At 41.6% G+C, this 57,671-nt stretch carries 48 protein-coding genes and 1 tRNA gene (2 of these 49 running past the window's edge); 11 read left to right on the top strand and 38 right to left on the bottom strand.

The window, feature by feature from the left end; translation table 11 throughout:
* Nucleotides 1-959 carry the 5' portion of a class 1 fructose-bisphosphatase gene (gene fbp / locus AC13CS_RS13765; protein ID WP_293166847.1) on the bottom strand. It extends 49 nt beyond the left edge of the window, so 959 of the gene's 1,008 nt are visible here — the first part of the coding sequence; its start codon is at nucleotides 957-959; its stop codon lies off the left edge, out of view.
* A gap of 111 nt (nucleotides 960-1,070) precedes the next feature.
* Between fbp and AC13CS_RS13760 the strand changes: the two genes are divergently transcribed.
* The 3 genes from AC13CS_RS13760 (at nucleotide 1,071) to AC13CS_RS13750 (ending at nucleotide 4,731) form a co-directional block, all read left to right on the top strand.
* Complete coding sequence (locus tag AC13CS_RS13760; protein ID WP_293166849.1) at nucleotides 1,071-1,553, top strand: GNAT family N-acetyltransferase; 483 nt, start codon at nucleotides 1,071-1,073, stop codon at nucleotides 1,551-1,553.
* A 28-nt stretch (nucleotides 1,554-1,581) separates the two neighbouring features.
* Complete coding sequence (locus AC13CS_RS13755; RefSeq protein WP_293166851.1) at nucleotides 1,582-2,832, top strand: aspartate kinase; 1,251 nt, start codon at nucleotides 1,582-1,584, stop codon at nucleotides 2,830-2,832.
* 78 nt (nucleotides 2,833-2,910) lie between these two features.
* Entirely contained in the window at nucleotides 2,911-4,731 is a 1,821-nt protein-coding gene (locus AC13CS_RS13750; protein WP_293166853.1) for a lysophospholipid acyltransferase family protein, read from the top strand.
* On the opposite strand, the gene AC13CS_RS13745 is transcribed toward AC13CS_RS13750, so the two are convergent.
* The 14 genes from AC13CS_RS13745 to AC13CS_RS13680 all read right to left on the bottom strand — a co-directional run bounded on the left by AC13CS_RS13745 (nucleotide 4,728) and on the right by AC13CS_RS13680 (nucleotide 16,581).
* Nucleotides 4,728-5,219, bottom strand: coding sequence for a GNAT family N-acetyltransferase (locus tag AC13CS_RS13745; protein ID WP_293166855.1), 492 nt, complete (start codon nucleotides 5,217-5,219; stop codon nucleotides 4,728-4,730). The genes AC13CS_RS13750 and AC13CS_RS13745 overlap by 4 nt on opposite strands.
* A gap of 71 nt (nucleotides 5,220-5,290) precedes the next feature.
* Nucleotides 5,291-5,662, bottom strand: coding sequence for an NINE protein (locus tag AC13CS_RS13740; RefSeq protein ID WP_293166857.1), 372 nt, complete (start codon nucleotides 5,660-5,662; stop codon nucleotides 5,291-5,293).
* A gap of 50 nt (nucleotides 5,663-5,712) precedes the next feature.
* A complete protein-coding gene (locus AC13CS_RS13735) occupies nucleotides 5,713-6,099 on the bottom strand; it encodes a VOC family protein (RefSeq protein WP_293166859.1) in 387 nt (128 codons plus the stop codon).
* Between the two features lie 209 nt (nucleotides 6,100-6,308).
* Nucleotides 6,309-7,241: a 2-hydroxyacid dehydrogenase gene (locus AC13CS_RS13730; RefSeq protein WP_293166861.1), complete on the bottom strand. Its 933-nt coding sequence runs from the start codon at nucleotides 7,239-7,241 to the stop codon at nucleotides 6,309-6,311.
* 19 nt (nucleotides 7,242-7,260) lie between these two features.
* The gene (locus tag AC13CS_RS13725; protein ID WP_293166863.1) at nucleotides 7,261-7,626 is read right to left on the bottom strand and encodes a cupin domain-containing protein; all 366 of its coding nucleotides are present in this window, start codon (nucleotides 7,624-7,626) and stop codon (nucleotides 7,261-7,263) included.
* Between the two features lie 13 nt (nucleotides 7,627-7,639).
* On the bottom strand, nucleotides 7,640-8,005 hold the full coding sequence (locus AC13CS_RS13720) for a nuclear transport factor 2 family protein (protein ID WP_293166865.1): 366 nt from the start codon (nucleotides 8,003-8,005) through the stop codon (nucleotides 7,640-7,642).
* 25 nt (nucleotides 8,006-8,030) lie between these two features.
* A complete protein-coding gene (mgtE, locus tag AC13CS_RS13715) occupies nucleotides 8,031-9,383 on the bottom strand; it encodes a magnesium transporter (protein WP_293166867.1) in 1,353 nt (450 codons plus the stop codon).
* A complete protein-coding gene (rsmA, locus tag AC13CS_RS13710) occupies nucleotides 9,370-10,239 on the bottom strand; it encodes a 16S rRNA (adenine(1518)-N(6)/adenine(1519)-N(6))-dimethyltransferase RsmA (RefSeq protein WP_293166869.1) in 870 nt (289 codons plus the stop codon). The genes mgtE and rsmA overlap by 14 nt, the downstream gene beginning before the upstream one ends.
* An 18-nt stretch (nucleotides 10,240-10,257) precedes the next feature.
* Nucleotides 10,258-10,566, bottom strand: coding sequence for a gamma-glutamylcyclotransferase family protein (locus tag AC13CS_RS13705; RefSeq protein ID WP_163627091.1), 309 nt, complete (start codon nucleotides 10,564-10,566; stop codon nucleotides 10,258-10,260).
* A gap of 3 nt (nucleotides 10,567-10,569) precedes the next feature.
* A complete protein-coding gene (locus tag AC13CS_RS13700) occupies nucleotides 10,570-10,887 on the bottom strand; it encodes a DUF4286 family protein (RefSeq protein WP_293166872.1) in 318 nt (105 codons plus the stop codon).
* A gap of 112 nt (nucleotides 10,888-10,999) precedes the next feature.
* Entirely contained in the window at nucleotides 11,000-12,736 is a 1,737-nt protein-coding gene (locus tag AC13CS_RS13695) for a tetratricopeptide repeat protein (RefSeq protein ID WP_293166874.1), read from the bottom strand.
* 276 nt (nucleotides 12,737-13,012) lie between these two features.
* Nucleotides 13,013-14,284 (bottom strand): serine--tRNA ligase, encoded by a 1,272-nt coding sequence (gene serS, locus AC13CS_RS13690; protein WP_293166876.1) that lies wholly within the window; start codon nucleotides 14,282-14,284, stop codon nucleotides 13,013-13,015.
* A 50-nt stretch (nucleotides 14,285-14,334) separates the two neighbouring features.
* Nucleotides 14,335-15,651, bottom strand: a complete 1,317-nt coding sequence (locus AC13CS_RS13685; protein ID WP_293166878.1) for an HTTM domain-containing protein — start codon at nucleotides 15,649-15,651, stop codon at nucleotides 14,335-14,337.
* The gene (locus AC13CS_RS13680) at nucleotides 15,652-16,581 is read right to left on the bottom strand and encodes a bifunctional riboflavin kinase/FAD synthetase (RefSeq protein WP_293166880.1); all 930 of its coding nucleotides are present in this window, start codon (nucleotides 16,579-16,581) and stop codon (nucleotides 15,652-15,654) included. It abuts the gene before it with no gap.
* A 58-nt stretch (nucleotides 16,582-16,639) separates the two neighbouring features.
* On the opposite strand from AC13CS_RS13680, the gene AC13CS_RS13675 reads away from it, so the two are divergent.
* Together AC13CS_RS13675 and AC13CS_RS13670 are read left to right on the top strand one after the other, a co-directional pair.
* The gene (locus AC13CS_RS13675; RefSeq protein ID WP_293166882.1) at nucleotides 16,640-20,434 is read left to right on the top strand and encodes a reprolysin-like metallopeptidase; all 3,795 of its coding nucleotides are present in this window, start codon (nucleotides 16,640-16,642) and stop codon (nucleotides 20,432-20,434) included.
* Nucleotides 20,431-21,117 carry a hypothetical protein gene (locus AC13CS_RS13670; protein ID WP_293166884.1) on the top strand — a complete coding sequence of 229 codons (687 nt, stop codon included), beginning with the start codon at nucleotides 20,431-20,433 and terminating at the stop codon, nucleotides 21,115-21,117. Before AC13CS_RS13675 ends, AC13CS_RS13670 begins: the two co-directional genes overlap by 4 nt.
* A 1-nt stretch (nucleotide 21,118) precedes the next feature.
* On the opposite strand, the gene pth is transcribed toward AC13CS_RS13670, so the two are convergent.
* From pth to AC13CS_RS13655, 3 genes are all read right to left on the bottom strand, one after another.
* A complete protein-coding gene (gene pth / locus AC13CS_RS13665; protein WP_293166886.1) occupies nucleotides 21,119-21,748 on the bottom strand; it encodes an aminoacyl-tRNA hydrolase in 630 nt (209 codons plus the stop codon).
* An 89-nt stretch (nucleotides 21,749-21,837) separates the two neighbouring features.
* On the bottom strand, nucleotides 21,838-22,476 hold the full coding sequence (locus AC13CS_RS13660; protein WP_293166888.1) for a 50S ribosomal protein L25/general stress protein Ctc: 639 nt from the start codon (nucleotides 22,474-22,476) through the stop codon (nucleotides 21,838-21,840).
* Between the two features lie 106 nt (nucleotides 22,477-22,582).
* Nucleotides 22,583-23,524: a ribose-phosphate pyrophosphokinase gene (locus AC13CS_RS13655; protein WP_293166890.1), complete on the bottom strand. Its 942-nt coding sequence runs from the start codon at nucleotides 23,522-23,524 to the stop codon at nucleotides 22,583-22,585.
* 161 nt (nucleotides 23,525-23,685) lie between these two features.
* Here AC13CS_RS13655 and AC13CS_RS13650 point away from each other — a divergent pair.
* Nucleotides 23,686-23,767 (top strand) — tRNA-Leu (locus AC13CS_RS13650).
* A 988-nt stretch (nucleotides 23,768-24,755) separates the two neighbouring features.
* Here AC13CS_RS13650 and AC13CS_RS13645 read toward each other — a convergent pair.
* The 11 genes from AC13CS_RS13645 to AC13CS_RS13595 form a co-directional block, all read right to left on the bottom strand.
* The gene (locus tag AC13CS_RS13645; RefSeq protein ID WP_474505482.1) at nucleotides 24,756-27,743 is read right to left on the bottom strand and encodes a TOTE conflict system archaeo-eukaryotic primase domain-containing protein; all 2,988 of its coding nucleotides are present in this window, start codon (nucleotides 27,741-27,743) and stop codon (nucleotides 24,756-24,758) included.
* 65 nt (nucleotides 27,744-27,808) lie between these two features.
* Nucleotides 27,809-28,702 (bottom strand): nucleotidyl transferase AbiEii/AbiGii toxin family protein, encoded by an 894-nt coding sequence (locus AC13CS_RS13640; protein WP_474505481.1) that lies wholly within the window; start codon nucleotides 28,700-28,702, stop codon nucleotides 27,809-27,811.
* A complete protein-coding gene (locus AC13CS_RS13635; RefSeq protein WP_474505480.1) occupies nucleotides 28,695-29,459 on the bottom strand; it encodes a type IV toxin-antitoxin system AbiEi family antitoxin domain-containing protein in 765 nt (254 codons plus the stop codon). Before AC13CS_RS13635 ends, AC13CS_RS13640 begins: the two co-directional genes overlap by 8 nt.
* Before the next feature lie 817 nt (nucleotides 29,460-30,276).
* Nucleotides 30,277-30,648 carry an L-histidine N(alpha)-methyltransferase gene (locus AC13CS_RS13630; protein WP_293166898.1) on the bottom strand — a complete coding sequence of 124 codons (372 nt, stop codon included), beginning with the start codon at nucleotides 30,646-30,648 and terminating at the stop codon, nucleotides 30,277-30,279.
* Nucleotides 30,649-30,660: 12 nt separating this feature from the next.
* On the bottom strand, nucleotides 30,661-31,305 hold the full coding sequence (locus AC13CS_RS13625) for a zinc-binding dehydrogenase (RefSeq protein ID WP_482888844.1): 645 nt from the start codon (nucleotides 31,303-31,305) through the stop codon (nucleotides 30,661-30,663).
* Between the two features lie 24 nt (nucleotides 31,306-31,329).
* Nucleotides 31,330-31,650, bottom strand: coding sequence for an alcohol dehydrogenase catalytic domain-containing protein (locus AC13CS_RS13620; RefSeq protein ID WP_293166902.1), 321 nt, complete (start codon nucleotides 31,648-31,650; stop codon nucleotides 31,330-31,332).
* Between the two features lie 36 nt (nucleotides 31,651-31,686).
* Nucleotides 31,687-31,905 (bottom strand): tautomerase family protein, encoded by a 219-nt coding sequence (locus AC13CS_RS13615; protein WP_293166904.1) that lies wholly within the window; start codon nucleotides 31,903-31,905, stop codon nucleotides 31,687-31,689.
* A 138-nt stretch (nucleotides 31,906-32,043) separates the two neighbouring features.
* Complete coding sequence (locus AC13CS_RS13610; protein WP_293166906.1) at nucleotides 32,044-32,790, bottom strand: 3-keto-alpha-glucoside-1,2-lyase-like domain-containing protein; 747 nt, start codon at nucleotides 32,788-32,790, stop codon at nucleotides 32,044-32,046.
* A gap of 17 nt (nucleotides 32,791-32,807) precedes the next feature.
* Nucleotides 32,808-33,338, bottom strand: coding sequence for a DinB family protein (locus AC13CS_RS13605; RefSeq protein ID WP_293166908.1), 531 nt, complete (start codon nucleotides 33,336-33,338; stop codon nucleotides 32,808-32,810).
* A gap of 101 nt (nucleotides 33,339-33,439) precedes the next feature.
* Nucleotides 33,440-34,024, bottom strand: a complete 585-nt coding sequence (locus AC13CS_RS13600) for a Crp/Fnr family transcriptional regulator (RefSeq protein WP_293166910.1) — start codon at nucleotides 34,022-34,024, stop codon at nucleotides 33,440-33,442.
* Nucleotides 34,025-34,320: 296 nt separating this feature from the next.
* The gene (locus AC13CS_RS13595) at nucleotides 34,321-35,535 is read right to left on the bottom strand and encodes a site-specific integrase (protein WP_293166912.1); all 1,215 of its coding nucleotides are present in this window, start codon (nucleotides 35,533-35,535) and stop codon (nucleotides 34,321-34,323) included.
* 972 nt (nucleotides 35,536-36,507) lie between these two features.
* Here AC13CS_RS13595 and AC13CS_RS13590 point away from each other — a divergent pair.
* The 5 genes from AC13CS_RS13590 to AC13CS_RS13570 all read left to right on the top strand — a co-directional run bounded on the left by AC13CS_RS13590 (nucleotide 36,508) and on the right by AC13CS_RS13570 (nucleotide 44,621).
* Nucleotides 36,508-37,782 (top strand): ribonucleotide-diphosphate reductase subunit beta, encoded by a 1,275-nt coding sequence (locus AC13CS_RS13590; RefSeq protein ID WP_293166914.1) that lies wholly within the window; start codon nucleotides 36,508-36,510, stop codon nucleotides 37,780-37,782.
* A 3-nt stretch (nucleotides 37,783-37,785) separates the two neighbouring features.
* Nucleotides 37,786-39,576 (top strand): ribonucleoside-diphosphate reductase subunit alpha, encoded by a 1,791-nt coding sequence (locus tag AC13CS_RS13585; protein ID WP_293166916.1) that lies wholly within the window; start codon nucleotides 37,786-37,788, stop codon nucleotides 39,574-39,576.
* A 373-nt stretch (nucleotides 39,577-39,949) separates the two neighbouring features.
* Nucleotides 39,950-42,991: a T9SS type B sorting domain-containing protein gene (locus AC13CS_RS13580; RefSeq protein ID WP_293166918.1), complete on the top strand. Its 3,042-nt coding sequence runs from the start codon at nucleotides 39,950-39,952 to the stop codon at nucleotides 42,989-42,991.
* 2 nt (nucleotides 42,992-42,993) lie between these two features.
* Nucleotides 42,994-43,935, top strand: a complete 942-nt coding sequence (locus AC13CS_RS13575; protein WP_293166920.1) for a PorP/SprF family type IX secretion system membrane protein — start codon at nucleotides 42,994-42,996, stop codon at nucleotides 43,933-43,935.
* 104 nt (nucleotides 43,936-44,039) lie between these two features.
* Nucleotides 44,040-44,621: a precorrin-2 dehydrogenase/sirohydrochlorin ferrochelatase family protein gene (locus AC13CS_RS13570; protein WP_293166922.1), complete on the top strand. Its 582-nt coding sequence runs from the start codon at nucleotides 44,040-44,042 to the stop codon at nucleotides 44,619-44,621.
* A gap of 164 nt (nucleotides 44,622-44,785) precedes the next feature.
* On the opposite strand, the gene AC13CS_RS13565 is transcribed toward AC13CS_RS13570, so the two are convergent.
* From AC13CS_RS13565 to AC13CS_RS13525, 9 genes are all read right to left on the bottom strand, one after another.
* Entirely contained in the window at nucleotides 44,786-45,538 is a 753-nt protein-coding gene (locus tag AC13CS_RS13565) for a LytR/AlgR family response regulator transcription factor (RefSeq protein ID WP_293166924.1), read from the bottom strand.
* 10 nt (nucleotides 45,539-45,548) lie between these two features.
* Entirely contained in the window at nucleotides 45,549-47,288 is a 1,740-nt protein-coding gene (locus tag AC13CS_RS13560) for a histidine kinase (RefSeq protein ID WP_293166926.1), read from the bottom strand.
* 1,055 nt (nucleotides 47,289-48,343) lie between these two features.
* Complete coding sequence (locus AC13CS_RS13555; RefSeq protein ID WP_293166928.1) at nucleotides 48,344-49,015, bottom strand: hypothetical protein; 672 nt, start codon at nucleotides 49,013-49,015, stop codon at nucleotides 48,344-48,346.
* 310 nt (nucleotides 49,016-49,325) lie between these two features.
* Entirely contained in the window at nucleotides 49,326-49,610 is a 285-nt protein-coding gene (locus tag AC13CS_RS13550; RefSeq protein ID WP_293166930.1) for a hypothetical protein, read from the bottom strand.
* A 144-nt stretch (nucleotides 49,611-49,754) separates the two neighbouring features.
* The gene (locus tag AC13CS_RS13545; protein ID WP_293166932.1) at nucleotides 49,755-50,123 is read right to left on the bottom strand and encodes a nitroreductase family protein; all 369 of its coding nucleotides are present in this window, start codon (nucleotides 50,121-50,123) and stop codon (nucleotides 49,755-49,757) included.
* A gap of 228 nt (nucleotides 50,124-50,351) precedes the next feature.
* The gene (locus AC13CS_RS13540) at nucleotides 50,352-51,365 is read right to left on the bottom strand and encodes an alpha/beta hydrolase family protein (protein WP_293166934.1); all 1,014 of its coding nucleotides are present in this window, start codon (nucleotides 51,363-51,365) and stop codon (nucleotides 50,352-50,354) included.
* An 18-nt stretch (nucleotides 51,366-51,383) separates the two neighbouring features.
* Nucleotides 51,384-52,334, bottom strand: coding sequence for a PorP/SprF family type IX secretion system membrane protein (locus AC13CS_RS13535; protein WP_293166936.1), 951 nt, complete (start codon nucleotides 52,332-52,334; stop codon nucleotides 51,384-51,386).
* 11 nt (nucleotides 52,335-52,345) lie between these two features.
* A complete protein-coding gene (locus AC13CS_RS13530) occupies nucleotides 52,346-55,978 on the bottom strand; it encodes a DUF8202 domain-containing protein (protein ID WP_293166938.1) in 3,633 nt (1,210 codons plus the stop codon).
* 364 nt (nucleotides 55,979-56,342) lie between these two features.
* A protein-coding gene (locus AC13CS_RS13525) for a DUF5723 family protein (RefSeq protein WP_293166940.1) crosses the window boundary here: on the bottom strand, nucleotides 56,343-57,671 show its 3' portion. Its footprint extends 813 nt past the window's final position; only the last 1,329 of its 2,142 coding nucleotides appear in the window; the start codon falls outside the window, past its right edge; its stop codon occupies nucleotides 56,343-56,345.

Below are 57,671 nucleotides of genomic sequence, written 5' to 3'. Positions count from 1 at the left end.
CCACAGAAAAAAGGAACCCTTTCGTGCAGTTCGGTGGGCTGTATATCCATAATGCGCTGAAAGCCATCACTGGCCTTACCTTTGGCCTGTTCGGCCAAAAATGCCATGGGGTTGCACTCGTACAATAAACGGAGCTTACCGTTTTGGGACTTACTGCTTTTCGGATACATATATATACCGCCTTTGATCATGTTGCGGTGAAAGTCCGAAACCAACGAACCGATATATCTCGAAGTATAGGGCCTATCTCCCTCTTCCATTTGGCAATATTTAATGTAATCCTTTACACCTTGTGGAAAATGGATATAATTACCTTCATTCACGGAATAAATTTTGCCCGTTTCGGGGAATTGCATATCGGGATGGGACAAGTAAAAAGTACCAAGGGCTGGATTTAAAGTAAAGCCATTAACGCCATCACCTGTGGTATAGACCAACATGGTGGATGTTCCATAAATTATGTACCCCGCGGCAATCTGATGTTTTCCCGGCTGCAAAAAATCTTCCAGGGTAACCGGTGTGCCAACGGGCGTTACCCTTCTGTAAATGGAAAAAATGGTTCCCACCGATACATTTACATCAATGTTGGACGAACCATCCAAAGGATCGATAAGGACAACATATTTGTTCTGGTGTTGCTTGTCAAAACTATTGATGCTGATAAAATCGTCTTCTTCCTCCGAGGCGATTCCGCAAACAATTTCCCTGTTCTTCAGTGTTTGAATAAACTTTTCGTTGGCGAGAACATCCAGTTTTTGCTGATTCTCCCCTTGAATATTGGTTTCTCCTGCTGCTCCAATAATATCGACCAAACCTGCTTTGTTCACCTCGTGGTTCACTACTTTTGCCGCCAAACGGATACCGTTCAGCAGTCTTGATAGTTCCCCAGAAGTATATTGAAATGAGTTTTGGTTGGCGATGATAAATTCACCGAGGGTGCGGTGTTGCTTCTCAAACATGGAAAGGCTGTTTTATTTAAGGACAAATATCGGGCATTTTGTGAAACTATAACGTTTTCGGAAGACTTTAATTATGTAATTTTATAACTTTGAGTTTTATTTGTAACAATTATGGAATACACAATCAGAGACGCTCGACCAGAGGATATGGGACAGGTACTGAACTTGGTTCAGGAATTGGCCAATTTTGAAAAGGAACCGGAGGCTGTAGAGATAACCGAGAAAGATTTGGTTGCGCATGGTTTTGGTGACCAAAAAATGTTCCATTGTTTTGTTGCCGATACCCAAGATGGCATTGCGGGCATAGCCTTGGTGTATCCCAGATATTCCACATGGAAAGGTCCCGCGATTCATTTGGAAGACCTGATCGTTTCAGAAAAAATGCGTGGAAGTGGGCTGGGAACGGCTTTGCTGGATGAGGTGGTCAAGTATGGGGATAGTTTGGGCGTAAAGCGCATTTGTTGGGAGGTGTTGGATTGGAATGAACCTGCCATCGAATTTTATGAAAAGAAAGGGGCCAATGTACTGCGCGATTGGGATGTGGTGCAATTGGACGAAGAAGGAATCAAAAATTATATAGAAAGCCTTAACTAGGCCGACTAAATTCTAGAATATAAAATACATGAGGGTATTTAAGTTTGGGGGAGCATCTGTTAAAGATGCAGATGCGATTAAAAATGTGGTCAACGTTTTACGAGAAGTAGGTTACAGTGACACCTTGGTGGTGATTTCCGCAATGGGTAAAATCACCAATGCCATGGAAAAGGTGGTGGAATCCTATTTTAACGATAAAGACGCCGTTCAAGAATCCTTACAAGAAGTGGTGGAATATCACAACAGCATATTGTTGGATCTATTCCAAAACCCCAACCATCCGGTTTATGATAAAGTAAAGGTGCTTTTTGAGGAGGTAAAAGGCTTTTTGGCATGGAACAAATCACCCAAATATGCATTTGTCTATGATCAGGTGGTTTGTTATGGCGAATTACTGTCCACTACAATAGTAAGCGCATATTTAAACGAGATCGGTATTTCCAATACCTGGTTGGATGTCCGTACCCTTATCAAAACCGATAGCAGTAACAGGGATGCCCAAGTAAATTGGGAGCGCACACAACAGGAAGTGGTTTCTAAAGTGGATATATCCAAACTGAATATCACTCAAGGTTTCTTGGGTAGCGATGATAACAACTTTACCACCACTTTGGGCAGGGAAGGTTCCGATTATTCCGCGGCAATTTTGGCCTATTGCCTCAACGCCGAATCGGTAACTATTTGGAAGGATGTGCCGGGAGTTTTAAATGCAGACCCAAGAAATTTTGAAAATGCGCAATTGCTGGACCAGATTTCTTACCGTGAAGCCATTGAATTGGCATTTTATGGAGCTTCTGTAATTCACCCCAAAACCTTGCAACCTCTACAACGCAAGGAAATACCGCTAAAGGTAAAATCTTTTGTGAATCCTAAGGACAAAGGAACGACAGTGGGTAAAGGCAATGGCATAGAACCAAAAGTACCTTGCTTTATCGTGAAGAAGAATCAAGTGTTGCTAAAGCTTTCATCCTTGGATTTTTCCTTTATTGTGGAGGACAATATTAGTGAAATCTTCAAGCTGTTCCACGACCATCGGCTCAAAGTTGACCTTATCCAAAATTCGGCGATTAGCTTTTCCGTTTGTTTGGACAATAAATTCCGAGGACTTCCCCCCTTATTGGAAGAACTCAAAAGAAAATTTAAGGTAGTTTGCCACGAAGATGTATCGCTCTATACCATTCGCCATTTTAACGATGATTCGGTCAAATCCCTTCAAAATGGAAAGTCCGTGTTGGTAGAGCAAAGAGGCAAGGAAACGGTTCAATTGGTTGTAAAATAAAAGCTTAGGCTTAATATTTAGGTAAAAAGTGCTCTAGGGTTTATTTTCTATCTTTACACGTACCTAAATACTTTTTCTATGGGCTTGGTTTCTGCTAAAGAGGTGGCGAAAGTCATTCATCTGGACAAATATGGCTTTTTGGGAACATTTGTAGGATGGCTTTTAATGGTAGCCACTAGAATTAGCACCATCAATAGATTTTACGACAAAAACAAAGAGCTTTCTGGTCCAGAATTCCTCGACGCTATTTTGAACCACTACGAAATCGACTTTGAAATTCCGGAGGAGGATATAAAACGATTGCCCAAGTCAGGGCCATACATCACCATTAGCAATCATCCCTTGGGAGGAATTGACGGGGTGTTGTTGCTCAAATTACTATTGAAGGAGCGACCCGATTATAAAATAATAGCAAATTTTTTGTTGCACCGCATAGAGCCGTTGAAGCCCTACATTATGCCCGTGAATCCTTTTGAAAACCACAAGGATGCCAAGAGCAGTATTGTTGGTTTTAAAAATGCGCTCCAACATTTACGTGATGGACATCCGCTTGGCATTTTCCCGGCGGGAGAGGTGTCTACGTACCGTGACGGAAAATTGGTGGTGGACCGACCGTGGGAAGAAGCTGCCATAAAACTGATCAGAAAGGCCGAAGTGCCCGTTGTACCCATATATTTCCACGCCCGTAACAGTCGATTGTTTTACCGACTGTCCAAAATAGACGATGTATTCCGAACGGCGAGGCTGCCCTCCGAGCTTACCTCACAGAGCCGAAGGCCCATTAAGGTGCGTATCGGTCAGCCCATATCCGTAAATACCCAGAATGAGGAACAGACTTTGGAGGATTTTGCAGAACTTCTTCGGAAAAAGACCTATTTATTGGCCAATGCTTTTGAAAAGGAACGTTTTATAGACAAGGTTCCCACTTCTCTTAAAATCCCGAAACCACCCCAGAAAATAGCCACGGCGATAGGCGCAGAGGTGTTGGAAGGTGAGATTGATAAATTAAGGGAGAAGGATTGCCGCATGTTGCAAAGCAAGAACTATGAAGTGTTTTTGGCCCAGGCCAAGGATATGCCCTTTTGTTTGAACGAGATTGGACGACAGCGCGAGGTTACTTTCCGGGAAGTGGGGGAAGGCACCAACAATGCCATTGATTTGGACAAGTTTGATTCCTATTACCATCATTTATTCTTATGGGACAACGATAAAAAGACCATAGTTGGTGCTTACCGTATGGGCTTGGGGTCGGAAATCTTCAAAAAGTACGGTATTGATGGTTTTTATCTTCAAGATCTATTCAGATTTGAACCCGAATTATACGGAATGATGGAGAAATCCATCGAAATGGGCAGAGCTTATATTGTAAAAGAGTATCAGCAAAAACCGATGCCCTTATTCTTGCTCTGGAAAGGAATTGTGCATACGACCTTGAGGCATCCGGAACACCGATATTTGATTGGAGGAGTAAGTATCAGTAACCAGTTCTCCAATTTTTCAAAATCGTTGATGATCGAGTTTATGAAATCGAACTATTGGGATCCTTATGTGGCGCAATACATTCGACCTAAAAAAGAGTTCAAGGTAAAACTAAAAGATGCCGATAAGGAGTTTGTGTTTGATGAGACACAGGCCGACCTGAACAAGTTTGATAAACTGATCAGCGAAGTGGAGCCAGGCAGTTTACGATTGCCTGTTCTGATTAAAAAATACATTAAGCAAAATGCCAAAGTGGTGGCATTTAACGTGGACCCATTGTTCAATAATTCGGTGGATGGGTTAATGTATATTCGTATTGCAGACCTTCCAGAAAGTACCGTAAAGCCTGTTATGGAAGAATTTCAGGCCGAGCTGGAGCGTAAAGTGGCCGAGGGCAATGGAACTGTGGAAGAAGATTAATCCATTCCAACTTTGTTGCTACGTTTTTCAAACAATAAGTTATCCTTCCAAACCCCGTGGATTTTGCCCACACGTTCCCGTTTTCCAATATAGCGGAAACCTACTTTCTCGTGTAGTTTAATACTGCCTATATTTTCTGGAAATACGCCTGATTGTATAGTCCAAAAACCGGCTTTTTCACTTTCTTCCATCAAATGTTGCATCAGTAGTCTGCCAACGCCCATACCACGACTTTTATCGGCAATGTAAACGCTGACTTCCCCAACGCCACCATAGACACATCGGCTGGAAACTGGAGAAAGCGCAGCCCATCCCATAATTTCCCCATCTTTTTCAGCAATCAAACGGCACTCTTTTGTATGTGCTTTGTCCCAATGCTCATAAGTGGGGTGCTCGGTTTCAAAAGTGGCAAGGCCCGTGGCGATTCCTTCGGAATAAATTTTTGAGACATCTTCCCAATCCGATGCCTTCATTGTTCTGATAATCATAGCTGATTTATTTATTGCAATATCACGATGAATAAGGATGTAAAAAAGCCAGATTTATCTGGCTTTAATTTTTAGAACCAAGGCTTTTTTCCCACTTGGTAAGTATTGTAAAATTCATCATCCGATTTGGTAAGATAGATGATACCTTCAATCAAACCAATGATCCATGCTGCTGAGGCACCAATTCCGCAGGTAATAGCCCCCAAAATAATTGTTACACCCAATAGGATAAAACCTTCTTTGTTGTAACCCAATATGAACTTGTGAACTCCAAAGCCTCCAAGTACAATGGCTAAAATACCAGCAAGAATTTTTTTGTTATCTCCTCCAGCACCTTGAATTCCTTCTTTGAACTCATCAGCGGTTTTCTTGGCTTCTTCTTTAAAATCTTTGGCTGCTTCTTCGGCTTTATCGCCGAAGTCTTTTTTCTCTTCTTCTGACATGTTTAAAAGTGTTGGTTAATTGACTTTAAAAGTAGCAAATAATTCAATACCTAAAGGAAGGCTTTATCAACAGGTTCCCAAAGTTCCAATTTGTTGCCTTCGGGATCCAATATCCAACCAAATTTCCCATATTCATATTCCTCTATTTCTCCCACCACAGTGACTCCTTCCTTTTTTAGAACCTCGAGTAGTTCCACCAAGTTTTCCACCCTAAAGTTCATCATAAACTGTTTTTCGCTGGGTTTAAAATATTCCGTTTTTTCATCCATCGGACTCCATTGGGTAGAGCAATCATTGCCTTCTTTGTCCTTCCACCAAAATGTGCAGCCATATTGGTCGGTGTTGAGCCCTAAATGATTTTTATACCATTCCTTGATTTTGTTCGGATTCTTACTTTTGAAGAAAAAGCCGCCCAGTCCAGTAACTCTATTTTTCATGATTTTTTGATGTTTTGTTCGTACATGACAATCCAATCTTGCGGTGCCATTTTTTTGACAAAGTTTGGCAATAAATACGTGAGGTAACTTATTGATTTTCTTGAATCGAATACAGCTTTTGCCATATCCAATTTTATTTTCACGTATTTTGGGTGTTCAGTATTGAACCAATCAAACGGGTTTTTGGCATAAACACCTAAATAATGAAGTTAACAAAACCTTTCTTTGACTTTGTCAACTATGGTCTGTGCCAATTTTTCCTTGCTTTCCACCGTCCAACCGGCCACATGTGGGGTAAGCAGCACATTTTTGGCTTTGCGGAGATATTTAAAGGCTTTAGGCTTTTGCGCAAACATATTTTCAAAGGATTTTTTTTCGTATTCCAATACGTCCAGTCCTGCACCAAGTACTTTTCCAGACTTTAAACCTTTTACTAAATCCTTGGTCACCACACATTTGCCACGGGCGGTGTTCAACAACCAGAAAGGTTTATGGAACCCTTCGATAAATTCCATATTCACCATGCCAATGGTTTGCTCGGTCTCGGGAACGTGCAAACTGATGACATCCGAACGCTGTTGAAATTCCATAATCCCAACCTGACGGGCATTTTCGTCCCCAACGCCTCCGACAATATCGTAACAGATGACCTCTACATCAAAACCGCGTAGTTTTTTGGCGAAGGCCTTGCCCATGTTCCCATAGCCAATAACGCCCACGGTTTTGCCATCCAGTTCCACACCACGGTTGGCTTCGCGTTTCCACTTTCCTTTTTTTACCTGGCGGTTGGCCTTGCACATATTGTTCATAAGGGAGAGCAACATGCCCAAAGTATGTTCGCCTACGGCATTTCGGTTTCCTTCCGGGGCCGATGCCAAAAACACTTCTTTGAACTTGGCGTGTTCCACATCAATATTTTCCAATCCAGCGCCCACCCTTCCAATAAATTTTAGATTGGTGGCCTTGTCCAAAAACTGTTGGTCGATGGTAAACCTGCTTCGGATAATGATTCCATCGTACAGGTGGATTTTTTCTTCTACTTGCTCTTTGGTGGAAGTATAATCTTCGTGATTTTCGAACCCAAGCTCGGCAAACTGTTCGAGGAGCAAGGGGTGATTGGTATCGAGGTGGAGAACTTTCATGGGGGCAAATATACAACTCCTAGATTTTTGGGTAGTGGGTCTGTGTTTTTTTGTGTTGGACTTTTCCGGTATGCGCCGTACCCATCTTTTCAAAAAGAAGTACATGTACCTCTTCGCCTTCTTTGGTCATGGGATTGTGTTCTACGCCTTTGGGAACCACGATGATTTCTCCTTCGTTCACCACTTCGGTTCTATCGCGAAATTGCATATACAGTGTTCCCTTTATTACTTGGAACAGTTCATCTTCGTTTTCGTGGGCATGCCAAACAAATTCACCTTGGAGTTTTGCCAGCAGCACTTGCATGTCGTCCACTACGGCAATTTGATGGGGGTGCCATTGTTCGGTAAACTCAGCGTGTTTTTCTTTTAGGTTGATGGGTTTCATGATCTGATGGAATTTATTTGGTGGGTATGGGTAGATTGTGCATTCGCAAAAAGGATAATTTGTCCCAATAGCCCCGTTGATATTTGATTTTTCCCTCAACAATATGAAAAAAACCACATCCACGCAGGCCCAATGGATCTTTCCATTCTAAAATAGCCCATTCCCCATCTTCAAAAATATGCTCAACAATACAAACCATTTCGGCTGCATCGAACTCGTTTTTGAACATCGTATAAATGGCATCTTTTCCAATTACGGGCTCATTGGCCACTTGGTGGTTTATGGCATTTGTATGATACAGTTCGGCTATTTTCCGGGCATCACTTTGATTGAAGACTTCAACCCATTGCACCACAATTTGTTTTGGACTCTTGCGCATAGGATTTGGCTTTTTGTTTGATGAATTAAATTCCCAGTATCATCTTGGCAATCCAAAAATAGATCAAGATGCCAAAAATATCATTGCTTGTAGTGATAAACGGGCCCGTGGCAATGGCGGGATCAATATTTCTTTTGTGAAGGAACAGCGGGATAAATGTACCAATGAACCCTGCTACCACAATTACCACGATCAATGAAAGTGAAATGGCCAATGCGGTGGCAAAGGCACCTTTCCAAATCCAAGTGAAGAGCAAAAGCAAAATGGCTAAAATAAATCCATTCAAGAGTGCCAATAGCATTTCTTTTAGCAGATGGTTCCGTACGCTTCCCTTTAAATCGTCGTTGGCCAAGCCTTGTACTACAATGGCACTGGATTGTACGCCCACGTTGCCTGCCATGGCCGCGATCAATGGGGTAAAAAAGAACAAAACGGCGTGCTTGGAGATCATATCCTCAAAAGTGCCCATAATGGCCGCAGCACCAAGTCCGCCCAAAAGGCCTAAGGTCAACCAAGGGAGTCGAGCACGGGTCAATATCCAAATGCTATCGCTTACTTCAACATCTTGCGATATACCAGCCGCCATTTGGTAATCTTTGTCCGCTTCTTCACGGATTACATCCACAATATCATCAATGGTGATCCGTCCCACCAATCGGCCGATCTCATCTACCACTGGAATGGCCTCCAAATCGTATTTGGACATAATCTTGGCAACTTCTTCGCCTTTTTCGTTTACGTTTACGGCATCTACCTTGGCAATATAAACGTCCTTGATGTGCGTTTTGGTAGAGGCGGTAAGCAAATCCTTTAAGGAAAGTCTTCCTTTTAACTTGTCCTCATCATCCACTACATAAATGGAATGTACCCGGGTTACGTTTTCCGCCTGTGCACGCATTTCCTTCACACAAGTGGTTACCGTCCAATTTTCGTTGACCTTGACCAGCTCTTTAGCCATAAGACCACCTGCGGAATCTTCTTCGTACCGTAAAAGATCCACAATGTCCTTGGCGTGCTCCCTATCTTTTATTTCTGAGATGACCTCTTGAACAAGCTCCTTTGGAAGCTCGTTGATGATATCCGCGGCATCATCCGTATCCAGTTCGGAAAGCTCGCCTGCAATTTCCTTGGCGGTAAGGTTTTTAAGTACGGCCTCACGGATATCCTCGTGCATTTCTGCAAGGATGTCCGAAGTTTTTTCGCTGTCCAGCAGCTTGATCAGATAAGTTGCCTCCTCAACCTCCAGTTCGTCCGCTATCTCGGCAATATCCGCATAGTGGAACTCCTTCATCATGATCTGAAGCTCGGCGTCCTTACCATCTGCAATCAGTTGCCTGATTTCTTCTAAAAGTTCGTCTGTGAGTTTAAACGGGGTCATTGGCTATCTTTTGTGTCAACGTTACAAAGTCAGCTACACTCAGCTGTTCTGGGCGCTGGTCAAAGATAGTATCTTCTTTTAGATTATCGGAAAGGTTGAAGGTTTTAAGACTGTTACGTATGGTTTTACGTCTTTGGTTAAAGGACATTTTTACCACTTTAAAGAAAAGGCGTTCATCGCAGGGGAGGTTCAGCTCTTTTTTCCGTGTCAGGCGCAAAACGCCTGAATCCACCTTTGGTGGAGGGTCAAAAACATCGGGTGGCACGGTAAACAAATATTCAGCATGGTAATACGCCTGAACCAATACGGATAGGATGCCGTAGGTTTTGCTCCCTGGTCCTTCGCAAATACGTTTGGCCACCTCTTTTTGGAACATTCCCGAAAACTCTGGTACTTGTTCCCGCATTTCCAGCATTTTAAAAACTATCTGGCTGGAAATGTTGTATGGAAAGTTGCCTGTTATGGCAAACTGTTCGTCTCCGTAAAGTTGGGTCAGGTCAAACTGGAGGAAGTCAGCTTCAATAATGTTGAGGCGATTGTTATTTTTTAGGATGTCCGCATGTTCTAAAGGAAAGCTGTGGTTGAGGTAGACGATGGATTCGTCGTCCAGGTCCATGGCTACCAAGTCCAAGTCCCGTTGCAGTAAATGTTTGGTTAGCACCCCCATGCCTGGCCCTATTTCCAACACATTTTTGTATCCTTCTAACGAAAGGGTCTGAGCTATTTTTTTGGCAACGGACTCATCTTTTAGGAAATGCTGTCCTAAATGCTTTTTTGCCTTTACCGCACCATCATCTTGATGTTTTTGATGGTGGTGGGCATTGTTGGAGTGCTTTTTTCGTTTTTTTTTGGACACTGATGGTTTTTTTGCAAGTTAGTTGGAATTTTCGATATAAATCCATGCTTCATCCCCGGATTCCAAGGGGAATTTTTCCCGTTTGTAAGCACTGGTCTCGTAAATATCCGCTTTTTTAAGGTCGGAATCATTTACTTCATACGCCATTCCCGCTACTTTGTTTTCAAGATTATTGGTATGGACAACTAAGGGGTATTGGCCATAAACAGCATTTTCCAGTTTTTTGAAACCAAGGGCTGCATCGGGCTTTCCTGTCAGCAAGCGACCAAAAATGTGCTTCTGCACTTGCAGGTCTTGAAGCGTACCGTAGGAAAACAGGTATTCCAAAATTTAAGGTATTTGTTGACTGATGACTTCCAGTTCTGTCCTAAAGGTCACAAATTTGTTGGGAAACATTTTCTGCGCATCCCCGCGCAAACGCTCCGCATCTTCTTTGTAATATGCTTCCAAAGTATCCCTGTTCTGAGTGGTATATTGCACGGAATAGGTAATGCCACCCATATCTTCCTCAACCAAAACCTTGACCATTTTGGCGTGCGTAAATTTTCCTGTGGCGAGCATATCGGGCAGGTGCTTGTCTTTCATCCAATCTAACCATTGGTCGTGGACACTTTCGTCTATATTGATGGTTACGTTGTATATGAGCATTTGCTTCGTCTGTTATATTATGGGTGAAATTAGTGTAATTCTGAGAAATCTCGTTATAAGTTTCCCGCCGGAGTTTATGCTGGGCAAATCATCGAAGTGCTGGAATGACAGATTAGTTGATTGCATCCCCTCGCAACTTCCTAAAATTCTTCCGGGCCTGTGGAAAATAATAGCTGTCCTGATAATTATAGATGATCTTCTCGTAATGGCTCTTGGCCTTTTCGGGTTCGTTCAAGATATTTTCGTACAGTTCTCCCAGAGCAAAGTGGGCATCATCGGCCAAGATTCCATCGGCGTAGAATTCCACAATTTTTTGATAATTGAACTCGGCACTTTCATAATTTTTCTGTTCAACTTGGAGTTCGGCCTGTTTCAGCAAGGCTTCGTCCTCGATTTTTTCGCCTTTATGGTTTTGTAAAATATCTTCAAGTGCATCAATGGCTTCGGTATTTTTATTTTGATAGGCCAACAGGTCTGCCCTGGCATATTTTTTCAAAGCGGTTTGGGTGGAATCTTCGAGGGAGTTGTCCGAAATCAAAAGGCTCAACTGCATGGCATCGTTGGCAATAAGCTGGGATGTGGAACTTCTCAGTACTTTAAGTTGAGTGAGTGCCCAATCAAAATCCCCTTTATAAAAACTGGTCTGTGCCACTTTAAAACGTGCATCTTGTCCTAGCACATCGTTCTTCATGCTTTTTTGCACTTGGGTAAATAAGATTAGGGCCTCGTTGAATCTTTGGTCGAACACCAGAATGTCACCAAGTGCCAATTTTATATAAGCCATGGTCATTCGCCCCATGGGAAGTTCCAAACTTTGTTTGAGCATCGCAATGGCAGGTTCGGGCTGTTCTTTTTTGAATGTCAAGAAATTAGCATAGGCAATTTGTAGTTGAAGGGTTCTGCTCTGGTTGCCATATTCTTCTATCAGGTCCTCAAATTGTTTTTCAACATCTTTCAATACTTTTTCCGTGGGATTTTCCAAAGCAATGTCAATTAAGCTAAGCTCTGCATTAAGTTTGGTCCGTGGGTTTTCGGTATTGTCCACAATAAATTCGTAGATGGATGTGGCGGTTTCCAAATCCTTATCCTCCAAAGCTATGCTTCCTAGGTTTTCCAGTCTATCTACAGACTGGCCTTCGCTTCGTTTGTAAATGGCTTTTTCTTGGCCAAAGGCACTGCTATACTGTTTTTGTTGAACAAAAAGCCAACTTAATAGCTCGTTCCAGAGAATATCGGGCGCTTTTTGCGCATTTTGAAGCAGTACTTTTCGCAACAACACATTGTTTTCGTCGGATGGGTCTTCGGAGATAAAATCGTCAATATTGCGGAGCACATTGGAACGGGATGTTCGTCCTTCCCAAATAAGGTTGAGGTAGGATTGGTACATTTTTGCAATATCTCCTTGTTCCCCATAGATACGCGCCAATTGAAAATCATAATTGAGGTCCGGCTTTAGCTCCATAGCTTTTGTGTAGGCCTGAATGGCATAATCCAGCAGTGCATATTTTTGGAAACGATAACCTACGCTGTACCCATAGTTTGGGTTGTCCTCTATTTTGCTGATGGCCTTATCGTAATAGGCATTCGCCTTTTCAGCTTCATTTTTTAGTGTGAAATTGTACCCCAGTTCAATGTAAAAAGTGGGAAAGGCGTAGCTATCCTCTATTTTTTGAAGTAAAAATGCCTCGGCATCATCGTAACGTTCCAATTGTTGGTAGCAGGCTACCAAGCCTTCGGCGTAATCGGTGCGCCTTGGGTTGGTCTCTACCAATTTTTCGTAGAACACCACGGCTTTCTCAAAGTCTCCATCATTAAAGTATTGTTTGGCCAAGAAATCTTCTTGTGCCATTCCAATACAACTGGATAGCATCAATATCAAAAATAAAAGACGTTGCAAAGGCATATTTATTATCTAGTAATAACTAAGAGTATCTTATCATTTCGAACATAGTGAGAAATCTCATTCCAAATTAAAAATTATGAGATTCCTCGTCGCTTCGCTCTGTCGGAATGACAATTGTACTCAAAAAAGAATAGATTGTAAATCCAAAGTAGCTTTATTTCAAATATAACGCAGAAATGTGGGGGATTCTGTTAAGCGAATCCAAATAAATGGTTGAAATGTTTAAGCGATGGTGTCAAAACCGCAATACGGCACCAGTACTTCGGGTATTTTTATGCCTTCCTCGGTCTGATAGTTTTCCAAGATTCCCGCCAAAACCCTTGGTAAAGCCAAAGCGCTCCCGTTCAAGGTGTGGGCCAATTGGCTCTTTCCATTTTCATCCTTGTAACGAAGTTTTAGACGATTGGCTTGGAAGGTTTCAAAATTGGATACAGAACTGATTTCCAACCAACGATCTTGGGCTGTTGAGAACACTTCAAAATCAAAAGTCAATGCAGAAGTGAAGCCTAAATCGCCACCGCAAAGACGCAAAATACGGTATGGCAATTTGAGTTCTCGTAGAATGCTTTTAACATGCTCGACCATTTCGTCCAAGGCTTGGTATGAATTGTTGGGGTGCTCCAAACGTACAATCTCCACTTTGTCGAACTGGTGCAAACGGTTCAACCCGCGAACGTGTGCCCCATAACTTCCAGCTTCGCGACGGAAACAGGGGGTATAGCCTGTGTATTTGATGGGAAAATCACTCTCTGCCAACAAATCCCCACGGTGCAAGTTGGTCACGGGTACTTCGGCAGTTGGGATAAGGTACAAATCATCTGCCTGTACGTGGTACATTTGGCCTTCTTTATCGGGCAACTGACCTGTTCCGTAGCCAGAGTCTTCGTTTACCATAAGCGGCACTTGCATTTCGGTGTAGCCCGCTTCGGTGTTTTTGTCCAAGAAATAGGCGATCAATGCGCGTTGCAAGCGAGCACCTTTTCCTTTGTATACAGGAAAGCCTGCGCCTGTGATTTTTACCCCAAGCTCAAAGTCGATGATGTCATATTTTTTTGCCAATTCCCAATGCGGAAGTGCTTTTTTGGACAAGGTTGGGATATCACCTTCCTTGAAAATTTCTTCGTTGTCCTCCTCAGAATTACCAGCGGGAACAGACTCGTGGGGAACGTTTGGAATCAAATACAATTGCTGCTGCAATTCATCGGCAGTAGTGTTTAGGTCGTCCCCTAATGTTTTTGATTTTTCTTTGAGTCCAGCGGTTTTTTCTTTAAGGACATTGGCTTCTTGTGCCTTTCCTGTTTTGAAAAGCATACCGATTTCTTTGGAAAGTTTGTTGGATTCGGCCAAGGTAGCGTCCAGTTCGGTTTGGATGGAACGTCTTTTTTCGTCGAGTTCCAAAATGGATGATATCATAGGTGCTGCATCGATGTTTCGCTTTTTTAAAGCGATGATGATACTTTCCTTGTTTTCCCTGATGTTCTGTATTTGAAGCATGGCCTTGTTTTGAGGCGCAAATTTAATTCAATCTTGAGAAGTGCCCAACTTTATTCCTTGGGAGTGGGCAGAATCCAATCGTTGTGGGCAAAATGTTTCCACGGAACGTTGGTCAAATCCACTTTGGGGTCGATAAACTGTTGATAAGGTCTTTGATTTACCTTGACCTTGTTTTCTACAAAAACTTGAATGTTTTGACCTTTTTTGGCGTGTTCTTTTTTAAGGTGTTGTGCAAACTGCCAAATAAAGTCGGGATAGCAAGCAACCCGTTGTTGTTGTTTTGTGGTGAGATAATCGTTAAGGTTGATTTTGATCGTGTCTTTCGTTTCTGCGTTCACTATTTTGTACGAGATGCTTCCGCTACGGCTACGCAGCATCATTCTCCAGCTTAACCGGTGGCCCTCTTCGGTCCAAAGTACATCACCCATAAAAAAATGGTGGCGCAGGGGCAAAACCAATTGAACCACAAAGTAGATGCCCAAAACCGTCAAAACCACATTTTTGGTCTTGGGGATAATGATTTTGGTCTCTGGTAGTATCTTTTTGGTTCTAAGAAAAATGTTTCTGATGGTCTGTGGTTCAAAAAAAAAGACTGTAAACGCAAGTGATAGGTAAGGAAAAATACCTATCTGAAATACAATGCTGTTGAACAAATGGAAGAAAATGGACAGTACAAAGGCAATTTTTCTGGTGGGTTTCCAAAGTAGGGCGGGTACAATCAGCAGATCAAAACAAATACCGAAGACTGCTACTATTTTGTGTACCCATTTTTGTTGGAGGAAATCGCCGATTACATAGTAGTCCTTTTTGGAGCCCATCAACACTTCGATCATGCTAAAATCCAACCAATCCGCATACAGTTTGGCCACCGATGCGTAGGTGTACACGATGAAGAGTTGCAGTATGATGGTCCATCGAACCCAGTTGTACATGGTCTGGGAACGGAGTTTTGGATGTAATTTGGCATCTAAAGATGCATCTCGGTTGGCGGGCAGAAATGCCATAATGTAGGCGAGCAACATCAGCAAATAATAGTGGTTGTTGTAGGATGTTTTCTGCATCAGATACACCCCCGACCACAATATGGCAAATGCCAATGCGCTAAAACGGTATTTGTATCCCAAGGCAATCAAAAGGCCTAAGGTGCCCATTACGGCAAAATAAATGTACATGCCGTTGCCCGGCAAGGGCTGCAACCATTCAAAACCGATAAAAGAAAAGGTAAATTTTGGTTCCACCAAAGTTCTGCGCACCCAGCCTGTGGCTATGGCACCATAACATTCCGCGCTGACCAACAATCCATAAAATACCCTGAAAACTACAAGTTGTGCGTTGTCAATCTTCCTAAATAGAAATTGGTTCAACATTTACTTGGAGATTAGGCCCAGCGAGTGATTCTTGTCCTTCTTTAATTGTTCCTTGAGCTCTTCAACGGAGTTGAACTTATGCTCGTCTCTAATGCGGTGTAATAGATCTACCTGGATTTTTTTGTCGTATAGATTTCCATCAAAGTCAAAAAAATGGACTTCTATGCTTTTTTTAGAACCATCCACGGTTGGGTTGAAGCCGATGTTCATCATCCCGAAATATTCTTTTCCATCGATGTTGCTTTTTACCACGTAGGCACCATTTTTAGGGATGAGTTTATATGCTTCGGCTATATGGAGATTGGCCGTTGGAAAACCAAAATCTTTGCCCAAACCTTTGCCTTTTTTTACCGTTCCCGTGAGCATGTAGGCATAGCTGAGGTAGTTGTTGGCGGTTTCCACATCGCCTTTCAAAAGCGCCTTTCTAATTTTTGTGGAACTTACGGAAACATCCTCAATTTCTTGGGCCGGAATCTCCTCCACTTCAAAATTAAAGGTATTGCCAAAGGAAATAAGGTCTTGGATGTTGGCATTTCGGTTGCGTCCAAACCTATGGTCGTACCCAATGATGATTCTTTTTGATTTGATATTGTTTACGAGGATATCCCTTACAAAATCTATAGCTGAGAGCCTTGAAAATTGTTTGGTAAAGGGGTGAATGATCAAATAATCCAGTCCCAAAGTTTCCAAAATCTGTTTTTTCTCTTCGAGGGTATTCAACAGTTTTATGTCCACATCTTTTTGCAGAACCATGCGCGGATGTGGGAAAAAAGTGAGCACTGTGGATTTTAGCCCTGTGTTTTTGGCATTGTTTGTGAGACGTTCCAATATCTTGCGGTGCCCAAGATGTACACCATCAAAAGTGCCGATAGTTACCACTGTATGGTGCGGAATGTGCTTAAAATCAGAAATGTTATGGATTGTTTCCAACGCAATAAAGAAATAAAAAAAGGCTTACATTTGAAATTATACTATGCCCTAACCGTGTATGAAAGCTAAATTACATTTTGTTTTTTCAATAGCCATATTTTTTAGCTGCTTTTGCATTTACGGGCAGCAAGGTTATTGGAAAAGCATTCCCAAACAGTCCAACCTGCGAAGTGCTTCCCTGACAGATATTTCAGGTGCCAAGAAGGTTTTGTCCTTGGATAGGGAAGGATTTTTCAAGGAAATGAAACCTTTTTCATCAGCAAAAACGAATCGAAAAATTGTTTATCTGCCTAACAACGATGGGGTTGTTGTTCCGTTTCATTTGAAGGAAACTTCGGTACTGCATCCTGATCTTGCCAAGAAATATCCGAATATCAAATCGTACACGGGGGTGAGCTCCGATGGTAGATACAAAGTGAAGCTAAGTAGTTCGCACAAAGGTATTCAAACTATGTTGGTGGATTTGCAGGACAACAAAACAGCTTTTATGGAGCCGGTTTCCAATAAACCTGATGCCTATGTTTTGTATGATAAAGAGGATGGTCTTTCCTCAAAAATGGATTTTATCTGCGAGACCAGCAAGGATTTGTTCGGTGTGGGAAGTAAGTCATCGGGCATTACGGCAAAGACCATTGTTCCTTTGGTGGATGATCAAGTGTTGCGTAAATACAGAATTGCAGTCTCTGCATCGGGAGAATATACCCAAGAAATGGGTGGAACTGTGGAAGATGCCTTAGCGGGAATAAACGCGACATTAACGCGGGTCAACGAAGTGTTTGAAACGGATTTGGGCGTTACTTTGGAGCTTGTTCCAAACAACGACGAAATCATTTTTACCAATGCGAATACAGATCCTTATGATAATAGTTTAAATTCGGAGGTACAGTCCACCATAACTTCCTTTATCGGAGAGGAAAATTACGATGTGGGCCATCTTTTCCACAAAGTGAACGAAGGCTTGGATAATGGAAATGCAGGATTTATTGCTTCAGTTTGTGTGGATAATAGAAAAGGAAGTGCTTTTTCATCAGCATTTAATCCTCAAGGAGATGGATACGATTTGGATTTTGTGGCCCATGAGCTCGGTCATCAATTTGGGGCCAACCATACATGGTCGTTCGAACCCGAAGGAACAGGGGTGCAAGCAGAACCTGCAAGTGGTTCCACAATAATGGGGTATGCGGGAATTGTTGAAGATAATAATGTAACATCTCAAGGAGACGATTATTTTCATTACAATAGCATTCTTCAGATAGCTACGTACCTCGCGACAACCTCATGTGCCCAAACCGAAGCACTGGTAAATTCGCCACCAGTGCTTACTTCGGTCAATGATTTTACGATTCCAAAGGGGACGGCTTTTGTTCTGGAAGGCATTGCCACCGACCCCGATGTTGGGGATGTGCTTACCTATACTTGGGAACAAATTGATGATGGTGTGGTGACAACTTCATCTTTTGGATCCACCAATCCCGGTGGCGCCAATTTTAGATCATTACCCCCCACCACGGAGCCCATTCGATATTTCCCAAGGCTATCGGAAGTGGCCCAAGGAAATTTAACGCAAACCAACCCCGCTACCGGAAGTGCATGGGAAACCGTTTCCGATATAGAACGAAACCTTAGGTTTGCCTTTACTGTTCGGGACAATGCAGCGGGAGGGGGACAGGTAGTTTCCGATGTATTGGATGTTAAGGTCATTAAGGCTGCTGGTCCTTTTTTGGTTACTTCCCAAGCAGTCAGTGAGGTTTATCAGGCAGGTTCGACCCAAGAAATTACTTGGGACGTGGCCAATACAGATGTTGCCCCCATTAATGCCCTAAATGTGGATATATTCCTCTCTTTGGATGGAGGTCTAACCTATCCCATCACCTTATTGGAAAACACCGTTAATGATGGTTCGGAAGAAGTGCTTTTGCCAGGAGATGTTACGGAAACTGCTCGATTTATGGTGAAGGCAGCCGACAATGTGTTTTTTGCCGTAAACGCCACTGACTTTACCATTGAACAATCCGAAGTGGTCCTAAATTTTGAAACGTTGGATTATGAAGTATGTCAACCGGATGATATAGTGATTCCCTTTGTGTACGAAACATACGCCGGATTCAACGAAAACGCTACATTTTCTGCAGATGTGCCGGCTGGTTTATCCGCTAATTTTTCCCCGACGGAGGCCAGTGCCGATCAAACCACTGTGGACCTGACCTTATCCAATACCAATAGTGTTGCCCCCGGGGTTTACGATATTATTGTAAATGCTACTTCCGCATCGGTGACCAAAAGCGTGGTTGTTGCCCTATCGGTACAAGATGGCACTTTTTCCGACGTAGCACTGTTGTCCCCCGCTAATGGTGAAGGTGGAGTTTCTTTGGATACAGAACTCAACTGGGAGGAAGACCCATTGTACTCAAGTTATGATGTGGAAGTGGCAACAGATGCTGGATTTGTTGATATTGTAGAGTCGGCCAACATACCCTTTACCAATTACAGGGCCACGAATCTGGAGCCGGAAACCGAGTATTTTTGGAGGGTTAGGCCAAACAACGGGTGTGGAACGGGAACTTTTGGAACCACTTTCAGTTTTGTTACTACGCAAGTGGACTGTAAAAATAGGGAACCTAACGATTTGCCGCTTGCCATTTCAGCTTCAGGAACGCCAACCGTTACCACATCGGTTCTATTTGTAGAAGATTTGCCCATTTCGGATGTGAATGTAAACTTGGAGTTGGACCATACCTATGTGGAGGATTTGGTCATTACCCTTACATCTCCAGAAGGAACTGTGGTAACGTTAATTTCGAACACTTGTGGAGAGGCGAATAACATCAACGCAGTTTTTGATGATGATGGAAGCCCTATAACATGTGGGGATAATCCTGCCATTTCTGGAACGGTAACACCGCTAGGGTCATTGGCATCATTAAAGGGAGAATCCATATTGGGTGAGTGGGTATTGGAAATACAGGATACTGCTGCAAGTGACGGGGGAAGCTTGATAGGTTTCTCTTTGGATGTTTGTATAGAAGGAAATTACCGTCCAGATGAGGACGAGGATGGTGTTTTTGATGATGGGGATGACCTTTGTTTGGGAACGCCCAAAGGTGTGGAAGTGGATACCAACGGCTGTGCCATTTATAGGTTTGCTTCGGACAATTTTGAAATCGAAATAGAAAGTGAAACGTGTAGAAGCAGCAACAATGGATCAATAACGGTAAGCCCTTTTGATACCTCCATTACCTATACTGCAGTTTTGGATGGTGCGAATGGTACGGAATCCTTTGATTTTACAAACTCCCAAACCTTTACTAATTTATCTGCAGGAGAATACTCCCTTTGCATTATGGGAACCAATGGAACGATTACCTATCAAGAAGTCTGTTTTAATGCCATGATTACCCAGCCTGATGTGTTGGATATAGATGCGGTGATAGATTCAGGTATTGTGAACGTGGATTTGAATGGGGCTTCATTTTATAATGTCGAGCTCAATGGATTGGTAACACAGACCGAAGCACCCAAAGTTCAACTTGCTTTAAAAGAAGGTGTCAATACATTAAGAGTGTATTCAAACTTGCCATGTCAGGGAGTGGTTGAAAAGACCCTGTTCTACTCTTCAAGGCCAATTATTTCACCGAACCCGGTAGATGCCGTTACAGAAGTTTATTTGGCGGGCTATGAAGGAGATGTTGGTATACAAATATTTACTGCCAATGGTAGATTGGTTCGAACCGATAACAGAAAGGTTTATGGCAATGATTTACAGTTGGATTTGTCGAACCTCCCCAAAGGAATTTATTATTTAGGTGTAGAAAAGGCGGGGGTAAAAGAAATGTTTAAACTTATAAAAAGATGATTCGGAAAATAATTGGGCTGTCCATAGTGGCTTTGTTGGTTTCTTGCGGGGGGGATGATGGTCCGCCTCCTGCTCCAAAGGGTGCAACATTGGTGTTTCCCGAAGAAAATTCTGAGTGCACCACAGGAACCGATATCAGCGAAACATCCACCCAAGTCACATTTCGGTGGATGGCGTCCGATAATACGGAAAGTTACACATTGAGCGTTGTAAATTTGGACACCAACGTCCCGCAAAATATATCTACGGCATCCACTTCAGCAAGTCTAACCATAACAAAGGGAACGCCTTACGCTTGGTCTGTAACGTCTCGGAACTCAACATCGGACCAAATAGCCTCCAGTGCAACCTGGTTGTTCTACAATGCAGGTGCACAAACTACCTATGCGCCTTTTCCTGCGCAATTGGTAAGCCCAACATCAGGCTCTACAGTGCAAAAGGATATCGCAAACGAAGTACTTTTGGAATGGTCCGGCGCAGATGTGGATAACGATGTCGAATCTTTTGAAGTGTTTTTTTCGGATACCGATCCACCCACAACATCAGTTGGGCTCACAAATGCAAGTACCATGGAAATACCTGTAGGTGTTGAATCCGGAACTGTTTATTATTGGAGGGTGGTCACAACAGATTTAGAGGGGAATAGTGCCGATTCAGGGGTGTTCGACTTTAAAGTTCTCTAAACTATTTGCCATTGAATTGGTTCATGGTGTTTTTTACACCGGCAAACACAAACGAGCGGATAAGGTCCGTGGATTTTTTAAGGCGTTCCGGCATGGCTTTTTGTTGTTCGTCGTCCCATTTGCCCAAAACATAATCAACTTGGTTGCCTTTGCTAAAATCGGAACCCACACCAAATCTAAAACGGTTGTATTTGGTAGTCTGTAGCACATTTTGAATATCTTTCAGTCCATTATGTCCACCATCACTGCCCTTGCCCTTAAGGCGAATGGAGCCAAATGGAAGGTTGATGTCATCTGTAATGACCAGAACATTGTCCAAGCTTATATTTTCCTTGTCCATCCAATATTTTACCGCTTTTCCGCTCAGGTTCATATAGGTGGATGGTTTTAGGCAAATCACACTTTTTCCCTTATGCTTAAAGGTGGCCACGTCTCCCAACTTGGCACTTTCAAAAGTAAAGCCTTCTTGCTCGGCCAAATAATCAAGAACCTTGAACCCTATGTTGTGACGGGTTTCATCATATTTGGCTCCAATATTCCCCAGGCCTACAATCAAAAATTTTTTCATAGGGTCAGTTTCTTGCAATAGTTGTTTTGATGAGCCAAAAAGCTGTTTGATAAAATTGAGCATCTACTTTTTTCCATTTGTCTAAAAATACAAAAGCATCCCAAATTTTTACCAAGGTAAAAAAGGGATGCTCTTACAAATTTTTCAAAGTGCTATTCTGCAGCTTCGGCTTCAGGAGCCTCGCCACCTTCAGTAGCTTCTCCTTCTACTCCTTCTTCATCTTCGTCTTCAAGCTCTTCATCAACAGAAGTTCTAGAAGCTTTAACCTGAACGATAGCGGTACTATCTGGGTGTAAGAATGTGTAGTCGTCGTTTAGAATGGATTCCACGGCAATGGTTTGACCGATTCTCAACTTGGAAATATCAATAGTGATAAAATCGGGAAGCAAATCGGGCAATGCTCTAATGGAGAGCTTTCGCTTTCTAAACAGCAAGCGACCACCATTTTTTACCCCAGGAGAGTTTCCTTCCAAACGTACCGGGATTCTCATGGTGATTGGTTTGTCTTCGAACAATTGATAGAAATCGATGTGAAGGATATTGTCCGTTACAGGGTGAAACTGAATGTCCTGTAGTACGGCTGCAAATTTTTCGTCCTCCAATTCAATTACTACGGTGTGCGCATTTGGGGTGTACACCAAGTCTTTGAACGCGATTTCATCTGCTGAAAAATGCACTGGTTTATCCCCTCCGTACAGCACGCAAGGGACCTTTCCAGCATTACGTAAGGCTTTGGTAGAAACCTTGCCCACGCTTTCTCTTTGGGATCCTTTGATTGTAATTGACTTCATAACTTCTATTATAATATTTAAATTAAATTCTAAAACTAACTTTTCGAGTTGCCCGTGCTGTCAGCCTGAGCACTTCGACTCCGCTCAGTATAAACTTCATCGAAGGCTACATTAAAAATTTTGAAGATATTGAGGTGTTGTGGTGAACCCGATGCATAACATCTGCAAATAGGTCGGCACAAGACAATACCTTTATTTTTTCCTTATCGTGATCAATCGGAATGGAATCGGTAACGATCAGTTCCGATAATTTTGACTCTTCTATTCTTTCGTATGCCTTGCCGGACAGTAATCCGTGTGTTGTAACGGCACGTACACTTTCAGCTCCTCTTTCCATCATCAAATCGGCGGCTTTGGTAAGTGTGCCGGCCGTATCGACCATATCATCCACCAAAACTACGTTTTTGCCCTGTACATCGCCAATAAGTTCCATGTGCGAAATTACATTGGCCTTGGCCCGTTGCTTGTAACAGATCACTACATCGCACTCCAAAGCTTTGGAATAGGCGTAAGCCCTTTTGGAACCGCCCATATCGGGAGATGCAATGCACAAATTGTCCAAATTAAGTCCCCTTAAATAGGGTAGGAACAAGGTAGAGGCAAATAAATGGTCCACTGGCTTTTCGAAGAAGCCCTGAATCTGGTCTGCATGCAAGTCCATGGTTATTATCCTTGTTGCGCCAGCGGTCTCCAACATTTTGGCGACCAACTTTGCGGCGATGGGAACGCGTGGCTTGTCCTTTCTATCTTGTCTGGCCCAACCAAAATAAGGCATAACGGCCGTAATGTGCCTGGCCGAAGCCCTTTTTGCAGCATCCAACATCAACAACATTTCCATCAAGTTTTCCGAGCTTGGATTCGTAGAACCGATGATAAAAATCCTGGCTCCCCGAATGGATTCCTCGAACGATGGCTGGAATTCACCATCGCTATACCGTGAGAATTGGACTTTTCCCAATTCTGCACCATAAGAAGCAGCGATTTTCTTGCCCAGCTCTACACTTTGGGTGCAAGCAAAAATTTTAGGTTCCGGAACTTGATAGGCCATTACAATCTCTTGTTAACTAGCGTTTTAAAGTACTTTTTTGTAAGGAGGTGCAAATTTAAGAATTAATTCGGGTTGCTAAAGGATAAATCAAAGTATTTTTTGGTGATAAATAAAAAATATTTTTTAGCTTTGCACTCGCATTTAAAAAATGTGGTACCAATGCCTTGGTGGCGGAACTGGTAGACGCGCTGGATTCAAAATCCAGTTCCTTCGGGAGTGAGGGTTCGATTCCCTCCCAAGGTACAAAAGGGATAAGCCGAGATTTACCTCTCGGCTTTTTTATTTTGGTACAACATAGGTACAACATTTTAAATTCTTCAACTTTAACATTTTGGTTGTGCTTTTTTTGTATCATTTGACCCTATTTCTTGCACTTGTTCAAGTTATACCCACCTCCATCCATGTATTTTAGAGCTTTCAGTCATTAAGACTGGGGGTGCCGACCCAACTTCAAAGAGAGCAGAAAGCTACCCTATAAAACGGCTGATAGTCAATATCGATGATGCAGCTGGAAATACTTTGCCGTAGAAAATGATTTTTATGCCCCAAAATTTTGATGATTTGATGACAGATTGATATTAGCCCAGCGTTTATAAGGGTTTAGGCTGTCATCACTTTGTCATCATACTGTCATCAAAATAAAAAATGATGACAGGGACATTGAAGAAAAAAACAAAAACGATGAAACGATGACAAAATGATGACGGAGGAACTAATAGTATTTATTGGGTCTCCCAGAGGTTTGTCATCAAATCATCAAAATTTCGTTGGAAACTGAACGCTGAGTGAAAGGAACAAATAAATCAAAAGATGAGGCATCCCTAAAGACTTGTTCTCGGCTATTTGTCCCGACCACTCTTTTGGGGAAGCCCTTGGGAAATGGAATTTGCAAAGAAAGAAGAATACTACCTACCTAGTTACCTAAAGCAGGATAAAGCCAATGGTCATGGGGCAAAACTTTAGGTAGGATATATAACTCCCATCTTACCTAAAGGTTACCTAACCTACCTAAAGGGTAAGATAGGTAAGTTGAAAAAGCATCTGACCTGGCTTTGAAACCCCCGTCATCATTGGGTTAGGTAAGAAGGTAGGAGAAATAACAAAACTTGAGACAATGAGAGAAAAAATAGAAATACCATGGACTGCGAAAAAGCCCGAAACATTGACGTCGTTTCCACGCTGGCCAAGTTGGGACACTTTCACGACCGGGAAACGGAAAAGGACTAAGGAATTACAGCAAACGTTCTTCCAAAGCATTTTTCCATTTATAGAAGCCTTTTCTATCTTCGGTATAGTCGTGAATTATCCTACTGAAATTTTCGTTTTTGGTTTCTAAAAAAGATTGGCGGCCATTATTACGGATCCAGTTCAATTTCTGGTTGATTCGTTCCAATTCTATTTTGAAAAGAGAATGTTCTTTTGGAAGATGCCACACATAGGTGGCCTCTTTGGTATTCAGTGTTTCCAGAATAATGTGATGTTTTTGTTCTCCTTCTACTAGGAAGACGAATGAAAATGGATTTAAAACAAATCTGATTTTCAGTTTTTCATACTGATGCTGTTTTGATAAATATAATAACTGCCTATAGTGGACATAATTGCTGTTTTTCAATAGGCTTTCCAACAGATTGTCAGCTGAGCCAAAGAATGATCCTATTGTTCTAGGCACCTCTTCAGTATCTTCATCCTTTCCAAGTTTTACACTCTTAATAAAATGTTGTTCAATAAACTGAAATTTTACACTATCCACTATTTCTTTATTGATACGGGCAATATCATCCGAGGTGGCCAATTGCGAAACAACCGTAGCATCATTAAATCCTATATGGATACGGACCGTAATGAATTTGGAGTTTAAAACCCTAGTGAAATATGGTTTCAATACCTCAAACTCGGGTTGCATTTCTTCATTCTCGATTTCAAATTCAAATGAAGTTCCATTTGGGGAACTATATGAAAAACTGACCATTCCGTAATGAAAATCCAAATTGTTGATAGCAACTTTAATGACCTTGTCGATATCGTTTAGTCTCGGTCTATTATCAATGTCTTCTTTTAAATCCTCAAACAGCGTTGCTTGTCGATCAAGATTTCTATAGTAGGTATTCCGTTTTAAAAAGAGCTTATCCAGATACGGGATTTGCTTATCCCGATAATCATAAATAACGGGTGTTAATTCAGAACGTTGTACCCTTCCGATATATTGGATTAGTTTGCCCTTAAAGGCAAACGGATATACCAAGAACAAGCAGGAGATGGTTTGGATATCCACCCCTTCCCCAAAAAATTGCCCGGTAGTGATAATAGCTTGAAAGTTGCCTTGTTCGATATTTTTCCATTTCATCGAACGTGAGGTTGCGTTATCATCGCCTGAAATTGGAATAATCTCAAATTGATTTTTAAGATATTGATGAAGGGTTTGAATATGCTCTTTTCGCTCCGTAATGATTACTGCCTTTCTACCCTTTTTCAAATCATTTCCAACATCGTTTAAGATGAGTTTATTCCTTTCGGAATCGTGGACCAATATTTTGGAAAGGGTTTCAAAATGGTCAGTTTTTGGGTTAAAAGGAACGTTGAGATTGGTTTCGCGAATTACAACCCTTGCTTTTTTGTAATGTTCAATTTGTTGGGGCTTTATTTCAGAAATAATGTTTCCCAAATACACAAAAATTAATTTTTCATCATTGCTTTTACGGAAGGGGGTTGCGGTTAACCCATATTGATAATACGGAGAGAGTTGATGCACGACCTCACGAAATGATTTAGCCGGAATATGATGGCATTCGTCTATGATCATGGTGCCAAAAGCAGATGCTAATTTTTGTGCATCATTTTCGTTGGATAGTTTCTTTGCCAACGTTTGGATCAATGCCACTGTTACCTTTTTGCCAATCTTCATTTTACCTTGACCAATTTTGCCGATTTCCCTTTTGGGAATTCCAAAGAAAGTTTCAATTCGATCAATCCACTGTTCGGCGATCTGTTTTCTATGAGTAAGGATTAATGCTGGTTGTTGCTTTTGTTCAATGATTTTTAGACCTATTATTGTTTTTCCCGATCCTGGTGGGGCTACAATAATTCCGAAATCTTTTTTTGTAGATGTTTCTACTGGGTGGAATTGGTGTTTTAGCAGCTGAATTGAGGACTTCAACTCAATATTGTTCAACTGTTTTCTTTGGTCTATAAATTCATAATCAATGTGCTTTTGCTTACAGAACCGAACCAAGCTCCCTATAAAACCTCTCGGGATTTCGATTGTATTTTCGGTTTCATCAATAAGTTTAAAATAGCGCTCCGTCTTCCAAGTACTTCTTCCGGTGTTCTTTTTAATCGCATAATCAGCATTAAAAAAGTTCAAACGCTCTTTTAAGAAATCAACTATTGGTGGGATTAGGCCATTTCGATTAATCACGATACTGTTTCTTAAACTAATCTTCAATTTCCCGGTATTGACATTATGGCTTTTAGAAAAAACCTTTGTGCCTACCCTTTCCTTGGATAATTCTTCTAAAACCCTATCCAAATGAATGGTCGAAACCCTTTTGATGCTTTTTAAAAATTGCCATTGATTTTGAAAGGGAGTAAAAGTCCGCAGGTCAATAAAACAGGAATTGCCCTTTTGTAAAGCTTCTCCTTGAAGCGGGAGGGCAATCAGGTTTCCAAACCCTTTTCCCGACAAATAATCTTGGTTTGGAAATAGCCTGTCGAAACTTGTGTTTTTGTCAAATTTGGAAAAAACACCTGCTTGCTCGAAAAGATTCAATAAAACCTTTCTGCTTTTTATGGCCGGGTATGGCTGTTCAAAGAATATCCATACGTGTCCACCATTTCCTGAACGCGAACGTTCCAAATATGCAGGAATCCCATTTTCCTTACAAACAGCTATAGCTTTAACGGACTGCTCTTTCCAGTCTTTTTTATCAAAATCGGCTACGATAAACCAAGAGGTGTTATCGGTCAAAAGTGGATAAACACCAATAAATTTTGCGCCTTTTATATGTTTTGTTAGTTGATGGCCATCTAATTTTAAATAGGTCTTGTCCTTATAATTGTTGAATGTTCCTCCTTTTTGTTTGTGTAGGCGGTACATGTAGGGGTCATAATGATAGGCTGGTATATAACCACTTTTATCACCCTTTTCCCATCGTATAGCAAAGACATCGTCACGCCCTTTGAAAAAGGTTTTCAGTAACTGTATTTGCTTTTCAATATTCATGAGAAGATATTTATATTACTTTTTTGATGCATTGCCTTATAATTTCATTTTGGCGAATAGTTCAATCAATCCAATACGTTCTTCAATGAGATGACAAAACTTTCATGCTTTTTAGGGTTCCTTTTTTTAAGATTGATAAGGTTCTGTAGTTTCCATTGCACGGCAGGAAAACGTTCAAAATCATAAATGTCCCATATGGGATTTCCTTCCCCAAAATTCAATAAGAACTCATTGTCTTCAGCTGTTAGGTTTTGATGGATTGCTTTTATCAATTCCTTCCTGATTTTTTCAAAATCCCCATAGGTAAAGGTTTCCGGACTCATACCTTCAAATTGGTTGAGCAAGGTTTTCCTTTGGTCGATAAAATTGGGAAGCAACATTTCGTGAAGGGGGCGGTTACTGCTCAAAAGGAACAATAGGAACCCCTTTTTGATTTCATCTGTAAATCCTTCATTTTCCATCATATATTTTACATCGAACAAATCCCTGGGATGTTGTCGGTCCAATGCAGCGCATATTTTTCCACCATACAATTGCCCTAAAGGAACTACCGGTACGGCGCAGAAAGCATTAAACTCTTCTTGGGTTTTTTCGCATAGCGGCAATGTTACCGTTTTATCCATGACACCCCTGTTGATTTGGTTAACTTCCAATTTTATCTGTGCGTTTACAGTGGTGATCTGAAGTTTTAATGTCTCCTTTTTTAGGGTAATTGTAGCTTCCGGTAGAATTTTTTTGAGTTTTGTTTTTATATGGTCAAGACCATCAATAATGTTCTTAAAGGATGTCTTTCTATCCTCTATGGGGATGTAGGTCAAATCAATATCTACCGACAATCTGGGCATGTCCCGTACAAACAGATTGATGGCCGTACCGCCGTGCAGTGCGAAATTTGGTTCCTTTGCCACCTCAGGCAAAACCTGTAACAATAGGGAAACCTGTTGCTTGTAATTATTCATAATTTTCCAATGCTTTAGGGACCGTGATACGGTATTTGGATATATAAACACCATCCTTTACCAAGGAGCGTTTTCCTTTTCCAAGATTGACTTTTTCCAAGTTGGTGTATTTAAACCAATCGTGCCCTGCCTTTTCTGCCATGTACAGAAAAAGTCGTTTCACCTTTACGGACGTGCAGACCTCCAAAAGTTCCTGTACTTGTTTCGGCCTAAGGTTGTTCAATCCTTCCATTATTTCGTAGCACTCGACCAGTTCTTGTTTTTTGGGCACTAGATACAGACATTCCATTAAGGCCCTTGCTGGATTCGACACCAACAAATTGAAGGCCCCTTGCTCCAAGTTTTGTAGTCCTATATTGGAAGGAAGGAAGGAGGAACTATAGTAGTCTACTTTTAACCCCCAGTTGTATTTTAAAAACCAAGCGGGCAATTTTTCTTCGCTTCTCCCGAACAACGTTATTTGTTTTATGGATAGTTCCAGATAATGGACTTTTCCCAATAAGGATAAGGCGGTTTTACCCCCTGGATGGATAGTTAGGTTAGCTTGTTCTTGCAATGCAAACAATGCACCTTGATAGGTAGGCTTGTCACCCATTCTCATCCAAGCTCCGGAACCTATGGAATATATCCAACGGCTCTTTTTATATCGATTGAGCAATTGTGTGGAGAATCCATTTTCCGTTAACCATGAGCTTAAATAGACAACTCCGGGAGGCTGTGAATTAATAAAACGGTTTATTTTTTGTTCTTTTTCCAAACTAAAAGTTTTTGTATTGAATCTTTTTCAAACCATAAAGGGGCTGCAAGGTTTATATTTGTTCAAATATACAAACTAATGATTTGTGTATTTGTGTTTTTTTAAACTTTCATGTTCCCAAAAAATGTGTACAAGAAAAAGTATGGTAATGGATAGTGTTCATACAATATATCCGAAAGGTAAATGTTGCAAAATATTTCTCAGAAAGGTGACGGCCAATATTTTTTCAATGTTTACTTGTTCCATTTAATTGCCGCCTCAAAATTTTGGCTTCTATTTGGGCCGTGCTCAAATTGGAACAAAAGAACGGGAAAAAACGCTATAGATAAAGTTCGGCAACGAATTCAAGATGTGTCATTGTCATGACAATCTTGCTTTTGCTCCCGTAGGGTCGCAAAAGAAAACTGAATAAAAAAGCGAACGAAGCAAAGCGCAGTGCTGCAAGCCCCAAATCCTTACCTTAACTAATACTACTGAGCGAGGCAAAAGGGTATTTTGGAATCATTACCTCCGTCTGATTCGTTCATAACTTCACAAGGGTCACCATTGGTCCAATTTTGTTTTTACGTCAAATTGCCTCAATTTTTTCGTCAAAATTTTCCAGTATTTATTGGGCTTCCCAAAGGCTTTACTGTAGATTTCGAAAAATCTTACTGTAGCACCTGATTTTGCACAGTATTCCAAAATCAATTCAATTAACTGGTTTTCAATGTGTTGAAAACCCAAAAACAACCGTGATGGCGCAATTTGCGCATCACCCTCTTGCTATTCCCTACGTCCCGCAAGCGGGACCGAAAGAATACAGCATGATTGAAAATCAGCTGCCCATTAATTTTATGTTGTTGGGTACGGACTTTTGGAAAGTCAAAAGATGTTTTATCAAATGTCTCGATTTCTGTGCGTCCCCAGCACCCAATTCGATCAAATCGAAACCATCATTGTCTGGAGCAATAAGCTTCATGATTTCGCCACTACGCTCCTTGAATATCTCAAGTTCACAATTGGTCAGGTAATATTCTGGCAGGGCCATTGTCTTTTGAAAGAGTTTATCCCCCTCACTGTTATAAAAGTATTTTGATTCCAATCTTTTGGGCGATTGTCCCAACCCTTCCAGCACACTCGCCCTGAATGCATCTTGGAAGTTTGGCTCAACGGCCATATCGATAAATCGCTCTGTGGATGGATTCATGTTGCTTTGGTTTTAATAGGTAACGATCACAATTTTCCCACCCCCTGTGTTCTCCTCCATCAGCCTATGTGCGTCCGGCAACTCTTTCAGCTTAAAGGTCCGTTTTATCATTGGGGTGATTTCACCTTGCTCTATCTGTTGCAAGAACTCTTGGAAATGCTTTCCACCTACCCGGATCTGTCCACTGTCATAACAGGTCAAATAAACGGATGCAGGAATAGCTTCCTTTGGTTCGAAATTCTCGAAACCCCATTTTTCGGAAAGCATATCGGTCATACATACAATGCCTCCTTGCCTTACACAACGTAGGGAATCTTTTAGGGTTGTTGTGCCCACCAACTCCAAAACCTTGTCCACAGGGCCGCTCTCGGCGGTTGTCCCTTGCAATTTACCATTATCCAGCCAAACCTCATCGGAACCACTTTCCAAAAGCAAACTACGCTTTGCAGGATTTCTTGTAGTTGAGATGACATAAAGTCCATTACGTTTTGCTATTTGGGCGGCGAGCAGTCCTACTGAGGAGGTGCCCCCTCTTATCAGGATGCGTTCCCCGGAATGAACATGTAGCGCATGGTGCAGGGAGCCATGGGCTGTTTGGAACATTTCCGGAAGTGCTCCAAGTATCTCCCAAGGCAAATGGCTTTTGAATACGGTCACCACAGTATGTGGAAGTACAACGTACTAGGCATAGCTACCATCGTAATCACGACCCATACCTTTCATAAATGCCGCGACTTTTTCTCCAGCTTTAAATACCATGGATGGATCAGAAACCACCTCTCCCACACATTCAATCCCTAAGATTCTGGGAAACCTAACGTTGGGAGAATACCCTTTCCTGGTCATCAATTCCGATCTGTTCAGACCAAAGGCCTTTACATGGATCAGGACCTCGCCTTTGTTGGGTATGGGCACTGGACGTTGCTCCCATCGAAGTACATTGGCGTCCCCTGGGCTATGGACAACAAGGGCGTACATGGTTTTGATGTCCTTATCCAACATCCTATATATTCGCTTTTTGATTATTTGGGGTCATTATCAATACCCAGGCTTTTTATAAAGCGTTGAAAGATTCGGTCTTATTTCCCGATCATATACCTGTTCCATCCAGTCCGACTCGGGCACATCCGTGATCGCTATTGAAATGGCATTCTCGGATTTTCCTGCTTTATTGATCAACAGGTTTGTTATTTCCTTCGCAAGCTCAAACTTTACGGTCTCTGGAAGTGGATAGGTCTTGATTGTTATATGTGGCATTCTAAAAAATTACATTAAAAACGTTTGATACTGTATTAAACTCCCTTTAAGCTTTCATTGAAAAAAACAAGTAAGGTGTGGATAATTTGAACAGATGTAAAAACTAATGGTTTGTGTTTGGCGATGGCCATTTAAATATTAAATGTCATTGACCTTCACGGCCTTTCCGTTGTCCTCCCTATAGGCTCGTTTGGTAACCTTCAGGTCTTTGAAATATCCAATTGTCCCAATATCCACATATAGCCCTACATAGCCTTTATTGTTCTTTCCCAACATCTTGTCCACAATAAAGGAGGAATGTTTCATATCGTTGATGAACATTTCTGCCGTATCCCCATTCACTTCGATCCTCATTGTTATCCATTCGTTAAGGGCCACCGGAGCTGAACCTTCGTACGTTCCCGCCGGGAAGTCATCCCGTAGGGTCTGAAACTTGTAATCGGGATATGAGAAATACTGTACGGCATGGTTTCTTGCATACTGGTTGTTGATCCTTCCCACTTTGGGACGCAGATAGATGGATTCAAAAGCGGAGTCATCCTCCTTTATCCTAAAATAAACCCCAATAAACCCTGCTGCGGGCGGGTACGGGGACGGATCTTGGATCTGGCTGTACATTTTCACCTCTATCGTGCCATTCTCGAAGTCGTCCAAGCCCAAAAGTCGGGCATAATGGTTTTCATCGACAGTTTCCTCCAATCTATCGGCATCGAATGGAAGTGCCTCCAGGTCGCGTTCGATCTTCAATACCTTTTTACCTTGGAATTTAATGATGGCCCCTGTCACATTGTGCAGTTCAAACTCTTGGTTTTTTAGCTTTAAGGTCTGCGAAACCGCTCCGATGGTCCATATACCTACAAAGAGTAATAGAATATACTTTTTCATGTTGTCCTTTCTTTCAGTTAAAATAATTTCTCGTTGGGAGGGGTTACCCCTGCAAGTCTCAGATAGATCGTGGTCTGTCCCCTGTGGTGGGTCTGGTGCTCGAAAAGTTTGGCCAATGCTTGGGCCTTTGTCATCTCAAAACGTCCGAACAATTGAATGGTCTCGGACAGTTCACTCTCCTCCATTCCTCTGACTCCCTTGATAACGAAGTTATATCCTGCGGTTACCAATTGGGTGACATTTTCTTTGGACGTATCGGTGCTCTTTTCCGATTCTCCCATTCCAACGGGGCTTTCAATCCCTGTGGCCGCGGATGTAAATCCGTAATTGGCATCGGTAAGGTGCAGCATTTGTTGTGCAAAAGACCGAACATCGGGAGTTGCCTTGAAATCATATTTATCTGAAGGCATGGCCTCTAGATATTCCAAGGTATAGGCCTTGGCCCGTTCCCAATCCTTTACCATGGCATCGATGGCGGTTTGGGCCCGGCCAACAAATATGGCCCCGAATACAAGACTGAACAAACATACTATTGTCTTTGATTTCATGATCTAAAGTGTTACATATTAATAGGATACAAATATCCGACGCTTAACCGAAACCTACCCTTAAACTATTTTAAGAAATCCGGGGATGTAGGTGCAATGGGCTATTTTCTTTGCAGCATCTCCTTGCGCACCATGCTCAAAAATTCCGGGGTGATGCCCAGATAGGAGGCGATCTGGGTATTGGGCAGGCGATTGGCCAGTTTTGGATAGTGCTTTAAAAACGAAAGGTACCGCTCTTGTGCCGTGGAACTGATGGTATGGAACACCCTGTTTTGCAATTCCACATATTTTTCTTCCGTAATGACCTTGAAAATCTGATTGAGCTTTTGGATATTGTTGTACAGAAAATAGAGGTCCTGTTGCGCAATTTCGATAATCTCAGCCGATTCTATGGCCTGTATATTGGATACGCCCGGGCTTGTGTCATGAAAACTTTTGATGTCATAGATCCACTCGTTCGCCCCTGCAAACAGAATATTATGTTCCTTTCCATCTGCATCGGTGACATAGAGCCGTAAGATCCCTTTGACGACAAAAGTGTAATGGCGGCAGATATCGCCTGTTTTCATAATATGCTCCCGACGCTTCACCTTTCTATGGGTCACCCTGCTTTCTATGAGCTGTTTCTCATCCGCCGTAAAAGGAAGATACGTTTCAAAATGTGTTATGAGCGGTTTTGAGATCAATATGGGAGTATTACGGTTTTAGAGGAAAAGAACATCTTGATCAAAAGTATGGAGTTCTTTGGCCAAAACCAATTTCCAAGATTCCCTGATCGTCATATTTTTCAAGGTTGCATGCCATAGTTTTTAGAATGAACATTAACGTTCAATCACCAATAAATCAAAATTGTATAAGATTTTAAGCAGTAGGCTGCACCCTATTCCAATTTTAATTAACGCTTATCTGCCTGAACGCTATAAAATCGGAACAGGAACCAAGTGCAGAAGTTTTGGTAAGATTGGGACAGTATAAAGGTGGTTTAGAAATTTACCACACTTTGAAGTGCGTCATCGGTTTTTTTGTTCATGAAATTGGATTGGTACATCATTGTGGTGGTAATCGAAGAATGGCGGTAAAGTTGTTGTAGCAACTGCACAGGGATATTGTCTCCAGCAATATTTCCAAAACTGTGCCTTGCAATGTGCATGGTGATTTTTTTGTTTATCTCCGCTTTGTCCGCAATAGTGCTCATTTCATCATTAATTTTTCTAATGGCTAGCTTGGTTTTTTTCCAAAGTACCTTTTCGTCCTTTGAATTTACATATTTGAGATATGGAAAGATAAAATCATTGCTCCCTCCCTTTGTTTTTTGATGGGAGTCAATAATTTTCTTAGCCTTATCCGGGATTAACAACGAAACTATTTTGGAGTTTTTCTTCATTGTATAGTGCAAGCGACCATCATAAATATCGCTCCACTTCAATTGTAGGACATCCGAAGCCCTTATCCCTGCAAGATAAAAACTAAATAACCAGACATCCCTGGCATGTTTTTGACTTTCGGACAAGGAAGCTAAATTTTCAATTTTTTTTATTTCACTGGCATTTAGGCCCACTTTTTCCGTTTCAGGAAATTTAATGGCAATTTTGTCATGCCCAAAAGGATATAGCTTTCTGTCAACAAGCCCCATTTTAATTCCCCTATTGTAAATGGTTCTAATTACCACAAGATTGTTGACTACCGATCTTTCGGAAACTTTACGCTCCGATTTTAGATAATTGATAAACCCTTTTAAAAAGCGTTCACTTATTTCTTTAAATGGAAGGGTCGAAGACCTGCTATATTTCTTTAGATGATTGATGCGTGCTTTGTCCGAAGAATGTTGACTTAATCTGTTGTTGTTTTCCAATTCATCCAAATGCTCTTGGGCAACTTGAAAAAAGTCTTTCTTATTTAAGACAGATTCAATCTCTTCCTTGATTTGACTGGCAGAAATATCTTTGTTCTCCGCTTGCAACTTTAAAATAACCTTACCCGTTTCAGCAAGCTTTATTTCCAAAAAGTTATTAAGGTGAGCGGAATTCGGATGAGATCTTTTGACTTGTCTTTTTTTGGCATCCCAGTATTTTGCATCGACATAGTGACCCAAATAAATGTAGCTTGTTCTCCGATCTTTTGATATTCTGATGGCCAGAGGGTATTCTCCAAATTTATTTGGTTTTTTCCGGAGTACTATTTTTGTATTACTGGCCATTTACTTGATAATCTTGTAGTAAAGATAATACAAAGTTGGTACAACATAGGTACAACATTTCTTGGGTTTAATTGATTTTATTTGATATCAAACAAAATAAAAAAATTGATAAACAATTGAAAATGAGTTAATAAGATATAAAATGACCTAAAACCGCTTGGCTTCAAAATCCAGTTCCTTCGGGAGTGGGGGTTCGATTCCCCCCCAAGGTACAAAAAGGGATAAGCCGAGATTTACGTCTCGGCTTTTTTATTTTGGTACAACATTGTCGGCAGAGTGTTTTTGATGCCCCTGAAAATTGACAGCGCCTCCACCTACCATGAGCATCTAAAACCCGTGCTTGTTGGTCATTTTCAAAAAAAAGGTCAATATCCTCTCCATTGCCTCATTTCCCGGTAGTAATATGTATGATGAATTTATTCTCGTCATGCTTGGCCTTAGTGGGAAATCGGTTAATGCGCTGCATCAGACCCAAGAAACTTTAAACGCGCTCCGTAGGGGTAAGTGCAAGAAAATCTCTTTCCTGTTCCGTATTGGCCTCATCTTTGGTTCGAAATTGAATTTGCATATGTTTAATTATTGCCGTTCTGGATTATAAAGATATTAGTTGACAAGAGCTATATTTTTTGAGGTTTGTTCTTCCAGAAGAAAACTTAACCGCTTTCCAAAAATCTAATCTTGCAACAGGCCCTTTTTGTGTTAAATGTCGCTGGTGTTGGGCATTCACTGCCCTCAATTATTTTTTGAACATTTTTTGTTAAAAAACTGTGAAAAAAAATTTAGTAAGAATCATACTTGTTGGATTTTTTTCTGAGCCCTTATTCTGCGTTTGCTCCGAAGGATTTTTGCATTTACAAAACATGAATGTTGATAAAAGTGTTAAGAACCTAATGGATGAAACTTAAAATTCAACAGAAGAAAATATGAATTTTACATTCAAGCTATTTTTTACAACTCCAAACCGTTTTCTTCATGCAGATTACTCATATTACCAAGAGGGACTTTAGTACGCAAGAGTTTGATTTAAACAAGATTACGAATGCAATCTTGAAAGCCATGACAGCTGTGGAGCATGGCCAGATTACCGATGCGCAGACCATTGCCAGTAACGTGAACAAGGTGTTATTGGAACGAAAAAGTCAGGATGAACATTATTTGCCTACCGTTGAAGAGGTACAGGATGTGGTGGAGAACGAACTTATGAACAGTGAGTTCCATGATGCCGCAAAAGCCTACATTATTTATAGAAACAAAAGGGCACAAATGCGCGAATCGGATATTTTCGAGAAGCGTATCAACCTGAAGCCTTACGAGTATCCCCAATTGTATGAGTATGTTCCGGCAATCCGACATTCGTATTGGATACATACCGAATTTAATTTCACCAGTGATATCCAAGATTTTAAATCTGGTTTGAACGAGGTGGAGCGTAGCGCCATAAAAAACACCATGCTTGCCATTTCCCAAATTGAGGTGGCAGTAAAAACATTCTGGGGCGACATATATCACCGTATGCCCAAACCGGAAATCGGTTCGGTAGGAGCAACATTTGCCGAAAGTGAAGTGCGTCACCACGATGCCTATTCACATTTATTGGAGATTTTGGGATTGAACCAGGAGTTTGAGAACCTGAAGAAGAAGCCGGTGATCATGAAGCGGGTGCAGTATTTGGAGACTGCCCTTAAAAATGCAAAAAGCGAGAACAACAAGGAGTATGCGGAATCCATCTTGCTGTTCTCCCTATTTATCGAACATGTATCCCTGTTTTCCCAGTTCTTGATCATCATGGCGTTCAACAAGCATAAAAATGTGCTAAAAGGAATTTCCAATGTGGTAGAGGCTACCTCAAAAGAGGAGCAGATTCATGGCGATTTTGGAATAGATGTAATTAACATCATCAAAAAAGAGCACCCAGAGTGGTTCGATGATGCTTATAAAGAGATGATTCAGGATATCTGCGAAAAAGCATTTGAGGCAGAAAGTAAAATAGTGGACTGGATCTTTGAAGAAGGTGAATTGGACTTTTTGCCAAAGAACTTGGTCAACGAATTCATCAAGAACAGATTCAATAACTCATTGGAGAGCATTGGGATTTCCAAAGTATTCGATGTCGATCAAAAACTATTGGAGCAGACCGAATGGTTCGATGACGAGATTATAGGAACAAAACACGGAGACTTTTTTGTAAAAAGATCTATCAACTATAGCAAAAGAACACAAAGTATAACAAGCGACGACCTTTTTTAAATTATGGAGAAGAGAACACAAACAACCCCGACCACCGATCAAAAGCAGGATAACAAAACGCAAGAACTTGTTAACGCAAGAAAGGATACCTTGTCTAAACTCAAAACAGAGGAAGGCAAAGGATTTGAATGGTTGAACGAATATAGCCGAAAGTTTTTGGCATCTGGTTACCTTACCGAAGGGGTGAGTCCCGAGGAACGCATCCGTGAGATTGGTGACAGAGCGGAGGAGATTCTGCAAATTCCGGGCTATTCAGATAAATTCTACGGGTATATGTCCGAAGGATTCTTCTCTTTGGCTTCTCCGGTATGGTCCAATTTTGGAAAAAAGCGCGGGTTGCCGATTAGCTGTTTTGGATCGCATATTGATGACGATATGGGAAATATCCTTTACACCCAATCCGAGGTGGGGATGATGTCCAAGCTTGGTGGGGGAACATCCGGTTACTTTGGTAAAATAAGACATAGGGGAGCTCCTGTAAAAAATAATGGACAAGCTTCTGGAGCGGTCCATATTATGCAGTTGTTCGAATCCATGGTGGATGTGGTAAGCCAAGGGTCGGTACGTCGCGGTCGTTTTTCTCCATATTTGCCGATTGACCATAAGGACATTATGGAGTTTTTGGAAATAGGTACCGAAGGTAACCCTATACAGCAATTGACCCACGGGGTAACGGTGACCAACCAATGGATGCAGGAAATGATCGAGGGCGATGTTGATAAAAGAACCGTGTGGGCCAAAGTATTGCAACGCAGGGGCGAAATGGGGTATCCTTATATATTCTTCTCCGATAATGCCAATGATGGTGCAGCAGACGTTTATAAGGACAAGAACCACCGTATACACGCCAGTAACCTGTGTACCGAGATCATGTTGCCCTCCAATGATGATTGGTCGTTTGTTTGTGTGCTTTCCAGTATCAACTTGATGCATTACGACAAATGGAAAAAGACCGATGCTGTGGAGACCATGGTTCACTTTTTGGACGCCGTAATCACCGAGTTTATCGAAAAACTGGAAGCTTATAGGGATTCTTCCGATAGGGAAGACCGACAAACTTTCCTGTTTATGGAAAGGGCATACAATTTTGCAAAACAAAACCGTTCCTTGGGTCTGGGCGCTTTGGGATGGCACTCTCTTTTACAGTCCAAAAGATTGGCCTTCAACAGCCAAGAGGCCTATAACTTGAACAGCGAGATTTTTAGGGAAATCAAAGAGCGTTCGTACAAAGCATCCGAGCAATTGGCAGAGCGCTTTGGCGAGCCAGAAGTATTAAAAGGTTACGGAAGACGCAATGCAACCTTGAACGCTATTGCGCCAACTACATCATCTGCCTTTATTTTGGGGCAGGTATCCCAAGGAATTGAGCCTATTTGGTCCAATTGCTACGTAAAAGATATCGCCAAGATCAAGGTGACCATCAAAAATCCGTTCTTAATGGACTTGTTGGAAGAAAAGGGACAAAACACATCCGAGGTATGGAAGAGCATCCGTGACATGGATGGTTCCGTGCAGCATTTGGACTTTTTGACCGAGGAGGAGAAAGCGGTGTTCAAGACGTATTCGGAACTGGATCAGTTGGATATTGTATACCAAGCGGCCAACAGACAAAACCACATTGATCAGGGACAATCGGTGAACATCATCGTACACCCCGATATGCCTACCAAGGACATCAACAAAATCCACGTTACGGCATGGAAACTGGGTCTAAAATCCCTGTACTATCAGCATAGTATGAACGCAGCGCAGAAATTCAAGCAAAAGAAGGATTGTGTGAGCTGTGAGGCATAGGTAAGAAAACGACCGACCATAAATGAATGAAAGGCCCTGGGAAACTAGGGCTTTTTTGTTTTAAAAATCTCATAATCAATATTTTGTGTGTTTGTTTGGATTGATTGCATCAGCTAGACTTTGACTGCCGATCTAGTTTGTTTTCGTATTGGTTAAAAAGCTCAATGGACCATAAATTTAGGGTGTTTCTTTCATCGGTTATTTGTGTTTTCACAACAAAAGCATCCCGCCATACAACATAACTTCCCATTTGTGCCATGTTCTTGATATGTTTGGGTATGTCTTACTACGTAAGACCAACCTCAACTAAACTATGAACCAACCCCAATCTTCCCTACTTTATAGGTGTTTTTTGTTGATAGTAATTTTTCTTGTGTTCGCTTCATTTCAAAAAGCACATTCACAGTCTTCGGGAGAGATTGATTTATCCTTGACCAAAACAATCGACAAGTCACCGCCATTGGTGAGTGATAATGTCAGGTTTACCCTTACCGTCACCAATAATGGCCCAAGTGAGGCGACCTCTGTGGAAGTTACCGACCTTTTGCCTTCAGGCTACACCTATGTGACGGATAATGGCGATGGTGCGTACAATGAGGCCACTGGGATATGGAATGTAGGGTCTTTGGCGAGCAGTGGCTCCATGAGCCTAAACATACTGGCCAAGGTAAATGCCTCTGGGGACTACGACAACACAGCTCAAATAACGGGGCACGACCAAACGGACATTGATTCAACTCCAAATAACGATGCACCCGGTGAGGATGATCAAGACGAGGTCTCTGTAATACCGGAACCTTTGGTGGATGTTTCCGTGACCAAAACGGTAGATGAGTTTATACCTGAAGTGGGAGAGGAGATAGTGTTTTCCATAACCGTTCAAAACGATGGACCAAGCGATGCCACCAATGTGGTGGTCACTGATGTTTTGGCCTCGGGTTATCAATTGGTGAGTGCAGTATCTTCGGTAGGAACATACAATGCATCCAACGGTTCTTGGGTAGTCGGCAATTTGGCCAATGGAGATGTGGAAACCTTGGAAGTAACCGTACAGGTTCTATCAACGGGAGATTATGTGAACACGGCCGAGTTGACCAATGTAGCTGAGAAAGATGCGGATTCAACCCCTAACAATAATAACGAATTTGAAGATGACCAACAGACCATTGAACCCATTCCAATCCCTGTGGCAGATCTTCTTTTGCGTAAATCCGTGAACGTGTTGAGCCCCTATGTGGGCCAAGAAGTTATTTTTACGGTGAACATTACCAATCTGGGGCCGAGTGATGCCTCGGGTGTTGAGGTAAAGGATTTTTTGCCCGATGGATACACCTATGTTTCCCATACTACCACGGCAGGAATTTACAATGCAACCTCTGGAATGTGGGTGCTCAACGGTGATTTGGCAGATGGAAGCACGGATACCTTGACCATTGTGGCCACGGTAAATAACTCAGGGGACCATTTTAATGTTGCCGAGGTATTTGCTTCCGATCAATACGACCCGAATTCCATTCCGAACAACAATAATGTTTTTGAAAACGACCAAGATAACGCTGGAACCACGCCCATTCCCTCTGCCGATTTGGCCCTGGACGTAAGTGTGGACAATGATTTCCCCGATGTTGGGGCACAGATAACGTTCACCATTGCCCTGATAAACGAGGGGCCGAGCAATGCCTTGGGCGTTGAAGTTAAAAATGTACTGCCCGATGGGTTTACCTATATTTCCGATGATTCAGGAGGACTTTTTAATTCATCCAACGGAGTTTGGAATGTAGGTACTATTGCTCTTGAATCCCAAATGGAGTTGAACATTGTAGCCGAGGTGAATCCTTCCGGAGCTTATACCACTACTTCAGAAGTGGTGGATGCAACCTTTTTTGATGCGGATTCAACGCCAAACAACCATATACTTGCCGAAGATGATCAAGACGAGCAATCTGTAACACCAAGGTACATTACCGATATTTCGGTTTCCAAAACAGTGAACGATATGAGCCCCGAAGTGGGCGATGAAATTGTTTTTACCGTTCAGGTAAGCAATGATGGTCCCAACGATGCCTCAGGATTGATCATTGAGGATAAACTTGAAAGTGGGTACGCATTTGTGTCCGCAACCGTAACATTGGGAATCTATGATGAAATCACAGGTTCGTGGGATTTGCCGGCCGTTTCCAACGGCTCAACCCAAACGTTGGAAATACGGGCAAGGGTGCTTTCCAGTGGAAATTACCAGAATACCGCGGAACTTACCGCTTTGGATACGTACGACCCGGATTCGACCCCAAACAATAATTTAGGTTCCGAGGATGACCAAGAAACCGTAATTCCGGTTCCTGGTGGATTGAGTGATTTATCCCTGAGTAAAACTGTGGATGATGCCAATCCCAATGTGGGGGATATGGTTCGGTTTGTGGTGAGTGTCACCAACCATGGCCCATCAGATGCCAGAAATGTTGAGGTAATCGATGTGTTGCCGTCTGGTTACTCCTACGAATCCCACACGTCAACGGCTGGGGTTTACCATGTTGACTCCGGGATTTGGAGCGTAAACAGAACTATTCTGAATCAGGACACAGAAAGTCTGGAAATTTTGGCCGTGGTAAATGCGCCAACAGGGGCCGAGGACGAATATTTGAATGCAGCTTTCGTTTCGGGAAGTATGTATGCTGATCTGGACAGTGACCCTTCAACGGGGCCGGATGAGGATGATTTTGCAGATGGTATTGCAGATGATGACGAAGCCACTGCCAATGTAGTGCCTCAAACTACAGACATTGCAATCACAAAAAATGTGGACAATACCATGCCCAACATTGGTGATGAGGTTGTTTTTGAAATAACCGTAACCAATCAAGGTATGGATGATGCTACCCATCTTGGAATTGAGGAGCAGTTGCCGTTGGGCTATAGTCATGTAAGCTCGGAAGTAACAGTGGGCACATACGATGCTGCATCATCTTTTTGGGAAATTGAATCGTTGCCCGTTACCGAAACCGCAACATTGTTGCTTACGGTAAAGGTCTTGGATATTGAAGAATACCTAAATGTGGCAAGTTTGGCCTATATGGACCAATGGGACACCGATGAAACAAACAACTTTGCCCAAGCTTTTGTGGAACCCGGCTGTTTGGTGGTGTACAACGAGTTTTCACCCAATGGGGATGGCATTAACGACTATTTTAAGATTGATTGTATTTCCCGTTATCCGAACAATACGCTTCAGGTGTATAACAGATGGGGCAACATTGTTTTTGAGAAACGTTCGTACAACAATGATTGGGACGGTACGCCCAACGGAAGGGCCATTGTTCAAAAAGAAGACCAATTGCCGGTAGGAACCTATTATTATGTGTTGGATTTGGGCGATGGGTCCGAACCACGGACAGATTGGTTGTATATAAATAGATAAATATGGGGATTGTTTCAAAAAAATATATAACCAAAGGATTTAAGCAAGTTTGTGCATTGCTGGTGGTGATGTGTTCAATTTCGATTTATGCGCAACAGGACCCTCAATTTACCCAGTACATGTACAACACCATGAGTGTAAACCCGGCCTATGCAGGCACTAATGGGCATTTAACCGCTTTGCTGATGCACCGTTCCCAATGGGTTGGGGTAAATGGTGCGCCAAATACCCAGGTACTGGCGGTAGATTCACCTTTGGAGAACAAACTTGGGATAGGGGGAATAATTGCCCGTGATGCCTTGGGACCTTCTTCCGAAATTTCTTTGGACGGAAATGTTTCTTACACCATTCAACTGGACAGTTCCAACAGAAAACTCTCCTTTGGCATGAAGGTTGGCGGGCGTATTTTTGATGTGGATTTTTCCAAAGGACTCACGGAAGAGGCCGATGTTGCCTTTCAAAACAATATAAAGAGCAAATTTTTCCCGACCATAGGGGCAGGGATATATTACGATTCAGGAAAAGGGTACTTGGGCTTTGCCATACCCAGTTTTTTTTCTCAAAAACATTATGATGGGGAAGAACAGGAAATTGCTGCAGAGCGTTTACATTATTACTTTATTGGTGGTAAAGTGTTTGATTTGACCCCTGATGTTAAACTGAAACCCGCTTTCTTTGTAAAATGGGTGCCAGGAGCGCCTATTATAGCCGATGTATCGTTAAATGCGCTGCTCAAGGAGACCTTTACCTTTGGTTTGGCCTATCGGTGGGACGATTCATTCTCTACCTTGTTGGGGATGCAGATCAACCCAAACTTTAGCGCAGGTTATGCCTACGACCTTACGACTTCCAATTTGGCAAGCTACACGGGAGGGTCTCACGAGCTGTTTGTAAGGTACGAGTTCAAATCCTCCCAAAAACAGAAAGAAACGCCAACATTTTAAATAGTGGGCAATATATCTTCACTTTAAGAAGCATACATCAGCAAAAAATAGTCGTTATCTTTAGCATTGCAATAAGGAAAGTAAGCCGCTAAAATTGATTTGCTATGGAGAGGAATGAGTTGTACCCTGTTTTTTTGAAAGTTTCAAACTTGAACGTACTAATTGTGGGAGGAGGCAATGTTGGATTGGAAAAGCTGACTTTTTTATTGAAATCCAGTCCCAATGCCCAAGTACAGATGGTAGCTCCAGAATTTTTGCCAGCTACATTGGAACTGGCCGAAAAGCACGATGTGGACATTACCAGGGAAGCCTATTCAGAAAACTTTTTGGAAGGAAAGCATATTGTTGTTGCCTGTACGGACAAGCCAGAGGTGAACGAACAGGTGTACCAGGACTGTAGGAAGAGGAGTATATTGGTAAATGTAGCGGACAATCCACCATTTTGCGATTTTTACATGGGCGGCATTGTGACCAAGGGCAATGTTAAGGTCGCTATTTCCACAAACGGAAAATCCCCGACCACGGCCAAACGGCTGCGTCAATTTTTTGAGGATGTTCTCCCCGAAAACATTGATGATTTGGTGAACAACCTTAACGAATACCGCAAAACCTTGAAAGGGGATTTTGAGCAAAAGGTAGAGGCCTTGAACGAGTTCACGAAAGGGTTGGTGAACAAGAAGGATTGATCACTCGATAATCGAGACTTAAACCTGACTGCCGTCAGGCAAGTTGCTCTGAGGCTTGCCTCGAAATCAAAATATGTTTTCCTGCCAATGTCTCGTGGGCCTGCCTTTGTCGGCAGACAGGCTTGCCCTGGGGTAGTTTACAGCTTCAATTTTTGAAACGAGTTTTACAACCGTTTCATGGCTTCAATTAAATCATCTTTTTTTCTTGGCGAAATGTTCACTTCCAAATCATTGTCCATAATTAGGTGACCACCATCGGATTTTACATATTTTTTCACCTTTTTTAGGTTGATGAGGTAGCTGTTGTGCACCCTCATAAATTGGTGTTCCGCAAGTAGGTTTTCATATTCTTTTAGGTGTTTGCTAACCAAGAGCGTGCTTTCGTCCTCGAGCATAAAAGAGGTGTAGGAACCATCGGCCTTGCATGCGATAATATCGTCAATGGCGATAAATTCCATGCCCGATGTTGTGGCCAGGCAAATTTTCTCGGGTCTTATCTTTCCTCTGGAAATACTTTGCATTAAAGTATCCAATTGCTCCCGGTATACGTTGGTGTCCATTCTGGTTCTGGCTTTTTCTACAGCTTGTTGCAACTCATCCAGGTCAATGGGTTTTAACAAATAATCCAAAGAACTGAATTTTATGGCTTTTATGGCATATTTTTCAAAGGCTGTTGTAAAAATGACCTCAAAGTTGGGGTCCTTGATTTGATTCAACACATCAAATCCTACTCCTGATTGGAGTTCAATATCCAAAAAAACGATGTCCGGGCTATAGATGGACAGCACTTTTACCGCTTCATCAACGGTTCCGGCCATTGCAATTACTTCAACATCTTTACAAAATTCCTCCAACATGGATTTTAAGGTTTCCCTGCTGTGTTTTTCATCTTCGATTATTACTGCTTTTAGAATCATTGGGTTGTTTTTAGGGGTTATATAATCGTATTGTTACTTTGGTTCCGCTAGGTTGGCTATTGGAATCGAACTTGTCTATGATTTCTATGGTGTTTTTATGTTGATCGGATTTGTCGAGCATTTTTAGTCTTTTTTTGGTGATTTCCATTCCCCGGGATTTTTTCTTGTCCTCCTCAGATTTGAAATACTGTCTCCCAATACCATTGTCCTCGATTTCTATAACGTAGTATTCCCCTTCTTGCAAAAAGCGTAGTTCCAGAGTTTTTTCTCCATCTTTTTTACCCACCAATCCATGGATTATTGCATTTTCGACAAATGGTTGAACCAACATTAGGGGAATTTCAACACTATCCAGATCAATGGGGTCATCTACTGTAATGGTATAGGAAAATGCGTTATCAAACCGTAGTGACTCAAGTTCCAAATAGGAACGTAATAGCTCTATTTCGTCGGCAAGGGTTACCGTGGTCTGGTACGAACTCTCCAACACGTTGCGTGCCAATTTACCAAACTTGGTGAGGTAATTTAAAGCGGCGGTTTTATTGTTGATCAATATTAGGTGTTGGATGGAACTTAGTGAATTAAAGAAGAAGTGTGGATTCATTTGTGCGCGTTTGACACTGATCTCTTTTAGGGATACTTCTTTTTGAAGCTCCAATTTGCCATCGTGTTCCAGTTTAATTTTATAGGCAAGCCCTAGGGAGAAGATGATGATTTCCAAAATGGAACCGCCCATCATGTAATACTTGTTAGGGGTAAACCAATAGGCCAGCGCTCCCAACATAAATATAAACGATCCCACAACAATGAATATGGCAAGCTTGTCCTTGGCCTTGTACAAAAGGTAGAGCATTGAGAAAAGCCCAAAAAGGGTCATAAAGAATCTTTGAATGTTTAGAATGTTGCCCTGTATTTGGTGTAAACTCAAAAAATAAGTCAAAAAATGTACTACTGTCACGAAAATTAAAAATACTACAGCTAAGTTGATTATACTGTTAAGTTGCGAATAATGTTGTGCTGTTGCCAAGTAGTATTTTGCAAAGAGCACATAAAATAAATTAATAAATACTTGGGAAATCATCACAATCCAAAAGCCTGCTTTACTTTCAAAAAAGGTATTTAGAGTAGGCGTGTCCATTCCTGCAAGGTAAATAGACGAAAAAAGCACATATAATGAATAGAACAGAAACTCAGCTTTTTTGATATTAAGGTACACGACAAGAAAGGTCAGGAACAGTATGGAACAGGCCCCTAAATAGAATAGGGAAGGGGTTAACTTATTTATATCTTGCCCAGTATAGTAATCGGTGTAAAACCGGTTCGAGGTGTTGGAAAGATATTCGAAATGGGCCGGATTTGAAGGTGGGGAGTACATGCGACATTTAATGTACAAATACCTGCCCAAAATTAAATTTTCTTGTTGGAACAAAACGCCATTGGGATAAATCAAAGAACCGTTTCCCTCTTTTGGATTAAACTGACCAAAGTTTTTTTGGGCAATGGAGCCTCCACTTAGATAATACAGCGTTGCTTCGTTAAAAGGGGTTGTCCTTAACCGCCATGATTTTTGGGTGTGAAGCGTATCCAGTTCATTCTTAAAATCAACTTGAAACCAATAGGTGGGACCAACTTCCAACGAAACATTATGAACAGGTTTAAAGGAATGATTGTTTAGAACTTCCGTAAGTTCTGAACCTGAATCATCAACCATAAAATATGAAACAGGGAGTTTTTTGGTGGCTCGGTCCAACTCTGTTGTTTGGGCCGATAAGGTCGCAGATAAAAGAGATAAGAAAAGGCAAATGATCCTTGAAAAAGACTGTACTTTTTTAAATAAGATAGTGGGAGTTGATTGAAGTGAATGACACACAATAAAACCAATAAGGGGATTGTTTTGCTTTGGAACAATATAGTTTGTCATTGGAATCATTCAGAAAAGAGGAAATTTAGTGATCAACCTTTTTTGGTCAATTTTTCAGAACAATTTTTTCTTTCAGTTATTGTAAGAATTAATTTATTTTTATATGTTTGGATAAAGTGGATAATATGGCTTGATATGCCAAGATTAATTGGTGAAGAAAGCGATGGTGTCAAGGTTAGGCTCATAAAATAAGGGTATTACGATTTTATATACTCATAAGTAAAACTTTAGTCTACCTTAGCATATATTCTTTTATTTACTAATGTCAACGAACCCATTATCTAATTGTGGACTTTCTTCAAGATAATGGTTTCCTCAATCTTTTTGGTTTTAGATCAGAACTTTTTAACCAATTAAGTTAAACAATTTTTTTGGGGGAAGAATAAATATGGCCTCAAAAACAGATAGTTGATTGTTTTAAGTTGAATAGATCAAGGCATATCTGTATGGACCTTTAACAAAAATAACTCACCATTTTCTTTTCTTGTTGAACTGTTGCGCAGCATAACCCCATACTTGCTCTCAGCTGAAGAAAATACTAATGGTGAGTTTGTGATTAGTGATTTAGTATTGCTTAATATTTATTTTTTGAGTTGTGGGCTGTACTGTCTTTATCGCCAGAACTAAAGACAAGAACATTAAAGTTTCTGTACAGCCCAACATTCTTTGTTTGTCATGGGTTAAATCTACTTCGGTTTCATTAAAAAAAGTGGTGCAATTTGATGAATGCATGTTTTGAGTTTATGGATGGCCGTTATGGGTTTATCTGTATGTTTGGAAAAGGGACAAAAGTGTAAAATGGGATTTCTGTTTTAAGGAAAATCCCATTTTACGTTTACATGAGAACACTAAAGAAGAAAGCATTAAGTATTTTGTAATTGTTTTTATGTGGTTGCAAATAGCCGCTCCTTTTTAATTTGTTCGATGGGTCTAGTTACGGCACGTACTTTTTTTCGTTGGGGCATTTTTGCAACATAGTGTCCTTTAAAATCTATAGAAGCTATATTGCTGAAGTGCCCTAGTACCTCTTCAAAATCATGTATGTTTATCCCGGCCTTCTCCAAACTTTTATGGATGGTGTAATTGTTTGGTGAGGCTCCCCAATTGCCATAGATTCTTTCATCGCTGAATCTTATAATCAACATTTTAAGGTTTTTTAAATGATAGGTGGGGATATGAAAATGGGACACCCCATCTTTCAGTGATTTAAAGGTGACATATACTTTCCCAACATTCTTGTAAACATTTGCTTTATAGCCCATGGCCGCATTGTTCAAGGGTAGTTTAAAGTAGGTGTCCTCCGATTCCAGATAAAAAAGGATTGGATTTTTGTGAAGTACTTCTTCAGTAATTTGGGGAACCTCTATGCTTAAGGACCAACTGGGCAATTGTTCCCTAATGTCAAACGATAATAACTCTACCGTATTCGGAGCCATAGGTTTATAATCATCCTTCCGGGCTTTTGTTAAAGAAACGGATTTGTTTAAAAGATAAAGTGGGTATCCAATAATTACGGCTGCACAAATCAATGTCCAAATAATGGTCAATAAATGCATAATTCATTTTTTTGATTAAGAATTTGGGAACTTTAATCTTATAGCAAGAAACGAATAAAAATGGGAGGTTCACCCCTATAATATACGGATGGTGCTTCTCAATTGACGAATGCAAAACCATCGATTAAATGTCTGTTTTAATGGATGAAACGCATCCATCATGGTTTTACCCTATTATTTAAAATCAACAAAAGTGTTCCAAGTTGTGTGCTTTGTATAAGAGGACCGATTGTTAAAGCAATTGATTGATAACAAACAATTTAATAGAACTACATTCATGTGGAGACTATATAATATTTGGGGATGGATTTTAATCAAATCCATACGAATTGAGTTCAAGAATACTTAATTCAAATATTTTTTCGTCATCCATGTGCTTTGCAAGCAATGTTAACTTGTCGATTTCTTGTTCCAATTCAAACACCCTTCTACATAATTGGGTAATTTCTTCAACTTCCTCCTTGGACAAATGTTCTTTGGAGTAAAGTGTTGGGCTGGCCCCATGGTATACTATTGCAGAATTGCGAATCATGTAGGAACGTACCTTGCCTTGGTCGCCGATGAAGCTGTCCAATGCCTCGTTTCTTTTATCCAATCTTATTTTTAGTGCCTTACATCACTTGGATATTGCACTCTTGATTTCTTTGCTGGTTTTCTCAAAAATAATATTGCTCATCAAGCAAACTTTTTGTTATTAATTTCATACAACTTTGGGGTCTTGTCCAGATGCCAACTTTTTTCAGTCGTCCATTTGTTCCAATTTTCCGACTACCCCCATAACATCGTAGTTGGCAATTTTTCTGGTACTGTAATTTCTCTTTATGTGGTTTACATAAGTGTGAATTTCTAAGGTATAATAGTTTTCAAGCTCAAAAATGGGGTCTTTGTTGACTTCAAAACTTTCATCAATCTTCATTTTTCCATAAGCTCTGGCATGGTACACTGTTTTGTGGCTGTTGTTTTCAGAGTCCATCCACTCTATGGTAACCTCAATAAAATCATCCATTCGTTCCCTAAGTTTATAGGTCGCATGTTTAGGTATTTTTCCAAATTCATATTCAGATTTTACAAGGTCTAAAATCCACTTTTCTAGAAAATTTCCTTTCATTGTAAATTAAGTTTTAGGTGTTCTGATTTGGGCCCATTGCTGGGCTTTTGGTTCAAATTTTAATATGGAGGTTGATGGTTGTGCTCCCTGTTTTGAGACATTGGAACCTTGTTTCACCAAGATTTAACTTATAAATGCCGGTATAATCTGATTTTATGGGAGCACATAAAACAAGAGATTTTGGGCAGTTGGGCAACCTTTTTTGAAGGACTGCTCTCTATTTAAAATTTATTTATCTATATGCAATAATTCATTAAACCAGTCGAGTGCCTTTACCCGGGCTATGGAACTCTGATCGTTATCATCAAAATCAAATCCGTGACCGACCCCTTCGTATAGGTTGAGCTCCACAGGTAATCCTTTTTGTTTTAGGATATCGACCAAACAAAGTGTGTTCTCCGAAAGATAACCTTCGGTAGGAACTTGGTACAGCATAGGTGCGTAGGGCTGAAAGATATTTCCATCCAAGGCATTGTCTCCACATGGACTGGCCCCCCAATAATTATACCCGCCAGAACCTCCATAATAAAACACACCGCCAGCAAAACCAGTACTTGGCTTTGGTTCAGGAGGCATTACGCCCGAAGCGGTATCGTATTTTTTCCCATCAAAACTTTGAGTCCATTTCCACCCTTTTGGCGTAGTGTCGGTATTATACAAAGTTGCCGCTACGGCGCTGGCACCATCGGAAAACCCCAACAGACCTATATCTTTGGGTCTTACCACCGGACTTCCATCGGTGAATGTTAAGTTCTTGAGCATGGCCAATGCTGCGTTTGCATCCCTGGGCCTTATAAATTGGGAACTTATTTTAAAGTTGTCGGGAGCGGTGGTCCATTTGCCCGTTCTTGTGGATACGCCCCTGCCCGAGTAGCTATCCACAAATGCACCAACAATACAGTTATCATCAAACAATTTACGCCATTCGTTGAATTGGCCGGACATGATTCCTTTGCTGGAATCGTGGTTTGTCCACATACCATCCGAACCATGCATCACAACCACTGCAGGGTAGTTTTTTTTATTGCAATTTTTAGGGATGGATAAATAAACGGGAACTATGCCATTATTCACTTTTAACTGAATAATGGTGTCCGTAGTTGTGGATGAAATTACAGCCTTTCCATTAATAGTGTCCGATGGAAAACCATCGTCATCATCACTACAGGATGATGCGACGCCCAAAAGGGCCAAGAGAGCAAGTAGGTTGAGTTTTTGGAACGATTTAAGAAAATTTTTCATAGTCATATTTGTTTTAAATTAATAGGTGCAAGTGCAATTGGAAATTCCTTGGAAGAGGTCAATGCCCAAGGTTATTACATGGGTCCCGGATGAGTACCCCAATATTTCGGTCATTACGGCCTGGTAGGAATACCCAAAGTAAAAGTCCCCCTTTTTAAGCCCAATGATCGGAGCTATATAAAGTGGAGATCCTAATTGATCATTTAAAAATCGGTAGGTTATTCCAGCATAGTAATAGTCTAAAAAATCAAACCATTTAAACTTTGTATTTATGTCAGTAATCGATCTCCCATCATTTTCAAAATATTGGAAAAAGACAGAAGGCTCAATTTCAAAATCGGCCCTTCTGTTCTTTCTGAACTTATATCCGGAATACACATTATAGTTCCGCAACTTATCGGGTTCATAAACAGGGTTGAACTTTTCAAAATCCTTATCCAGAATGTTGGAGACATTGAGACTGAGGTAAAATCCACCACGCCTGTACAAAGTTCCAACATCAAAGTTTGGGTTGCTTGAAGATCTGTCGTTTGTTATGGCAGGATCGCCGTCAGCATTAGGGTCAAAGTTTTCAATATCAAACCTAATTTGATTGAGATTAAAGGAGAGGGCAAAGGAGAAATAATGGTCCTCATATTTATCAATGGTCAAGTGGTGTGCAAAGGAAACCTTACCGCCACGCTGTTTGGTTTCCCCGTTGGAATCGTTATAGAGCACCATCCCGATTCCCGATCGGTTCCCCAGTCTAACATCGGCGGACAACGATTGGGTGTCCGGAGCATCCTTAACACCCACCCATTGTGTTAGACCGTTCATCCTCACCTTTACAAAGTTGCCGATTCCCGCAAAGGAAGGCGACATCAAAAAAGGATTGTCAGATAAGTATTGCGACAATTGGGGCACGGTAAGTTCCTGCCCCTTGACGAGGAATACATTCATTAATATTAAAAAAACTACAATTCTTTTCATTGATTTCAATTTTATCTGTACAGCGTAAAGTGTCCAACAAACTCACGCCCCGATCCATCATTAAGTTTTACGATATACCAGTAGTCTCCAGAAGGCATTGGTTTGGAATTGTACTCTCCATTCCATTCACCTGTTGGGCCCAAAATCTGAATTTTCCTTCCATATCTATCAAAAATGTAAGTTTCAATATCTGGAAACAATTCAGTATTTTTTGGACTCCAATAATCATTTTGTCCATCATTGTTCGGAGTGAAGAAGTCTGGAATTGATATATCCACTAAATTCATCGTGGTATTTTGCATAACCTCACATCCGTTACTATCCACCACTCGAACCGAGAAAGTCCCACTTCGATCAATGGTATAGGTATTGGAAGCGGTTCCTTCATTATTGTCAAAATAATAGGTGTAAGGCGTTGCTCCGCCAGTGACATTTGCGGTTATTTGATTCACATATTCACTTGCTAGCGTTAACTCTAATTGCTCAAAGTTTTCAACTTCAAAAGGAACTTCTGCCATACAACCATTATTATGCATTATGGATAGCGTGTGTTCCCCAGAAGTGATATTTCCAAAGTTGGGACTTAGGACAAAATCATTGGGGTCCGTGGAATCCAGAGCATAGAGTACATCATTGCTGATGGAGGGGTCGAATAAGGTAACCGCAATAGTATTTGATGGAAGATTTGAATCGCACAAATACATCACTTCAACCGAAGCACCAAGGTTTGGCCCTCCAGATTGGATTCCAAAGCTGGTAGTGGTTTGGCAACCCGTGTCATCAATTACGGTCATTTCATAATTGCCAGGAGCCAAATCGTCAATATCAAACGAATTTGTATGAAAAACCATAGGCTCACCATTGTTCAACTGAACTGTAACGGGCAAAACTGCATCCTCAATAGCTACGGAAACAGAACCATTATTATTTTCCCAACAGCTTTCATGCTGAACATTTGTGGTTACATTGAATCCAATATTTATGTCTGCGTCGAAGGTGAAGGTTGCGGAATCCGCGGAGCATCCGTCGCCGTTGGTCGCTGTGATGACATAGTCGTCCCCGTCGTTGCCGTTGGAGATGGCGCCCCCTGCGCCCACGGTTAGCCCAGCGGGGCTGGATGTATAGGTCAGGTTCGCGTCATAGTTGTCCACGATGTTGGTGGCTGCCGCGGAGCAGCTCTCGGGCGTCACGGTAATGGTGGGCACGCCGGGTGATGGGTTTATGGTCAAAACCATTTCATCAGTTGTTGTACAGTTATCTATGCTAGTGGCAGAAAGTCTGAGAGTGACGTTTCCAGTACTAATGTCGTTGGTTCCTGGTTGATATACTGCGTTGAGTATTGATGAATCAACGAAACTTCCATCACCAGTAGTGGTCCATTGTAGGGTATCGTACCCTGATGCGGTGGCTTCTGAAAGGGTATAATCTTCATTACTGCATACCTGTGCATCGTTTCCAGCGAAAGTTTCTGGGGCTGTACGATATGTGATTTCAACTGTATCGGAAGTTTGGCAATCATTGGGACCTGTGGCGGTCAGGGTGAGTGTAACGACATTGCCAATGTCGGATGCAGCTGGTTGGTATACTGCATTCAATAGGGTGTTATTTACAAAGCTCCCATTTCCATTGTGACTCCATTCCAAAGTATTATAACCAGATGCAGTTGCATCTGATGCAATAAAATCAGTTTCTCCACAGACTTTAGAGTGTTCTCCAGCATCTACAACGGGAGATGTGTATATGGTGATTGTTTGTTTTACGTTAATGGAATTACCTGCAGCATCGGTTACTTGATAGGTTCGTATAATGGTTTCGGGATTGGAAAGGTTGTCAGAGGTATCATCGATCCATGTTACCGTAGGGATACCGCAATTATCATTTTCATCATCCACTACCGTAGGGTCTGGGTCTGGTGCTGTATTGCAGACGGTAATTGGGTCTGGGTCGGATGCGGTAGGGGGTGTGTTATCGCCATAACCAATGGTAAATACTTCTCGATGATTAAAGGTTACATTTTCGAAATAGGCGTTTTTGCCTGCATCGATGCTTGTGGCTGGTATCTCGGTAATGGTGCCCGTTGTAAAATCACCATCGGTGTCGGTATCTATCAATAATTTGATGCCACAATTGCCATTGTCCAAAATATCGGAGCCTGAAAGGTCCACGCGAACACTTACTCCTGATATGGGCGTTACCCCTCCAAGTTGATTGCTTTGTACCCTCCATTCTCTTTCTATTCTGGATGTGATACCCACCGGGTCTGTTGGGAGTTCTGTGGCTATTTCGTTTATACTGCCGTTGTCGTTGGCCCAAAGGAGGTAGTTGTAATTATAAGTTGGCCATCCGGGAATGGTTGGTCTGCTGTCTGGATCTACATTGTCTTCACTAAAATCTGTGTTTGTGGAAATAGTGACAATGGCATCTGCATTTTCACTTTTGGAGATACGCTGATCTAATGTATAGCGAAGTTTTATTCCGCCATTTACGGCATCGTTGTCATTGAACCGGTCAGCACCAATTCCTGCTATATCATGTTTGTAAGTGGTTTCGGCTTCCCAAATAATATCTCCATTAGCGGCTAGGTACCTGTAGGTGTCGTTACCTACAATGCTTCCCAATTGGGGACCATTATACAGGGTAATACCGTATTTTATGGCCAGATAGCTTTCGACTCTTCGGATATAGTTGCTGGGTAGGGATTCATCAGCCAATAGCACTTCTGCAATATCACCGCTAAGGTTACGGTTGGGGTCATTGCTGTTGAAGTGCATCCCCAATCTGTTAAAAATTGAAAGACTTAAGTCTGCGGAGTTATCAAGCCTATTTTGAGAAATGTCGAGAATGCCATTTACATAAGTGGTCAAAGCCTCCTCTTCAAAGTTGATAACTTCTCGTTTAAAAACACCTATGGTTGGTTGTGCCAAAAGGTCAACATTTCCACTTTGGAAATAATCACTTCCCGGGGCTGACCATGTACGACCTACGGAGAAACGATTCCCATCTGCAATGCCCAATGATAAATTTGTGGTGGAACTATGATATGTGTCCATATCGCCACCAAATAGAAGGCGTTGGGTCTCTGCTGAATTTCCTGCTCCTTCTGCTTTGAATACAATGAATACAGTGATATTATCCCTGGAATTGGAGCGAAAATGCAAGGCTTGGCCATTGCCACTGCCATCAAACCGAACTACGGGGTTAAAGTTGATATTGTCTGTACTGTTTCTGCGAAGAACGGGCAATCCAGGAATGGAACCTGCTGGGTCGAGGTAATTTGGAGAACCAAAAGGATAATCAAAACCATCGGGATAAGGGAGTGGATAATCAGCTGGGGCGGGATGTTGAACAGCATCTTGCGGGGTAAACGTGACCAGATCGTACCAGGTGGAAACAGGAGTCCCATCTGCTGGTGGCAATGGGTAAGGATCCCAAAAAAAATTATTGCCGGGAGCTGCATTAATGGCTCTTCCCGCTTTAAACCATGTATCTACTTGATTTTGGCCATAGGTATTACTGTTTGAAAGGAACAGACAAAGTACAATTATGCACTGGAGTGTATATTTCAGCAAATCACCAAAAAGCACACTAGGTCCTTTTTTGGCTGATTTCTGTTGGAAAAAGAAATGGAGTAGAAGTTTCGTCATAACAAGTAGGTTTTAAAGATTTCTTGATGGGGCCAGTTCAAGAAATAGATTTGGTAAGTATAAAATAAGGCACTTTATACATACACAGGGTCAACCAATTAACCTATGTAGGGTTCCAATTGATGAAAGGCGCAAATGAGTTTACGGATGAAGAGTTGCCCTTATATAGAAATAGTCAATTTTGTAAGTATTGTCTTGTTATTATTAAGAATGATTGAACTCTGAAAGAATGCAGAAAACGATAAGTTGATAAAAAAAGGCCGCCAATTTTTTTATTGGCGGCCCAACCATCTCTGTTAGTGAAGAACCAAAGAGTTACACCAAACCTAGTTCTTACATTGATTTAAAAATATGGGCAGGATGGTTATTTTATCAGATTTATTTCTACTCTTCTGTTTTGCTTTCTTCCAATTTTTGTTCCATTGGAGGCGATTGGTTTTTCTTCACCATACCCAATGGCTGTTAATCTATTGCCTGAGATTCCCTCGTTGATCAAGAAATCCCTTACCGAATTGGCCCTGGCTTCCGATAGTTTTTGGTTGCTTTCTTTGCTTCCAACACTATCGGTATGTCCTTCCACGGTAAATTTGGCATTGGGGTATTCGTTCAGAATTTGGATGATATCTACCATCACAGTAACCGATTCTGGTTTGATCGTTGCTTTTCCGGTATCAAAAAGGATGGTCTTGGCATAATCATTCAACTGTTTTTGAACTTCTTGGGTAACTTCTGGGCAGCCATTGTTGCTCACTGGACCTGCTACTTTAGGGCAGTCATCATCCATATCGGCCAATGTATCACCGTCAGAATCTGGGCACCCTTTAAGTTCTGGGCTACCTGGGTCGTTAGGACAGCGGTCGTCTTGGTCTATGATTCCGTCCCCATCTGTATCGGGGCAACCATTGAATTCTTCAAGTCCCGCTGTGTTCGGACATTTGTCATCCTTGTCCAGAATACCATCTCCATCGGTGTCGGGCCATGGGCATCCATTGTTTTCTTGTGGTCCAACTTCATTGGGGCAGTCATCGTCTTTGTCCAAAAGGCCATCACCATCAGTATCTGGCCAAGGACAGCCCGTATTTTCTATGGGGCCAGGGGTTTCTGGGCAACGGTCCATATCATTTTTAAGCCCATCTCCATCCTTATCGCGTAATTTGCTTTGATATATTGGAACCTTGAGTCCGGCATAGACATCCAAGGATTTGGTCTGGCCAAAAATAGATGTTAGGATAGACCCCGATCCCAGATAGAAAGGACCAGCCCTGAGACCAGCACCCCAGCGAAAACCGATTTCCTGCATCAAACTTATTGGAGAGTAGATGCTCAGCCAAGCAGTTTCCAGTCTAGGGGTCAATGAAACTTGGTTTTGGATATGATGGGTGTTGAGCTTGTTCTCTCCCCTTAGTGAAATATCGGAGTTTAGGTTCAAATAGAACTTTGAATAGATGTTCCAGTCCACATTGGCATGCAAAGCGGTGGGCAACCCTGTTTTGGATGATTCTTGCAAACCACCTATTACATCAAAATTGTTTTTCAGGGCATCTTCTAGGTCATCGCCTTCAAAATTATCAATACTCTGTACTTTGTTCAGGTCATAGGTTTGCTGTTCTCCTCCTTTGTTGTTTATGCTTCCAATGTCTGTGATAGATGCACCAAATTTTAGTTTGTATTTATTGATGCCCCTGTTGGATAT

The sequence above is a fragment of the Flagellimonas sp. B-3 genome (assembly GCF_056857835.1).
This window is presented reverse-complemented; position numbering and strand designations above follow the sequence as displayed.

Excerpts from the sequence above, each read along its gene's own strand:
- AC13CS_RS13755 (WP_293166851.1), top strand. The coding sequence starts at position 1,582 with ATGAGGGTATTTAAGTTTGGGGGAGCATCTGTTAAAGATGCAGATGCG.
- AC13CS_RS13725 (WP_293166863.1), bottom strand. The coding sequence starts at position 7,626 with ATGAAACCCATCAACCTAAAAGAAAAACACGCTGAGTTTACCGAACAA.
- AC13CS_RS13570 (WP_293166922.1), top strand. The coding sequence starts at position 44,040 with ATGGAGAGGAATGAGTTGTACCCTGTTTTTTTGAAAGTTTCAAACTTG.
- AC13CS_RS13545 (WP_293166932.1), bottom strand. The coding sequence starts at position 50,123 with ATGAAAGGAAATTTTCTAGAAAAGTGGATTTTAGACCTTGTAAAATCT.
- AC13CS_RS13760 (WP_293166849.1), top strand. The coding sequence starts at position 1,071 with ATGGAATACACAATCAGAGACGCTCGACCAGAGGATATGGGACAGGTA.
- AC13CS_RS13685 (WP_293166878.1), bottom strand. The coding sequence starts at position 15,651 with ATGTTGAACCAATTTCTATTTAGGAAGATTGACAACGCACAACTTGTA.
- AC13CS_RS13720 (WP_293166865.1), bottom strand. The coding sequence starts at position 8,005 with ATGCGCAAGAGTCCAAAACAAATTGTGGTGCAATGGGTTGAAGTCTTC.
- AC13CS_RS13675 (WP_293166882.1), top strand. The coding sequence starts at position 16,640 with ATGAAAGCTAAATTACATTTTGTTTTTTCAATAGCCATATTTTTTAGC.
- AC13CS_RS13610 (WP_293166906.1), bottom strand. The coding sequence starts at position 32,790 with ATGAAAAAGTATATTCTATTACTCTTTGTAGGTATATGGACCATCGGA.
- serS (WP_293166876.1), bottom strand. The coding sequence starts at position 14,284 with ATGCTTCAAATACAGAACATCAGGGAAAACAAGGAAAGTATCATCATC.
- AC13CS_RS13535 (WP_293166936.1), bottom strand. The coding sequence starts at position 52,334 with ATGAAAAGAATTGTAGTTTTTTTAATATTAATGAATGTATTCCTCGTC.
- pth (WP_293166886.1), bottom strand. The coding sequence starts at position 21,748 with ATGCTCAATTTTATCAAACAGCTTTTTGGCTCATCAAAACAACTATTG.
- AC13CS_RS13695 (WP_293166874.1), bottom strand. The coding sequence starts at position 12,736 with ATGGCACAAGAAGATTTCTTGGCCAAACAATACTTTAATGATGGAGAC.
- AC13CS_RS13645 (WP_474505482.1), bottom strand. The coding sequence starts at position 27,743 with ATGAATATTGAAAAGCAAATACAGTTACTGAAAACCTTTTTCAAAGGG.
- AC13CS_RS13565 (WP_293166924.1), bottom strand. The coding sequence starts at position 45,538 with ATGATTCTAAAAGCAGTAATAATCGAAGATGAAAAACACAGCAGGGAA.
- AC13CS_RS13640 (WP_474505481.1), bottom strand. The coding sequence starts at position 28,702 with ATGAATAATTACAAGCAACAGGTTTCCCTATTGTTACAGGTTTTGCCT.
- AC13CS_RS13745 (WP_293166855.1), bottom strand. The coding sequence starts at position 5,219 with ATGATTATCAGAACAATGAAGGCATCGGATTGGGAAGATGTCTCAAAA.
- AC13CS_RS13615 (WP_293166904.1), bottom strand. The coding sequence starts at position 31,905 with ATGCCACATATAACAATCAAGACCTATCCACTTCCAGAGACCGTAAAG.
- AC13CS_RS13575 (WP_293166920.1), top strand. The coding sequence starts at position 42,994 with ATGGGGATTGTTTCAAAAAAATATATAACCAAAGGATTTAAGCAAGTT.
- AC13CS_RS13630 (WP_293166898.1), bottom strand. The coding sequence starts at position 30,648 with ATGAATCCATCCACAGAGCGATTTATCGATATGGCCGTTGAGCCAAAC.
- AC13CS_RS13750 (WP_293166853.1), top strand. The coding sequence starts at position 2,911 with ATGGGCTTGGTTTCTGCTAAAGAGGTGGCGAAAGTCATTCATCTGGAC.
- AC13CS_RS13730 (WP_293166861.1), bottom strand. The coding sequence starts at position 7,241 with ATGAAAGTTCTCCACCTCGATACCAATCACCCCTTGCTCCTCGAACAG.
- AC13CS_RS13530 (WP_293166938.1), bottom strand. The coding sequence starts at position 55,978 with ATGACGAAACTTCTACTCCATTTCTTTTTCCAACAGAAATCAGCCAAA.
- AC13CS_RS13620 (WP_293166902.1), bottom strand. The coding sequence starts at position 31,650 with ATGTTGGATAAGGACATCAAAACCATGTACGCCCTTGTTGTCCATAGC.
- AC13CS_RS13605 (WP_293166908.1), bottom strand. The coding sequence starts at position 33,338 with ATGAAATCAAAGACAATAGTATGTTTGTTCAGTCTTGTATTCGGGGCC.
- AC13CS_RS13595 (WP_293166912.1), bottom strand. The coding sequence starts at position 35,535 with ATGGCCAGTAATACAAAAATAGTACTCCGGAAAAAACCAAATAAATTT.
- AC13CS_RS13740 (WP_293166857.1), bottom strand. The coding sequence starts at position 5,662 with ATGTCAGAAGAAGAGAAAAAAGACTTCGGCGATAAAGCCGAAGAAGCA.
- AC13CS_RS13670 (WP_293166884.1), top strand. The coding sequence starts at position 20,431 with ATGATTCGGAAAATAATTGGGCTGTCCATAGTGGCTTTGTTGGTTTCT.
- AC13CS_RS13555 (WP_293166928.1), bottom strand. The coding sequence starts at position 49,015 with ATGCATTTATTGACCATTATTTGGACATTGATTTGTGCAGCCGTAATT.
- mgtE (WP_293166867.1), bottom strand. The coding sequence starts at position 9,383 with ATGACCCCGTTTAAACTCACAGACGAACTTTTAGAAGAAATCAGGCAA.
- AC13CS_RS13700 (WP_293166872.1), bottom strand. The coding sequence starts at position 10,887 with ATGCTCATATACAACGTAACCATCAATATAGACGAAAGTGTCCACGAC.
- AC13CS_RS13660 (WP_293166888.1), bottom strand. The coding sequence starts at position 22,476 with ATGAAGTCAATTACAATCAAAGGATCCCAAAGAGAAAGCGTGGGCAAG.
- AC13CS_RS13735 (WP_293166859.1), bottom strand. The coding sequence starts at position 6,099 with ATGAAAAATAGAGTTACTGGACTGGGCGGCTTTTTCTTCAAAAGTAAG.
- AC13CS_RS13655 (WP_293166890.1), bottom strand. The coding sequence starts at position 23,524 with ATGGCCTATCAAGTTCCGGAACCTAAAATTTTTGCTTGCACCCAAAGT.
- AC13CS_RS13540 (WP_293166934.1), bottom strand. The coding sequence starts at position 51,365 with ATGAAAAATTTTCTTAAATCGTTCCAAAAACTCAACCTACTTGCTCTC.
- AC13CS_RS13585 (WP_293166916.1), top strand. The coding sequence starts at position 37,786 with ATGGAGAAGAGAACACAAACAACCCCGACCACCGATCAAAAGCAGGAT.
- AC13CS_RS13590 (WP_293166914.1), top strand. The coding sequence starts at position 36,508 with ATGCAGATTACTCATATTACCAAGAGGGACTTTAGTACGCAAGAGTTT.